This window comes from Roseibium sp. SCP15 (assembly GCF_040329435.1).
Lineage (GTDB): Bacteria > Pseudomonadota > Alphaproteobacteria > Rhizobiales > Stappiaceae > Roseibium.
Window position 1 is genome coordinate 1371473 of record NZ_JBDZYI010000001.1, and the last position, 57671, is coordinate 1429143.

The 57671-nt window shown below is 55.4% G+C and carries 49 protein-coding genes, 2 tRNA genes and 1 pseudogene (1 of these 52 cut by a window edge); 9 read left to right on the forward strand and 43 right to left on the reverse strand.

The genetic code is table 11. The features are described 5' to 3' along the window. Positions 1-329: 329 nt before the first annotated feature. Positions 330-1478 carry a fumarylacetoacetate hydrolase family protein gene (locus ABLO27_RS06225; RefSeq protein ID WP_353031317.1) on the forward strand — a complete coding sequence of 383 codons (1149 nt, stop codon included), beginning with the start codon at positions 330-332 and terminating at the stop codon, positions 1476-1478. 208 nt (positions 1479-1686) lie between these two features. Here ABLO27_RS06225 and ABLO27_RS06230 read toward each other — a convergent pair whose 3' ends face one another. Next, positions 1687-2496: an alpha/beta hydrolase gene (locus ABLO27_RS06230; RefSeq protein WP_353031319.1), complete on the reverse strand. Its 810-nt coding sequence runs from the start codon at positions 2494-2496 to the stop codon at positions 1687-1689. A gap of 156 nt (positions 2497-2652) precedes the next feature. Between ABLO27_RS06230 and ABLO27_RS06235 the strand changes: the two genes are divergently transcribed. The 3 genes from ABLO27_RS06235 (at position 2653) to lexA (ending at position 5967) form a co-directional block, all read left to right on the forward strand. Next, positions 2653-4230, forward strand: coding sequence for an acyl-CoA synthetase (locus tag ABLO27_RS06235; protein ID WP_353031320.1), 1578 nt, complete (start codon positions 2653-2655; stop codon positions 4228-4230). After that, a complete protein-coding gene (locus ABLO27_RS06240) occupies positions 4227-5114 on the forward strand; it encodes a hypothetical protein (RefSeq protein ID WP_353031322.1) in 888 nt (295 codons plus the stop codon). The genes ABLO27_RS06235 and ABLO27_RS06240 overlap by 4 nt, the downstream gene beginning before the upstream one ends. 142 nt (positions 5115-5256) lie before the next feature. Then, positions 5257-5967 carry a transcriptional repressor LexA gene (lexA, locus tag ABLO27_RS06245; protein WP_353031324.1) on the forward strand — a complete coding sequence of 237 codons (711 nt, stop codon included), beginning with the start codon at positions 5257-5259 and terminating at the stop codon, positions 5965-5967. 97 nt (positions 5968-6064) lie between these two features. On the opposite strand, the gene ABLO27_RS06250 is transcribed toward lexA, so the two are convergent. Beyond that, entirely contained in the window at positions 6065-7570 is a 1506-nt protein-coding gene (locus ABLO27_RS06250) for a ComEC/Rec2 family competence protein (RefSeq protein WP_353031728.1), read from the reverse strand. Between ABLO27_RS06250 and ABLO27_RS06255 the strand changes: the two genes are divergently transcribed. Further along, positions 7502-7654 (forward strand): hypothetical protein, encoded by a 153-nt coding sequence (locus ABLO27_RS06255; RefSeq protein WP_353031738.1) that lies wholly within the window; start codon positions 7502-7504, stop codon positions 7652-7654. The genes ABLO27_RS06250 and ABLO27_RS06255 overlap by 69 nt on opposite strands. 66 nt (positions 7655-7720) lie before the next feature. Here the strand turns inward: ABLO27_RS06255 and ABLO27_RS06260 are convergent. Next, a pseudogene (locus ABLO27_RS06260) lies at positions 7721-8587 on the reverse strand (ComEC/Rec2 family competence protein); the annotation flags it as partial. Here ABLO27_RS06260 and gltX point away from each other — a divergent pair. The 3 genes from gltX (at position 8581) to ABLO27_RS06275 (ending at position 14381) form a co-directional block, all read left to right on the forward strand. Further along, positions 8581-10005: a glutamate--tRNA ligase gene (gene gltX, locus ABLO27_RS06265; RefSeq protein ID WP_353031326.1), complete on the forward strand. Its 1425-nt coding sequence runs from the start codon at positions 8581-8583 to the stop codon at positions 10003-10005. The pseudogene ABLO27_RS06260 and the gene gltX overlap by 7 nt on opposite strands. Before the next feature lie 230 nt (positions 10006-10235). After that, the gene (gltA, locus tag ABLO27_RS06270) at positions 10236-11528 is read left to right on the forward strand and encodes a citrate synthase (RefSeq protein WP_353031328.1); all 1293 of its coding nucleotides are present in this window, start codon (positions 10236-10238) and stop codon (positions 11526-11528) included. 426 nt (positions 11529-11954) lie between these two features. Next, positions 11955-14381 (forward strand): methyl-accepting chemotaxis protein, encoded by a 2427-nt coding sequence (locus ABLO27_RS06275; protein ID WP_353031330.1) that lies wholly within the window; start codon positions 11955-11957, stop codon positions 14379-14381. A 117-nt stretch (positions 14382-14498) separates the two neighbouring features. Here the strand turns inward: ABLO27_RS06275 and lpxB are convergent, their stop codons facing one another. The 14 genes from lpxB to rpsB form a co-directional block, all read right to left on the reverse strand. Continuing rightward, entirely contained in the window at positions 14499-15713 is a 1215-nt protein-coding gene (lpxB, locus tag ABLO27_RS06280; protein ID WP_353031332.1) for a lipid-A-disaccharide synthase, read from the reverse strand. Next, a complete protein-coding gene (locus ABLO27_RS06285; protein ID WP_353031333.1) occupies positions 15710-16594 on the reverse strand; it encodes an LpxI family protein in 885 nt (294 codons plus the stop codon). Before ABLO27_RS06285 ends, lpxB begins: the two co-directional genes overlap by 4 nt. A 4-nt stretch (positions 16595-16598) precedes the next feature. Beyond that, positions 16599-17396 (reverse strand): acyl-ACP--UDP-N-acetylglucosamine O-acyltransferase, encoded by a 798-nt coding sequence (lpxA, locus tag ABLO27_RS06290; RefSeq protein ID WP_353031335.1) that lies wholly within the window; start codon positions 17394-17396, stop codon positions 16599-16601. A gap of 6 nt (positions 17397-17402) precedes the next feature. Then, the gene (gene fabZ, locus ABLO27_RS06295; protein WP_353031337.1) at positions 17403-17867 is read right to left on the reverse strand and encodes a 3-hydroxyacyl-ACP dehydratase FabZ; all 465 of its coding nucleotides are present in this window, start codon (positions 17865-17867) and stop codon (positions 17403-17405) included. A 51-nt stretch (positions 17868-17918) separates the two neighbouring features. Further along, positions 17919-18956 (reverse strand): UDP-3-O-(3-hydroxymyristoyl)glucosamine N-acyltransferase, encoded by a 1038-nt coding sequence (gene lpxD / locus ABLO27_RS06300; protein ID WP_353031339.1) that lies wholly within the window; start codon positions 18954-18956, stop codon positions 17919-17921. Positions 18957-19035: 79 nt separating this feature from the next. Continuing rightward, positions 19036-21318, reverse strand: coding sequence for an outer membrane protein assembly factor BamA (bamA, locus tag ABLO27_RS06305; protein ID WP_417714753.1), 2283 nt, complete (start codon positions 21316-21318; stop codon positions 19036-19038). 262 nt (positions 21319-21580) lie between these two features. Then, complete coding sequence (gene rseP, locus ABLO27_RS06310; RefSeq protein ID WP_353031343.1) at positions 21581-22723, reverse strand: RIP metalloprotease RseP; 1143 nt, start codon at positions 22721-22723, stop codon at positions 21581-21583. A 109-nt stretch (positions 22724-22832) separates the two neighbouring features. Continuing rightward, the gene (gene dxr / locus ABLO27_RS06315; RefSeq protein WP_353031345.1) at positions 22833-24038 is read right to left on the reverse strand and encodes a 1-deoxy-D-xylulose-5-phosphate reductoisomerase; all 1206 of its coding nucleotides are present in this window, start codon (positions 24036-24038) and stop codon (positions 22833-22835) included. A 15-nt stretch (positions 24039-24053) separates the two neighbouring features. Then, positions 24054-24896, reverse strand: a complete 843-nt coding sequence (locus ABLO27_RS06320; protein WP_353031347.1) for a phosphatidate cytidylyltransferase — start codon at positions 24894-24896, stop codon at positions 24054-24056. A gap of 15 nt (positions 24897-24911) precedes the next feature. Next, on the reverse strand, positions 24912-25679 hold the full coding sequence (locus ABLO27_RS06325; RefSeq protein ID WP_353031349.1) for an isoprenyl transferase: 768 nt from the start codon (positions 25677-25679) through the stop codon (positions 24912-24914). Between the two features lie 31 nt (positions 25680-25710). After that, positions 25711-26274, reverse strand: coding sequence for a ribosome recycling factor (gene frr, locus ABLO27_RS06330; protein ID WP_353031351.1), 564 nt, complete (start codon positions 26272-26274; stop codon positions 25711-25713). A gap of 110 nt (positions 26275-26384) precedes the next feature. Next, positions 26385-27104: a UMP kinase gene (gene pyrH, locus ABLO27_RS06335; protein WP_352943501.1), complete on the reverse strand. Its 720-nt coding sequence runs from the start codon at positions 27102-27104 to the stop codon at positions 26385-26387. 68 nt (positions 27105-27172) lie between these two features. After that, on the reverse strand, positions 27173-28090 hold the full coding sequence (gene tsf / locus ABLO27_RS06340) for a translation elongation factor Ts (RefSeq protein WP_353031353.1): 918 nt from the start codon (positions 28088-28090) through the stop codon (positions 27173-27175). Positions 28091-28235: 145 nt separating this feature from the next. After that, positions 28236-29048 (reverse strand): 30S ribosomal protein S2, encoded by an 813-nt coding sequence (gene rpsB / locus ABLO27_RS06345; RefSeq protein ID WP_353031355.1) that lies wholly within the window; start codon positions 29046-29048, stop codon positions 28236-28238. A 321-nt stretch (positions 29049-29369) separates the two neighbouring features. Here rpsB and ABLO27_RS06350 point away from each other — a divergent pair, with 321 nt between their 5' ends. Beyond that, the gene (locus ABLO27_RS06350; protein ID WP_353031357.1) at positions 29370-29768 is read left to right on the forward strand and encodes a VOC family protein; all 399 of its coding nucleotides are present in this window, start codon (positions 29370-29372) and stop codon (positions 29766-29768) included. Positions 29769-29786: 18 nt separating this feature from the next. Here the strand turns inward: ABLO27_RS06350 and dnaE are convergent, their stop codons facing one another. The 26 genes from dnaE to ABLO27_RS06480 all read right to left on the reverse strand — a co-directional run. After that, entirely contained in the window at positions 29787-33275 is a 3489-nt protein-coding gene (gene dnaE, locus ABLO27_RS06355; protein ID WP_353031359.1) for a DNA polymerase III subunit alpha, read from the reverse strand. A gap of 471 nt (positions 33276-33746) precedes the next feature. Further along, the gene (locus ABLO27_RS06360; protein WP_353031361.1) at positions 33747-34463 is read right to left on the reverse strand and encodes an ABC transporter ATP-binding protein; all 717 of its coding nucleotides are present in this window, start codon (positions 34461-34463) and stop codon (positions 33747-33749) included. A gap of 11 nt (positions 34464-34474) precedes the next feature. Then, complete coding sequence (locus tag ABLO27_RS06365) at positions 34475-35779, reverse strand: lipoprotein-releasing ABC transporter permease subunit (RefSeq protein ID WP_353031363.1); 1305 nt, start codon at positions 35777-35779, stop codon at positions 34475-34477. A gap of 79 nt (positions 35780-35858) precedes the next feature. Continuing rightward, on the reverse strand, positions 35859-37190 hold the full coding sequence (proS, locus tag ABLO27_RS06370; RefSeq protein ID WP_353031365.1) for a proline--tRNA ligase: 1332 nt from the start codon (positions 37188-37190) through the stop codon (positions 35859-35861). A 529-nt stretch (positions 37191-37719) separates the two neighbouring features. Next, positions 37720-38010 carry a DUF1467 family protein gene (locus ABLO27_RS06375; protein ID WP_353031367.1) on the reverse strand — a complete coding sequence of 97 codons (291 nt, stop codon included), beginning with the start codon at positions 38008-38010 and terminating at the stop codon, positions 37720-37722. A gap of 7 nt (positions 38011-38017) precedes the next feature. Further along, complete coding sequence (mce, locus tag ABLO27_RS06380) at positions 38018-38422, reverse strand: methylmalonyl-CoA epimerase (protein WP_353031369.1); 405 nt, start codon at positions 38420-38422, stop codon at positions 38018-38020. Between the two features lie 44 nt (positions 38423-38466). After that, on the reverse strand, positions 38467-40146 hold the full coding sequence (locus tag ABLO27_RS06385) for a ribonuclease J (RefSeq protein WP_353031371.1): 1680 nt from the start codon (positions 40144-40146) through the stop codon (positions 38467-38469). 34 nt (positions 40147-40180) lie between these two features. Then, positions 40181-40960 carry a biotin--[acetyl-CoA-carboxylase] ligase gene (locus tag ABLO27_RS06390; RefSeq protein ID WP_353031373.1) on the reverse strand — a complete coding sequence of 260 codons (780 nt, stop codon included), beginning with the start codon at positions 40958-40960 and terminating at the stop codon, positions 40181-40183. Between the two features lie 8 nt (positions 40961-40968). Beyond that, positions 40969-42408 carry an NADH-quinone oxidoreductase subunit NuoN gene (nuoN, locus tag ABLO27_RS06395; protein ID WP_417714743.1) on the reverse strand — a complete coding sequence of 480 codons (1440 nt, stop codon included), beginning with the start codon at positions 42406-42408 and terminating at the stop codon, positions 40969-40971. 23 nt (positions 42409-42431) lie between these two features. After that, on the reverse strand, positions 42432-43958 hold the full coding sequence (locus ABLO27_RS06400) for an NADH-quinone oxidoreductase subunit M (RefSeq protein ID WP_353031375.1): 1527 nt from the start codon (positions 43956-43958) through the stop codon (positions 42432-42434). Then, on the reverse strand, positions 43958-45961 hold the full coding sequence (gene nuoL / locus ABLO27_RS06405) for an NADH-quinone oxidoreductase subunit L (RefSeq protein WP_353031377.1): 2004 nt from the start codon (positions 45959-45961) through the stop codon (positions 43958-43960). The genes ABLO27_RS06400 and nuoL overlap by 1 nt, the downstream gene beginning before the upstream one ends. Before the next feature lie 6 nt (positions 45962-45967). Beyond that, positions 45968-46276 (reverse strand): NADH-quinone oxidoreductase subunit NuoK, encoded by a 309-nt coding sequence (gene nuoK / locus ABLO27_RS06410; protein ID WP_006934707.1) that lies wholly within the window; start codon positions 46274-46276, stop codon positions 45968-45970. Positions 46277-46376: 100 nt separating this feature from the next. Next, on the reverse strand, positions 46377-47009 hold the full coding sequence (locus ABLO27_RS06415) for an NADH-quinone oxidoreductase subunit J (RefSeq protein WP_353031379.1): 633 nt from the start codon (positions 47007-47009) through the stop codon (positions 46377-46379). A gap of 91 nt (positions 47010-47100) precedes the next feature. Further along, positions 47101-47589, reverse strand: a complete 489-nt coding sequence (gene nuoI, locus ABLO27_RS06420) for an NADH-quinone oxidoreductase subunit NuoI (protein ID WP_006934709.1) — start codon at positions 47587-47589, stop codon at positions 47101-47103. A gap of 20 nt (positions 47590-47609) precedes the next feature. Next, on the reverse strand, positions 47610-47846 hold the full coding sequence (locus ABLO27_RS06425) for a hypothetical protein (protein WP_353031381.1): 237 nt from the start codon (positions 47844-47846) through the stop codon (positions 47610-47612). Continuing rightward, positions 47843-48904 (reverse strand): NADH-quinone oxidoreductase subunit NuoH, encoded by a 1062-nt coding sequence (gene nuoH / locus ABLO27_RS06430; protein WP_353031383.1) that lies wholly within the window; start codon positions 48902-48904, stop codon positions 47843-47845. Before nuoH ends, ABLO27_RS06425 begins: the two co-directional genes overlap by 4 nt. 16 nt (positions 48905-48920) lie before the next feature. Then, on the reverse strand, positions 48921-50984 hold the full coding sequence (gene nuoG / locus ABLO27_RS06435) for an NADH-quinone oxidoreductase subunit NuoG (RefSeq protein WP_353031385.1): 2064 nt from the start codon (positions 50982-50984) through the stop codon (positions 48921-48923). Between the two features lie 26 nt (positions 50985-51010). After that, the gene (gene nuoF / locus ABLO27_RS06440; RefSeq protein WP_353031387.1) at positions 51011-52312 is read right to left on the reverse strand and encodes an NADH-quinone oxidoreductase subunit NuoF; all 1302 of its coding nucleotides are present in this window, start codon (positions 52310-52312) and stop codon (positions 51011-51013) included. Between the two features lie 9 nt (positions 52313-52321). Beyond that, positions 52322-53533, reverse strand: coding sequence for an NADH-quinone oxidoreductase subunit E (locus ABLO27_RS06445; protein WP_353031388.1), 1212 nt, complete (start codon positions 53531-53533; stop codon positions 52322-52324). 81 nt (positions 53534-53614) lie between these two features. Then, positions 53615-54799 carry an NADH-quinone oxidoreductase subunit D gene (locus tag ABLO27_RS06450; protein ID WP_352943460.1) on the reverse strand — a complete coding sequence of 395 codons (1185 nt, stop codon included), beginning with the start codon at positions 54797-54799 and terminating at the stop codon, positions 53615-53617. Positions 54800-54810: 11 nt separating this feature from the next. Further along, on the reverse strand, positions 54811-55416 hold the full coding sequence (locus ABLO27_RS06455) for an NADH-quinone oxidoreductase subunit C (RefSeq protein WP_353031390.1): 606 nt from the start codon (positions 55414-55416) through the stop codon (positions 54811-54813). A 90-nt stretch (positions 55417-55506) separates the two neighbouring features. After that, the gene (locus ABLO27_RS06460; RefSeq protein WP_094070950.1) at positions 55507-56085 is read right to left on the reverse strand and encodes a NuoB/complex I 20 kDa subunit family protein; all 579 of its coding nucleotides are present in this window, start codon (positions 56083-56085) and stop codon (positions 55507-55509) included. Continuing rightward, positions 56076-56441, reverse strand: a complete 366-nt coding sequence (locus tag ABLO27_RS06465) for an NADH-quinone oxidoreductase subunit A (RefSeq protein WP_353031391.1) — start codon at positions 56439-56441, stop codon at positions 56076-56078. The genes ABLO27_RS06460 and ABLO27_RS06465 overlap by 10 nt, the downstream gene beginning before the upstream one ends. Positions 56442-56955: 514 nt before the next feature. Next, positions 56956-57032 (reverse strand) — tRNA-Asp (locus tag ABLO27_RS06470). A 55-nt stretch (positions 57033-57087) separates the two neighbouring features. Next, positions 57088-57164, reverse strand: a tRNA-Asp gene (locus tag ABLO27_RS06475). Positions 57165-57450: 286 nt separating this feature from the next. After that, a protein-coding gene (locus ABLO27_RS06480) for a Na/Pi cotransporter family protein (RefSeq protein ID WP_353031392.1) crosses the window boundary here: on the reverse strand, positions 57451-57671 show its final stretch. The gene runs 1438 nt beyond the window's last position; 221 of the gene's 1659 nt are visible here — the last part of the coding sequence; the start codon falls outside the window, past its right edge — the gene reads right to left on this strand; its stop codon occupies positions 57451-57453.

Genomic DNA, 57671 nt, shown 5'->3' on the forward strand with positions numbered 1-57671 from the left:
AAACATGGCTCCAGTGCGGAATGGCATGACCCGAATTGGGCGGGTTGTTTGGAACAGCCGCCTAATCGCCTGCGATGCGGCACTTGAATTCCCTTGCAAAGAGACGTCCCATTCCGTGCTCTCCGGATGTCGGTGTCTTCGGCTCCCTATCTCTTCATTCAGTTGGAACCGACTGTAACAGGTTGGGAATTCCCCACGGAACTGCCGTGACACACTTTCCAGGTGATCACCAAATGCCGCCACCTCAGACGCGGAAAGTCTTTTGTCCAGTTGTAGGACAAATAAGATTGAGCTAAGTCAGTGAATGAAATCTTCACCAGGACCTTATCATGAGCTTCATCAATTCAAGCGATCTCAACGGTACATTTCTCGGACGCGTTTGGCGGCCGGAGGTGTCCGGACCATCCGTTGTCACAATACGCGAAGGAAAGGTGCTCGACATCACCTCAAAAGTTGCACCGACCGCGCGCGACATTTGTGAAATGGACAATCCAGCCGAGTATGTCAGCGCGGTAGACGGAGTTGTACTTGGCTCTCTCTCCGAGATCGCTGAATCGGACCCTACAGACTTGTCAGGCGTCCACTTCCTGGCTCCTTGCGACTTACAATCGGTTAAGGCCTGTGGGGTGACATTTGCCAGTTCCATGGTTGAAAGGGTCATTGAGGAACAAGCAGCCGGCGATCCGCAGAAAGCCAACGACATCAGAAATCGGGTCGGAGCAGCCATTGGAAAGAGCCTCCGCAATGTCAAGGCAGGTTCGGATGAAGCAGCAAAAGTCAAAAACGCCCTCATCGCAGAAGGCCTGTGGAGCCAGTATCTGGAAGTGGGAATAGGTCCCGACGCGGAGGTCTTCTCCAAAGCGCAAGTTCTGTCTTCGGTCGGCTCAGGCGCGGAAGTCGGTCTCCATCCGATTTCGAACTGGAACAATCCCGAACCCGAAGTTGTTCTCGCTGTCTCGTCCAAAGGCAAAATTGTGGGCGCGACCCTAGGCAACGATGTCAATTTGCGTGACGTTGAAGGCAGATCTGCGTTGCTACTTTCGAAAGCAAAGGACAACAACGCTTCTTGCGCCATTGGCCCGATGATACGTCTTTTCGATGCGACTTTTTCTCTTGAAGACGTTCGCTCTGCCGAGCTGGACCTCAAAGTTGAAGGTCGAGACGGTTTTGTGCTGAAAGGTCATTCGTCCATGAAGGAGATCAGCCGCGCCCCCGAAGATCTGGTCGCCCAAACAATCGGGCGGCATCATCAATATCCTGATGGTCTGGTGTTGTTTCTTGGGACGCTTTTTGCACCGACCCAAGACCGCGATGTTGCGGGAGAAGGCTTCACCCATAAGATTGGAGACGTTGTCACGATATCGGCAGCGGGCTTCGGGCATTTGCGAAACACGGTGAAGCTGTCAACCGAATGCCGGGAATGGACCTTCGGAGCCAGTCACCTGATGCGGAATCTCGCCCAGCGCGACCTGATCTGACATTTGTAGAAGAGCCGCAGGCTACTGTGGCTCCTTCTTCCGGAGAACATTCAGCTCGATCCGCCAACAGAACAAGACCTTGAAAAGCCGAATGCCAAGTATGGTGGCGCTGTCCATGCGCTCCCGGCAAGTGCTATTGCCTTCCCCCCCAAATCAAGACAGCACTTCTTGAGACGAGAGCGTTTCGAGACTGACAATTTCCGCTTGCTCAGCCTTTTAAGAGCGCGGAACAAAGAGCGCTGTCTTGGCTTCTCAATCCGTCGATTACGTTGAAATGGTGCAAGCCTGCATCCTCGTGAAAGGACGCGTTTCTCCAGGCTTCCGATAACAGTCTGGATTGGCGCAGAAACTCGGGGCGTTCCTCCCCCCCCACCCAGGCGATGACCTGGCATTTCCCTGCAGGCGCCTTCAACGCCGCGCTTTCAGAAACGGCATCCGCCTCACTCATTTTGAACGCATCGTTCATCTGGGTATTGCGGAGCGGGCGAAGGTCGTGAAGCCCGCTGATGGAAACAACCCTGTCGACACGCTGCAAAGCCTCTGAGTTCAGCGGACTGTCATCGCTGACCATCCGTGTGACGAGATGCCCCCCGGCCGAATGGCCGCTCAGTCTCACTGGCCCCTCGACACGGCTCGCAGCCAGGTTGATCGCTGCACCGATCTGCTGCGTTATGTCGGCAATCCGCACATTAGGAGCCAAATCGTAACTTGGCAGACAAACGGCCCAGCCATCAGCCAGAGCTCCCTGCGCGAAATGAGACCAGTAGGACTTGTCGAAGCGAAGCCAGTATCCCCCATGTACGAAGACGACCAACCCTCGAGCTGTCCCTTCAGGATAAAAAATGTCGAGCTTCTCTCGCTCTCCGTCCCCATAAGCAATATCGAGCTCTTTCCCTTCCCATGTATTTCTGAATGCTCTGGCCTCTTCCTCCCAGCGTGATGTGTAATCCCCAGCGCCTGGAATATAGGCGGCATTGGCGTATGCATCGTCCCAATCGGTAATTGTATTCTCAGTCATAAAGGTATTCCTATCAAAGAAACGTCGAGCTGCTCGGAGCATCTGCACACGACCTGCAGCGAATACGGAGTGAACGTGCTCAACACCCTGCTTGTCAAATCAGCCGGGTCCGTCCTAACGTCCCATCAACTAAAAATTTAGGGAGGACCCGGGCGGATGATGGAGCGATGTTCCAACCGTGTTGCCAATCTGGCGCATTTCTTGACGAAAAACGCGACTCGTTGGCCTTCGAGACCAGCGATTGTCTGGGAAGGCAACACCTGGAGCTGGGCTGAACTCGACAGGCGCGTCAGTGCGCTTGCTTCAGCTCTTCAGTCAGAATTCGGAGTGTCCAAAGGCGACTCGCTGCTTGTACAGGCCCAGAACTCCAACCAGATGATCGAGATCATGCTCGCCGCATTCCGGCTGGGCGCAATCTGGGTCCCTTGTAACTTCCGTCAGGCTCCCGGAGAAACTTCATATGCTGCTCAAAAGGCTAAGGCGAAAGTGTTCCTGTGCGATGCGGAGTTTGAGTTGCAGGCAAATGCAGTTCAGGAAGCACGACCGGACCTTGCCGGCATAGCCACCATTGGAGAGAGTTCCTTTGGAGTATCCATTGAACACCTGATATCCAGATTTCAGGATTCAGGATTTGCCAACACAGCAGTCAACTACAACGATCCATGCTGGCTGTTCTTCACATCGGGTTCCACCGGCCGCCCCAAGGCCGTCGTTCTCACCCACGGCCAGATCGGCTTCGTGACCGTGAACTATATGGCCGACCTCCTGCCCGGTACGACAGAGCAGGACGCCTCCCTTGTCATAGCCCCTCTTTCCCATGGCGCCGGACTACAACTGATTGCACAGCTTTCCAGCGGTTCTGCCCATGTCTTGATGCCGCAAGGCGGATTTGATCCGGCGAAGGCATTCGAATTGATCGAACAACACAAAGTCAGCAACCTGTTCACTGTACCAACCATCGTGAAACGGCTTGTTGAGGATCCATCCGTTGACCACTTCAACCATTCCAGCCTGCGGCATGTGATTTATGCGGGAGCCCCGATGTACCGGGAGGATCAAAAGCGTGCGCTGGAAAAACTCGGTCAGGTTCTGGTTCAATACTACGGTTTGGGTGAAGTGACCGGCAACATCACAGTGCTGCGGACACAGGATCATTCGCCTGATGATAACGAAACCCGTATAGGGACCTGTGGCACCGAACGAACGGGTATTGAGATAAGCATCCAGGACGACGACGGCGGTATCCTTGGACCGCACGAAACCGGAGAGGTCTGCGTCATAGGTCCTGCGGTCTGTGCCGGGTATCTTGAAGATGACGGCGCAAACGCAAAATCATTCCGCAATGGCTGGTTTCGAACCGGTGATATCGGCCATATGGACGAACAGCGCTATCTCTACCTCACGGGCAGAGCCTCCGACATGTACATTTCTGGCGGCTCGAACGTGTATCCGAAGGAAATCGAAGAGGTTCTGCTCACCCATCCGGACATTTCCGAAGTCGCAATCATCGGTATTCCGGACCGTCAGTGGGGTGAAGTTGGCCTCGCCGTATGTGTCGCGGAAGCAGGAACAACGCCGGAAGATGCTCATCTTTCAGAATTCCTCATCGGAAAGGTCGCCAAATACAAACTTCCGGCGCGATATCTCTTCATCGAACAAATGCCGACCAGTGCCTATGGCAAGATCACGAAGAAACTTGTTCGGGAACATCTCGAAGAGAAAGACCTGCTGTGAGACGACCGGCTCCAGAATCTCTCTCGGACATCAGGCACCCCGGTCCGGTCGCGGAAGATCGCAGACCTCACGCTTCGTGCCTCGCAGAACCCGTCATTCTTGAATTGGCGAATGGGCAACCATTGCTTTCGGCTCTTGGCAACTGGGCGGAGCGCGAAGGCTTTGGATCTGCAGTTCTTGATCTTGGAGGACTGAGCCTGCAGCCTTTCAACTTCGTCATGCCGGACAGAGCAATCGACGACCGTCATGCCGCCTGGTACAGCGACACCCATTCATCAGGCGGTGTGGCTCTCGAAGAAGCCGTTGCCATTCTTGGATGGCGGGACGGAAACTGGTTCGCTCACATTCATGCGTACTGGTATGAAAATGGCCAAGCGAGACTTGGGCATCTCCTGCCCGAAACGCTGACCATTGCCCGCTCCGCGCAACTGAAGGGATTTGGATTAAAAGGAGCGCGCTTCGTTGCGGAACCAGACCCGGAGACCGAATTTACTCTTTTCCGCGTCAAGCAGGATCAGCTCAGCCCATCGGACCTTGACCACAATGCAATCATAACCACGCTCGCCCCTTTTGAAGACATGCATGAAAGCATAGCCGCTCTGGCTGATTGCCTTGGTGACACGACATACGACGTCTTCGGACTTGGAAGTTTCGCCGGAGCACAGTTTATCGACGGCCAGACAATGCCGGGACTGATTTCGGAAATTCTTGTGAGACCTGGAGCAGGCCGCGGACAGAACCAGAACCTGAACCTGCCCGTTCGATGCGTTGACCTGACCGGACAGATTTACGAAGGCACGGTCAAGCCGGCAGGCGCACCGACGCTGGTAACCTGCGAACTGCTGCTGCTGGCTCAATTCACTTCGCAAAGCGTTGAGACCTAACTCGTAAGCCTAAGCTATTGCCTCATCAACTTCGGCATCCAAGGGAACAGTAAGAGAACATTTACCCTTGCAGAACACAATAGGAACAGGTAGTGTGTTCTTGATTTGTACCACTTGATTCTCGCGGTCAGGGGAAGCCGATATGCTAACGCGCAAGCAGTATGAACTGCTCATGTTCATTCATGAAAGACTGAAGGAAACGGGTGTTCCACCGTCATTTGACGAAATGAAGGACGCCTTGGACCTTCGATCAAAATCCGGCATTCATCGCCTGATTACGGCATTGGAGGAACGTGGGTTCATCCGGCGCCTGCCGAACCGCGCACGCGCAATGGAAGTTGTCCGCCTGCCCGACTCGATTGCTCCCGGACTTGGGTCCCCTCGTCCGCGCGGCAGCTTCTCTCCTGAAGTGATTGAAGGATCGCTGGGCAAGCAGGAGACACCGCCTCCAGCTCCGGTAGCGGAAACAGTCGGCACTGAAATTCCGGTCATGGGACGGATCGCAGCCGGTGTTCCGATCGAAGCGATCCAGACGCACAGTCACTCCATCACCGTTCCTCAGGAACTTCTCGGCAAAGGCGAGCATTACGCCCTCGAGGTGCGAGGCGACTCCATGATCGAAGCCGGCATTCTGGATGGTGATACTGTGCTGATCCGACGGACAGACAGCGCTGATAGCGGTGACATCGTCGTGGCGCTCGTGGATGATGAAGAAGCAACCTTGAAGCGTTTGCGCAAGAAAGGTGCTTCCATAGCCCTCGAGGCAGCAAACCCGGCGTATGAAACCAGGATATTCGGTCCTGGCCGCGTTCGAGTTCAGGGCCGCCTGGTTGCCCTGTTCCGGCAATACTGATCAAGGACTGAACCTGCCTGGTATCGTACTTGGCAGGTTTACAACAGTGTCTGTTCATTGCACCTGATGGCAGTGTGATGTTGCGAGGCTATTTACCCTATTTCACCTTCCTGAGTTGCTCGCGGGTAAATGTGCCTGGTTCATGCCAGGGGCGAGGATTAGCGGGCACTGCGAACTTTAGTTTTGCTATTTTTGCGCCGGGCTGACTGCCAGCTTCAGGCGATGCTTTTTGCACTGGATGATCTTTTTTCCCATTCGAAAGCCATATGGATATGGCGCCGCGTTCCTGACGAACTGATCCTCCTATCGAGGTTACATCTGGACAATTTGCGCGAACCTTTAGGTCGGACACGATAATGTCGGCATATTTGCAATCCAGGCGAAATGCTTCTGCTGATTTTGGAAGCGCAAGTTTCAACGGCACTTGTGTCTTCGCATTCGAATCATCACCTGCACTTGCCGGATAAGCCGAGATTACACACCCATCTGAGTCGCATGTAATCTGGGGCGACTTCATCTTGCGCGATCCAATCGCTGACTTCGGGACTCCTTCCCCTGCATACCAGATGTCCGTTGCAAATGACTGTCGCCTCCCGGCCCACCGAAGCAGCCCCTCTTCATCTCTGGCAGCAATCCTTGTGCCGGAGGCCGCAATCTGAATATCCGGAGGTCTGTGTTGTACGAGAAACATCATTCCCGCTGCCAATGGGGCAATTGCCCATAGGCGCTTTCGTCCCGCAAGAAGCAATGCAGCGAACAAAGACGCGACAAACAACAATGCAACCGGCGCACTCAGTTTTCCAATCACTCCGGCATCAGCATCAAGTTGAGCAGTGAAAGAGGCAATTTTAAGCAACAAGGATATTCCAGCAGACATGACGATCAACGGAAGCGATGCCAATCCCAGTGGCATCAGCACCAATGCCAACACGCCAAACGGCATGATCAGGAGAGAAAAAACCGGCATTCCCAAAAAGTTGCCGACAACACCAAAGGACGCGATCCTACCGAAATGATGTGCCCCAATGAGCCCTGTCGCAAGACCGGCAATGCAGGCAGTTACAATAAGTCCGGCACCCCAACGCAAGACATGCTGCAGTACGCGAGACAGCACGCTGGCATCTATCTGGCGTGCCCGACTGAATGTTCGTTCGCGGTTTCGCCATATCTCGTAAACAGCAATCAGACAGATGACAGCGGCAAAGGACATTTGAAATCCGGGAAAGAACAGACGCTCAGGCGCTAGCAACAACAAGAAAAGACCGGCGATCGCGACGCTTCGCAGCGTTAACCCACGTCTGCCAACAAGAATGCCTAGGAAGACGAGTCCAATCATGAGGAAGGAACGCTGCGTCGCGACGGAAGCGCCGGAAAGGAAAAGATAGACAAGCGCCGCAAACAGGGCAGCAGATGCAGCCCATTTTTGCGTTTCCCAACGAAGTGGCAACGCCGGAATGCTCGCGAAGATCAGCAAGGCAAGTCCATAGGCACCGCCGGCGAACAGCGCCATATGCAACCCGGAAATTGCCAGGATATGCGCAAGTCCAGCCGCCCTGAGATCGTCCTCCTGTTTTTCAGCAATGCCGCTTCGGTCACCGACCAGAAGGGCAACGACAAGACTTGTTTCCGGCGTGTCTCCCAGTGCCGCCTGGATCTTCGCACCGATAGTGCCTCGCAGGCCCTGTAAAGCTGAACGCAATTGCAGGCTCACAGGTTTCTCGTCTTCCCGGATCAACGTCGGTGCACCAAAGCTGAAACCAGTTGCACCTATTTGCGAATAGAAAGCCCGAAAAGAAAAGTCATAGTCTCCCGGCGCAACCGGACCTGCAGGCGGAAACAATCTGACCCGCACCTCAATCCTGTCACCAACCTTGATGGGAGGATCTGCAGGTACACGCAGCCGAACAAATTTCGGAAAGCCGAGCGTCTCTCTTGATCGCCCCTCGACACTCGAGACGCTTAATAGGAGTCGCACACCTGAGGCATTGCTTCTCTTCTCGATCGCGTGGCCGGTGAGGTTCACGTTCATTTCTTCAGCAAGCTTCGGCGCGTCGACAAAAGCAGTTCTCACCGAACCGATGGTCACGCCCCCCAAGAATGCCAACGCAAGCAGGATGAGTTTTCCGCCCGGCCGGGAAGCCCCGAAACGGATAACCAACCCGCTCGCCAACGTAAAAAGCGCTCCCAGCAACAGCCAATAGGGTTCGCCGGGAAGCGCAAGATAACATGCGATACCAGCGGCAAATGCAAAGCCGACCCATAGAAGTCCCTGCTCCTCCCAGAACCGGCTATTTCCTGCCTCTTGTGATGCGCCTCTTGTCTTCCTGGAAAATAGAGGCAGGAAGTGGATACCGGTTTTGGCACTAGTTCTGCGTTGGGAATGCTGATTGGAGGAGTGTGATTTCGGGCCTGTACGCCTCCCCGCCTCCGCGTCGCGGCGGCTTTTAATTTTTGGCGGTGTTTGTGTTCCGTACTCCACCCACTGCTTGTAGCACGCCTTCAAGGAAGAAACACAGAAGGCCCTATTTTGCCTGAAGAAAGCCTGTGCTAAACCGGCGCCACCTAAAGGCGCAATCAGCGCAAATGTTCTGACAGAGACTTTCAGAAAGCACCATGGCACAAAAAATCGTCACGCGTTTCGCCCCTTCCCCGACAGGCTTCCTGCACATTGGCGGCGCCCGAACAGCGCTCTTCAACTGGCTGTTTGCCAAGCACCACGACGGGAAGATGTTGCTGCGCATTGAAGACACTGACCGCGCGCGCTCTTCCCAGGAAGCCGTAGATGCTCTTTTGGACGGTTTGACCTGGCTTGGCCTGGATTGGGAAGGCGAACCGATTTCCCAGTTCTCGCGTGTCGACCGGCATAAAGAAGCTGTTGAGCAGATGCTTGCAAACGGTTCTGCGTATCGTTGCTATTGCACACCTGAAGAAGTCGACGCGATGCGCGAAAAAGCGCGGGCAGAAGGCCGCCCACCCCGTTACGATGGCACGTGGCGAGATCGCGACCCGCTTGAAGCTCCCGAAGGTGTTTCGCCAGTTATTCGCCTCAAGGCACCCAATGAAGGTGAAACAGTCGTCAACGACATGGTTCAAGGTCGCGTCGTCATCCCGAACAAGGACCTGGACGACTTTGTGCTGATGCGTTCGGATGGCACACCAACCTACATGCTGGCTGTTGTGGTCGATGACCACGACATGGGCATTACGCACATTATCCGCGGCGTCGACCACCTGACCAATGCAGCCCGCCAAACACTTATATTTCAGGCCCTTGACTGGGATGTGCCGGCGATGGCGCATATCCCTCTTATTCACGGTCCGGACGGTGCAAAACTTTCAAAGCGTCACGGCGCAACCGGGGCAGAAGCCTATCGCGAAATGGGCTACCTGCCACAAGCCATGCGCAACTATCTGGCGCGCCTTGGCTGGAGCCATGGCGACGAGGAAATCATGTCCCTTGAGGACATGATCAAATGGTTCGGTATGGATGCCGTCGGTCAATCTGCTGCGAGATTCGATTTCAAGAAGCTGGAAAACCTGAACGGCCACTACATGCGTGCGACCGACGATCCGGAGCTGTTGAAGCACTGGAAAGTCTATCTGAGCCATGTGGAAAACGGAGCGGAAGTTCTGGCGTGGCTATCGGACGCAGGCAACGAGCAAACAGCGCTTGCAGCTCTGCCAGGCCTCAAAGAACGCGCAAAAACTCTGGTCGAACTGACGGAAAGCGCATCTTATCTGTGGCGTCAAAGACCACTTGATACCGACGAGAAGGCCCAGAAGATCCTCACAGACGACGCGAGATCCATTCTGAAGGATTTGCACGCCGTTCTGTCTGAAGCTTCTGATTGGGCTCCGGAAGCGCTGGAAACAGCCGTTAAAGCCTATGCAGAGCAAAAAGAACTCAAGCTTGGCAAAGTTGCTCAGCCCTTGCGCGCCGCTCTCACGGGTCGCGGCACTTCGCCTGGAATCTACGATGTACTGGTTGCACTTGGTCGCGAAGAATCGCTTGCCAGAATCAAGGACCAGGAAGCCTGAGACCAATGATAAATGCACCCGTTTGTTCCTGATGGCGAACGGGTGCCCTAGACCGGCGGTCGTACGGGCCTTTGACCAAAGCGTTATACCGGCCAGCTTGCGGCACTGCAGTAAATGGGCTAGGCAAGAGCCGAAAATTTATCCAGTGCCATCTGTTGCCTTTGTTGAGATCCTCTCATTCGGGCAGGTCAACAGACTGGTGCGCAAGGTTAACGCAAAGGGGTATCTGTATGGCCGACAACAACGCCAAGCTCAGCGTCGGTGGCACCGACCACGACTTCGACGTACTTGACGGGTCCATCGGACCGTCAGTTGTGAACATTTCGTCCTTGTACAACGATTCCGGAATGTTCACCTATGACCCGGGCTTTACCTCAACCGCATCCTGCGAATCCAAAATCACGTACATCGATGGTGACGAAGGAACGCTACTTTACCGCGGCTACCCGATTGAGCAGCTTGCCGACCACGGCGACTTCCTCGAGTCCTGTTATCTGCTGCTTTACGGGGAACTGCCGACAAAGCCGCAAAAGGACGACTTCGTTCAGCGCGTGACGTACCACACCATGATCCATGAGCAGATGAACCGGTTCTATTCCGGCTTCCGTCGCGACGCTCACCCGATGGCAATCATGGTTGGAACAGTTGGGGCTCTGTCGGCATTCTATCACGACTCCACGGACATTACCGACCCGCATCAGCGGATGGTGGCCTCGCTGCGCATGATCGCAAAAATGCCGACAATGGCCGCAATGGCTTACAAGTACCATGTTGGCCAACCGTTCGTTTACCCGCGCAATGACTTGGGTTACGCAGCCAACTTCCTGCACATGTGCTTTGCGGTGCCGTGCGAAGAGTACAAGGTGAACCCGGTTCTTGCGCGCGCGATGGATCGCATTTTTATCCTGCACGCTGACCACGAGCAAAACGCGTCGACCTCGACCGTTCGCCTGGCAGGCTCGTCCGGAGCAAACCCATTTGCATGTATTGCTGCTGGCATCGCATGCCTATGGGGCCCGGCACACGGTGGCGCCAACGAAGCTGCGCTGAACATGCTGTCCGAAATCGGGTCCGTTGATCGTATTCCTGAGTTCGTGGCACGCGCAAAGGACAAGAACGATCCGTTCCGTCTTATGGGCTTCGGTCACCGGGTCTACAAGAACTACGATCCACGCGCCCGGATCATGCAGAAAACGACGCATGAAGTGCTTGGCGAACTTGGCATCAAAGACGATCCGCTTCTGGACGTTGCAATGGAGCTGGAAAAAATCGCGCTCAATGACGACTACTTCATTGAGAAGAAGCTCTACCCGAACATCGACTTCTATTCCGGTATCACGCTCCGGGCGCTTGGTTTCCCGACCACGATGTTCACGGTTCTGTTTGCGCTTGCACGCACGGTGGGCTGGATCGCCCAGTGGAAAGAAATGGTGGAAGATCCGTCTCAGCGCATTGGTCGTCCTCGCCAGCTCTACACCGGCGCGACACAACGCGACTACGTGCCTATCGACCAGCGCCGTTAAACTGGTTTCGCCGATTCTTTCTGAAGATTCGGCACCTTCTCAGAGATTTTGTTGACAATGCCGCCAGATTTCTGGCGGCATTTTTTGTTCCACGCCCCAAGGGAAACCTGAAATTGTATAGAAAACAAATTTCCACCTTGTAGCTTTCCAGGGAACAAAGGCGTATTCACGATTTTCAGAATGAGATTAATCAGTCACTTTACCTCCCAACAAAAGAATAAAACCATATTCCAATCCTAAACTCAGAAATAAACTATCTATTCGCTCTAATAAAATTCCTACTCTTTTCACATTTGTTCAGATAAAAAATGATTTCTGCATCATCACCTTCTTTTCTTTGAAGTTTTTACAAATAATAAGGAATCACTGCTTACCCTGATCGAAAATAAGCTGCGTAATACACGCTGGGGCTTTCGAGGGGTTGATATGAAGTTCCTGAAATTCGCATCTGATCTGAAGTTTGGTGTAAAAGTCGGAGGCAGCTTCGCTGCGGTTGTGGCGCTGACCGGCATTGTCGGCGGTGTCGGTGCCTACAGCGTAATGACACTCTCGGAAAGAATGGAGGTTGCCAAACAGTCAACCTCTACCATTGCTCAACTGCAGAACCTTGCCAGCAAACGCGAAGACTTTTTGTCTTCCCAGGATCTGCAAGCCGCAGAAGCCGCTCTCGTTGATATCGACGGCCTCACGAATGAGCTGAAGGTTCTAGAAGATCAATTGAAAGGTGAACCCCAAGCGCAAATTCCCGTTGCAGAAGCAGCTTCGGCGGTTTCCAAATTCAATTCGGCATTCGAGAACGTCGTAGACCTGACACAAGCCCAATCAGACAAGCGCATCGAACTTGAAGGCGCTGTCCAGGAACTGGAAACCGTCGCGTCAGACATTCTAGGCAAGGCCTTTCTTGCTAGAGATGGCATCGGTGCAGAAGACACCAATGCAAGAAAGACGTTGGTTCTCGCAAACAAGGTTGGGCAAGCAGCTGCGAAGTTCCAGGAAGAGGCCCTGACACTTCAGAACCTTTTCAGCGCGGCAGCCAACAACGCCAAACAGATCGCTGAAATCAGACAGCGCATCGAAGCCCTTGCGCCTTCTGCCAAAAACATGGCGGCAAACACCATTGAGGGCATTGACCCTGCAACGGTCAGGAAACTGGCAGCGACAACAGATGAAATAGCACAGACACTGGAAAAGCTGTCAACCACGAAGGACTACATCCAGATTTTTGATCTGACAGACTCGGCCAAGGCCGGTTTTGAAGGGCTGGTCGCGAGTTCGAAAAAGATCAGTGCCGATGCAACGGCTGCCATCGACAACGTCTACAAGCAGGCTGACGAAATCAAACAGCGCTTCTATGCGGCAGATGATGTCTCCGGAACGGTGATGCAGCTGGAAGCAGATGCCATGGCCGTAAAAGCTGCGGCATTCTATTTCATGGTTGCTCCTTCGGAAACGAACCAGCAAGCTGTTCTTGAAGGGCTGTCCGGACTGGCCAAACTCGCCGGTCGCTTGGAAAAGAGTGCTAAAGATTTTCCGGCCATCCTGGAAAAAGTTCCGGAAGTTGTCTCGTCGCTTGGTAGTTTCGGATCCGCTTTCGACGAGCTGGCTGCAAACCAGTTTCAGCTTGAAGGCCAGATCGCCAACATGAAGGATCTGTCTCAAACCGTCCAGACACAGATCTCTACTATATCCTCCGACCAAAGCGCAGCCGCGCAAGCTTCCAGCACAAATGCGCTGAGTGTTATCAGCCTGGCGCTTCTCGCGGCCGTTGTTGCAGGCATCGGCATGGCGATCGCACTCAACTTTGCGGTAACGCGTCCCTTGCGTCGCACCACCGAAACCATGTCCCAGTTGGCCGATGGCAACACCGATGTCGACATTGACGGCGTCGACCGCGGTGATGAAATCGGCGACATGAGCAGAACAATCCAGGTCTTCAAGGACAACGCGGTCGAGCGTATTCGCCTGCAATCTGAGACCGAGCAGGAGCAACATCTTCGTGCTGAACGACAGGCTCGGGTCGAGGAGATGATCACAGGCTTCCGCGAAAAGGCATCCGAAGTTCTAAGCTCCGTCGGTGAAACCGCCCATACGCTGGACGGCACTGCACAAGACCTGAGTGACATTGCCGGACAGAACTCAAGCCTGGCGGACAGCACCTTCTCCGTAACCGATGAAGCAACGCAGAATGTTCAAACCGTAGCCAGCGCTGCGGAAGAGCTGGCTGCATCGATTGCCGAAATCTCCAGACAGGTCAACCAGACAACGCAGGTTGTTGAACGGGCGACGGAAGGAACCCGCGTAACCAACGAAAAGGTCATGAGCCTTTCAACCGCTGCGACCAAGATTGGTGAAGTGGTCAGCTTGATCCAGGCAATCGCGGAACAGACAAACCTGCTTGCACTCAATGCCACTATCGAAGCGGCGCGTGCCGGTGAAGCCGGCAAGGGTTTCGCCGTTGTGGCAGCCGAAGTGAAAGAACTCGCAACCCAGACCTCCAAGGCAACTGAAGAAATCGGCTCGCAGATTACCGAGATTCAGGACGCCACGAAGGACGCGGTTTCCGCAATTCAGGAAATCACTGAAACCATGGAAGAGGTCAACGAATACACCTCGACCATCGCAGCGGCTGTCGAGCAGCAGGGCTCTGCAACAAACGAGATCTCGGTCAATGTCCAGCGTGCCGCTGAGGGGACCGGTTCAGTCAAGAACAACATGTCTGACTTGTCGCAAGCCGTGGCGCAAACCAGCCAGTCCGCAAACCTTGTGCTCGGCGCCTCCGGAGAATTGTCCCAAAAGACGGACATGCTGAGCAACGAAGTCAGTCAGTTCCTGGACAACGTTGCAAACGCCTGATCAGGTCAAGCGTCCAGCAGAAACAGTTTGAAAGCCTTCAATCCCGGAGCTGTGATAGCTCCGGGATTTTTGCAAATTACAGATTTTTTCCAATTGGAGTGCGGTGTTCCCTGGCCCTTAACTCGCCGAAAGCGCACGATTTGACTTTTGTACGTTCGCGCCAAGCGTGCTCAACACCACATCCGCAGCTGCACTGCTTTGACTGTGACCCTGCGGCAGTCGCATAACGGACTCGAGCCGTGAAAATTCATCCAACTGTGCCTGCCGATCAGGTCCTTCCTGCAACAAATCCTTGAGAAGTCTTGCAAGCACCTGAGGTTTCACTTCGTCGTCCAGGAACTCTGGAATAGCCTTACTGCCGAGAATGATGTTGGGTAGAACAAATGAGTCCACGCTGGAGAATTTGAAAATGCGATTGAGGTCCTTGATCCGGCGAAAGAACCAGTCAACCTTGTAAGCGACGACCATGGGCACTCCAGACAGCGCCAACTCCAATGAAACCGTGCCAGATGCGGCGAGCGCCGCATGAGCGCTCCGGAACGCTGCCTTTTTGGCTTCCAGCCCGGTCACAATTCGCGGCTTCACTTTCCAGTTCTGAGTACCTTGCCGAATTTTTGCGTCAAGGTGGCTCACCGCAGGAAGTACCACTTCGATATCCGGCACCTCGTTCTTGACCAAGGCGACAGTCTCGCCGAAATCTTCCAGCAGACGATCAATTTCGCTGCGCCGGCTCCCCGGCAACACGAGAAGCACCTTTTCATCACCACTCACCGGCCGCCGTTCATCACGATCTGGACGCAGGTCTTCCACATGTTCGCTGAGTGGATGTCCTACATAGTGCGTACGCGGTCCTCCCAGCTTCTTGTGAATGGCAGGTTCAAAAGGCAGCAGAGCGAGCAATTCGTCAACATAGACGCTCATCTTCTTCGCCCGCCCGGGCCGCCAGGCCCAAACGGAAGGAGACACGTAACCGACAATCGGAATGTGTGGAGCGCGCTTGCGCACTCGCTTGGCAACACTATGGGTGAAGTCCGGACTGTCGATGATGACAAGCACATCCGGATCGCCTGCAATCACATCATCTACGGTTTGATAGACCCGTTTCACGATCAGAGGCAGACGGGCCAAAACAGCACTCAGGCCCATAACTGAAACATCGGAGATGTCAAAGAAGCTGGTCAATCCGAGAGTTGTCATCCGCTCTCCACCGACGCCGCAATACCTTACGCCTTGTCCCAGTCTGTCATTGAGCGCCTTCATCAACTCGGAACCAAGCTGATCACCGGATTCTTCACCGGCAACAAGACAGATTGTTGGAGCATTGTCCGTCATCCGTCAGCCGCTCCCTCGTCAGATGGTTTTTCAACTCCCACGACAAAGAGCCCCGCGCTGTCGGCACGCTGAAGCGTTTCCTCTTTCTCCGCAATCAGAGCACCGTGCGCCTCAATCGCTATTCCTGCCAATCCTGCCGAGACCGCAAGTTCAATGGTCCGGGGTCCAACAGTCGGCAAATCAACACGCAAATCCTGATCCGGCTTTGCTGCCTTGACGAGCACTCCAGCACGGCCTTTTGAGCGAATGCGGCCAACTCTCTTAAGATCGGCACAGCGCTCGATCATGGCGTCCGTGCCTTCTGCTCCCTCGAGGGCAACAACACGCCCGCCAACGGCAATCGCGGCCTGACCGATGTCCAGCTCTCCAAGTTTCTGGGTCGCTTTCAGAGCGAGCTCCAGATCTCGCCAGTCGTCTGTCTTTGGCTGCATCTTTCCCAGTACGCCACTTGATGCCAGAAGTTGTGGCGCCACATCCCTGATTCCCACAACGCGGTACCCCTCGTCCTCGAAAAGGCGGATGACTTTGGTCAACAAGCTGTCGTCGCCGCCGGCCAATGCCCGGATGATGGTCGGCAGGCGCTTGAGTGTGCCAAAGTCGCCGAGTATTGACGTGAAATCCGGTCGCTTCGACACACCACCAATCAGAAGAACATCCTGACAGCCGGTCTTTTTCAAAAACTTGTAGAGCCTACCGATTTCTCCCCAACCGAGCTCCGTACTCGCCCGGTTTCTGGTTTGCTCATCAGCTTCACCCTTGATGGCAATGATCCGAAAATCTCGACCGGAGCCGGAAAGCGCATCGGCAATCTGACAAGGCAAACTACCGTTGCCGGCGATCAATGCGATACGCCTCCCTTGGGTCTGAGCCAAATCAGGCATGACCTTAGTCTTCACTGCGCGGCGTACAGAAGCGCCGATCTTCCTTTTCAAGGATGAAATCTGTAACGGTCTTCACAAGTGGCTGGTCCGCAGTACCCTTCGCCAAGGCTTCTGCACGGCTTCGAAGTGTTCCGTCGCTGCTTTCAAACAGAGCTCTGTAAGCGGCGCGGAGGGCGTGAATTTGTTCTCTCGGGAAGCCTTTGCGTTTCAGACCAACAAGGTTAAGGCCAGCAAGACGGGCTCGGTCTCCAATCACAGATCCAAACGGGATAACATCAAACTCCACACCGGTCATACCGCCGACGATCGCACCGGTACCAATCCTGGACCACTGCCGTACTGCGCTAAGGCCTCCGAGAATGACGAAGTCATCCAATTCCACGTGACCTGCAAGCGTAGCGTTGTTTGCCAAGATAGCGTGGTTTCCGACGATGCAGTCATGCCCCACGTGAGATCCCATCATGAAAAGGCAGTTGTCGCCAACCTTGGTGATGCCACCACCGCCCTCGGTCCCAGGATTCATTGTGACATGTTCACGAATCTGATTGTTGGCACCGATCTCAAGATGCGTCACTTCACCCGCAAATTTCAGATCCTGCGGTTTATGACCGATGCTTGCAAACGGAAAAATCTGCGTGCCCGGACCAATACTCGTGTGTCCGGCAACAGCCACATGCGCTTCCAAAACGACGCCGTCGGCGAGCTTTACGTTGGGACCCACGATCGAATAAGGCCCAATGCGTACACCTTCGCCTATTACAGCCCCGTCTTCGACTATGGCCGTTGGATGAATTTCAGTCATATATCCTCACGCATCTACCAGCATAGCGCTGACTTCAGCTTCCGCAACCTTGGTACCTTCGACCATGGCAACTGCATCGAACTTCCAGATGTTGGAACGTTGTTTGATTTTCTTGACGTGAAAATGAACCTGATCGCCCGGCTCAACCGGCTTGCGGAACTTGGCCTTGTCGATGGTCATGAAATAGACCAGCTGTGGCGGCGCATCGTCACCCCGTGCATGAACACATAGAGCTCCGGCAGTCTGAGCCATCGCTTCAATGAGAAGCACGCCAGGAAACACGGGACGTTCTGGAAAATGACCCGTGAACTGCGGTTCGTTGATGGTGACGTTCTTAATGCCAATACAACTGTTGTCACCATCCATTTCTATGATCTTGTCGATCAGAAGGAACGGATAGCGATGCGGCAGAAGCTTCATGATTTTCATGATATCTGCGCTGGCAAGTGTCTTGTTTTCTGCGTCTTCCATGAAATGCCCCTTGGCGGTTTACCCCGCAAAGTTCTTTGTTTGATTATTCGTTTACGATCCGTCGCCGCGCTCTGCAAGCTTTCTGAGCGCTGCAACCTCACGGAACCACTGCTTCACTGGCTTGGCCGGTGTACCGCCATAACGACCTCCGGCCGGCAAGTCGTCGTTTACGACGCTTACCGCGGCAACCTGTGCTCCCATACCAATGGTCACATGGCCTCGTACGCCGGTTTGCCCACCAATGGCCACGAAATCTTCCAATGTGCAACTACCGGACAAACCGACTTGTGACACCAGAACACAGTGACGGCCCACAACCACATTGTGCCCGATCTGTACCTGGTTATCGATTTTGGTGCCTTCGCCAATGACCGTATCGCGATTGGCACCGCGATCTATGGTCGTGTTTGCACCAACTTCCACATCATCCTGAATGATCACGCGGCCGACCTGTGGAACTTTCAAGTGGCCTTGCGGTCCCATTGCATAGCCAAAACCGTCCTGTCCGCAACATACGCCGGGATGCAAATAGACGCGATTTCCAAGAACAGAATGCTGAACCGTGGCATTCGAACTTACAACACAGTCTCGTCCAATCTTGACACCGCGCCCGATAACAGCGTTCGCCCGGATAACTGTGCCGGAACCGATTTCGGCCTCAGCACCAATAACTGCCCCAGGTTCAACACCAACATTTTCCTCCAGCACCGCTGTCGCGTCGACGATGGCGTGATCGGAAACCACATTCGAGGAAGGTTCTTTTGGAACCATCGCCTCCGGATAAAGTTTCGCCAACACTTTGGCCCAGGAGCGATATGCATCTGCGCACACCAGAACGGCGACGCCTTCCGGTACCTTGTCCTTGTGGCGCTTGCCGACCAGGCATGCTGCTGCCGTCGTTTCCTCAAGTTTTTTGAGGTAGGCGGTGTTGTCAAAGAAAACCAACGTCCCCTGCCCCGCATCCTCCAAAGGAGCGACGCCAGAGACTGTCAGGTTTTCATCACCTCGAAAAATTTCAGCATCTGCCCACGCAGCGATGTCACGAAGTGCCACAGGTGCGGGAATTCCAAAGAAATTTGGCTCGGACATGATTTTATCCTTGTTGCCAGCCAACAAAAACGGCCGCCGAATAGATCGGCGGCCGATTTCTAACCCATATGACCGCAGTTTAGAAGCGGGTACCACCACTCAACCGGAAGACCTGTGTTTTATCAGAGTCTTCCTTTGCAATCGGATATGCAAAGTCTGCACGAAGTGGTCCGAACGGAGAGTTCCACCGGATCCCTGCACCGAGCGAGGCACGGATCGCGAAGTCATTGGAGTCGATCCGGCCACCGTTGTTCTCAACCAGGTTCACCAGATCGCTGTCCGCATCCCACAAGGAACCTGCATCTGCGAAGACCGCACCGCTAAGTCCGAACTCCTTGGGTAGGATCGGGAACGGAAACCGGGTTTCTGCAGTTGCTGCGAAGAAGAAACGGCCACCGATCGCATCATCGGTTGATCCATCGCGAGGACCAATACCCTGGTTTTCGAAACCACGCACAAGGTTGCCACCGAGCATGAACTGCTCGGAAACGCGCAGACGTTCGTCACCAATTGCTGTGATGTTACCACCGCGGATGGAGAGACTTCCGACCAGACCGTAGTCAGCAAGAATTTCCTTGTAAGCGCGCGCCTCAGCTTCGGTCTTGATGTAATAGCTGTCGCCACCGACACCAGCGAACTCCTGTCCAAAGGAGGCATAGAAGCCATCAGAAGGATCGATGTTGCGGTCCAGCGTGTTGTAGCGGAGCTCGTATCCGACCAATGACGTCAGGTAGGTGCCGAGCGAGTCACACACAGCTAGCGACAGATCAGCAGTGTTACAGTTATTGATGTTGGTGGAGTTGTTGTCCGGGTCGGAGTTCTCTTCCTGGAAGATGTTGTAGAACAGACGCAGTGTCAGCTCTTCTTCGCGAAGCGGCAACGTGAAGCCAAATCCACCACCAGTCTTCTTCTGGTCGAAGGAACGGTAATCGTTTGCGTCATCGATCTTCCGGTAAACGTCGAGATCAAGCGCAACGCGACGACCCATGAAGAACGGCTCGATAAACCGGAACTCATATGACTGGGTATCGGTGCCGCCACCAACGGCGATCTTCACGAATTGGCCGCGGCCAAGGAAGTTCTTCTCGGTCAGGGAGATATCCCCGATCACACCATCGACAGTCGAATATCCAACACCAAAGGAGATTTCACCAGTCGGCTTTTCCTCAACACGGACGTTGACGATCACCCGGTCAGCTGCACTGCCCTGCTGAGTGGTAATGGACACTTTTTCGAAGAAACCAAGGTTACGCAGCCGACGCTCTGCCTTGTCGACCAGGGCACGGTTGAACGCATCGCCTTCAGCAACATCGAACTCACGACGAATAACATACTCGCGTGTCCGGTCGTTGCCGATGATATTGATCCGTTCGATATAGGCGCGCGGACCTTCTTCGATATAGTAGATCAGTGAGATCTTGTTGTTCTCGTAGTCGCGAGCACCACGCGGGCGAACTCTGGCGAACGCATAGCCCTCTTCGGAAACACGAAGAGTGATATCTTCAACGGTCTGCTCGACGCGAAGCGAATTGAAGGTCTGACCACTACGGGTCCGGATCAACCGGCGCAACTCTTCAGGGTCAACTTCATCAATCGTGGAAACAATTTCCACATCACCGATTTCGTACTTCTCGCCTTCATCAACTGTGAACGTGACGTAGAAAATGTTCTGCTCACGATCGAGATCTGCGCTGACGGACACGATACGGAAATCGGCATAGCCCTTCTTGTTGTAATACTGGCGCAACAACTCTTCGTCGGCTGCAAGGCGATCCGGATCGTAGGTATCGGTACTGCGAAGCCAGCTCAGAAGGCCACTTTCGCGTGTACGGATCACGTCGCGAAGACGGCCGTCGCTGAATGCCTGGTTGCCGATGAAGCTGATACGCTCGACACCGGTCTTGGCACCTTCGTTGATTTCAAAGACAAGATCGACTCGGTTCTGACCGCGATCGATGATCTGCGGCTCAACGGAAGCTCCGTAGCGTCCGGACCGGCGATAGGCTTCGAGAATGTTCTGAACGTCTGCCTGAACTTTCGCGCGAGAAAGCATCGAACGCGGCTGCGAACGAACTGCTGTCTCAAGCGCGTTGTCCTTGATCTTCTTGTTACCTTCGAAAGAGACCCGATTAATGATCGGATTCTCGGTAACGGTAACGACCACCGTGTTGCCGCGTGGGGTGATATCAACCGTGGCAAACAATCCGGTCGCATAAAGCGCCTTCAAGGACTCATCGACATCAAACGCACTGTAGGAACGCCCGGGAACGATCGTCATGTAGCTGATGACGGTTTCGTCTTCCACCCGGGTATTGCCATTGACCTGAATGCTTCTGGCAACGGCGGCCTCGGCCTGTGTCACTATGGACAATGGCCCAAAGGCCTGTGGCAAAGCCGACCCAATCGAAAATACGGCTGCCGCCAAAAACACGGCCCGTGTAAGTTTCTGCAATCGCTGCATTATTGCGCTATGCCTTTGTTTTAATACCCCTCCCGAGACCCTGCACTCACCCCAGCAGATTCTCGGAACCGACGAACGTTTTATAGGTTTTTGCCGATAACGCAACCGCCCTTCCGGGCTGAAAGCGATTTAGTCTGAAGACGTTGCGTCAATGTCACGGCAATCAGGAATTGGGACTCACAAGTCTGACAATATCCTTCCAGGTAACGAACACCATAAGCATAAGTACCAAGCCTAAACCAATCCTGAATCCCACATCCTGAACGCGCTCGCTGAGCGGCTTCCCTCTCAGCGCTTCGAAGAAGTAGAAAACGAGATGCCCCCCATCAAGAACCGGCACCGGAGCAAGGTTTATCAGGCCGATACTCACCGAAAGAACTGCGGTGAGCGAAATGAGCGGCAAAAATCCGTGTTCTGCGACCTTGCCTGAAACCTGAGCAACACGTATCGGACCACCCAACTGATCGGCGGATTGGCGCTGTGTGATGACGCCCCAGACGTAACTGACAGTCCCTTCCATGATCCGGTAGGTTTCCTTGACGCCCTCATCAAAGGCACCGAATAGGCTGTATTTGATACGAATATAATTTTGTGGATCACCGCTTCCGCGAACACCGATGTCACCCGCCATCTGGTGCTCCCCGGCGAAAACCTCCTTGAGCTTCGCAGAAGGCGTGACAGTCAGATCGACGAGCTCACCACCGCGATCGACTTCAAAGACCAGCGGAACATTCGCATTCATCAACACGACCTGGCGCATGTCGCCGAAAGTCTGAATTTCACGCCCGTCAATTTCCTTGACGACATCGCCGGCCTGTAGTCCGCCCTGTGCGGCTGCACCATTCGGAAACACTTCTTCAACAACCGGCAGGATCCCCTGTTTGCCCGCCGACACGAAGAGCACCGTAAAAATAGCGATCGCGAGAATGAAATTTGCAATCGGCCCCGCCGCGACGACAGCAGCCCTTTGCCAGACAGGCTTGGCGACGAACGCGGTTTTGCGCTCCTCGTCGCTCATCTTTGCAATCATCTCGCGACTGGGAACGCTGGCAGCGTTCTCGTCACCCGCAAATTTTACATATCCTCCAAGTGGGATCAGGCAAAGTTTCCAGCGCGTCCCCTTCTTGTCGGTACGGCCGAGCAGTTCCCGACCAAACCCGACGGAAAAAGCATCAACTTTGATGTTGCACCAGCGCGCAACTGCGAAGTGCCCCAACTCGTGAAAGAACACAACGACCGTCAAGATGAACAAAAACGGGATAATTGTGCCCACAACGAGGGAATACGCAGAAATTAAGAATTCCATGAAGGGTCCGATCCAGCACAGGCTTGGTAGGTTTCGTACGTAGCACTGTATTAAAAAGAAAATTACGGCGTGTTAATGGTCGAAAGGGAATTTTCCAGCCGCATCAACACTATGCACACCGCGATTTGATCCACTCTGATGTTTTACGGCGCGCTTCCAGGTCCAGATCAAGCACTTCATCAACACTTGCGAACGCACTCATTGAACCAGCTGTGGTCAACTCGGCCAAAACCGCCTCGATAGCAGCCGGAATATCCAGAAATCCGATGCGGCCGGACAGAAACGCTTCGACAGCCACTTCATCGGCCGCATTCAGCGCTGCTGACGCAATATCTCCGGAATTCATGGCTTCGAGGGCCAGTCTCAAAGCTGGAAACCGCATCAGGTCCGGAGCTTCGAATGTAAGTGTTCCAAGTTCAGCAAGGTCCAATCTCTTAACGGGAACCTCCATGCGCCGGGGAAACGACAGACAGTGCGCGATCGGAGTCCTCATATCAGGGCTGCCCAGTTGCGCCAGCAAAGATCCATCCCTGTATTGAACCAGGCCGTGGATCGTCGATTGCGGATGCACAAGGACATCCAGCTGATCGTGCTCGACAGGAAACAGATGCGAAGCCTCGATGACTTCAAATCCCTTGTTCATCATCGTCGCGCTATCGATGGTGATGCGAGAGCCCATTTCCCAGTTGGGATGATTCAACGCCTGCTGAGGCGACACATTTGCCATTTCCTCAATGGAAAACGTTCTGAATGGCCCCCCTGACGCGGTTAGGATGACTTTCTCGATCTGATGTGCCTGGTCAGCTTCGAACACCTGGAATATCGCGTTGTGCTCGCTATCCATCGGCAGGAGTTCGGCTCCGGTTTCCCGGATTCGAGCCATAAAGAGTTCACCAGCGCAAACAAGACATTCCTTGTTGGCCAGCGCGATCCTTCGTCCGGGCTTGATCGCGGCCATTGTCGGTCTGAGACCAGCGGCACCCACGATTGCACCAACGACCAGCTCCGCCTCCAGCTCGACACTTTCCATCACCGCTGCATCGCCGGATGAAACCTTGATGCCGGTCCCCTGAAGAAATTCCGAAAGTTCATGATGTTTCTCGGGATTGGCGAGAACGGCATACGAGGCCTTCAGCTTGATCGCCATCTTCGCCAATGCCGCTGCATTCTGGTTGGCAACCAGAGCAACCACATCAAACTTGTCAGGATTTCTCTCTATCAGATCCGCCAGGCTCTGCCCGATCGAGCCTGTCGCCCCGAGAACTATAATGCGAACAGGCCTGCAACTATCACCAACACTTACACCGCTCGTCACGAGCACACTCCAAACCTAGCCCAGACCCAACCCGGCAATCGGATCTGAAAATGTTCCACCAAAGATCAATCCGATAATCACCGCAAATATGGCTGCGGCAACCAGCCCGTCTATGCGGTCCATGATCCCACCATGCCCGGGGATCAGGCGACTTGAGTCTTTCACGTCAAAACGGCGTTTAATGGCTGATTCAAGCAGATCGCCCGCTTGAGATACGACAGACAAAGCTGCCGCAAGCAGTGCCCAGGGAAACAGGCTCTGTGCGCCCGCCAGGTATGCGACAGCGGCACCAAGCAATGTGGCGATGACAAGTCCCCCGATAGCGCCAGACCACGTTTTCTTGGGAGAAATCTTCTTCCACAGCTTCGGCCCACCGAAGGCCCGTCCAGTAAAATACGCAAAAATGTCCGTTGCCCAGATCACAATCAACAGGAAGAAACTGAACACCAGTCCGCCTGCTCCTTCTCGCACCGAAAGAAGCGCGTACAGAGCAAGTCCGCTGTAGAGCACCCCCTCCGCAGCCCAACGACCTGTGCGCGAGACCCCGCCTGTTGCAAATGTCGCGATCGTGCCGACAACAAGTACGGCAAGCCCGCTGAGAGGCATGCTCACATATTCAAGTAGCGACAGAAGGATCAAGGACAAGAAACCTGTCACGGCCGTCAGGGACCGCTCAGGTGTACCGGTTATCGTGAACCATTCCCAGAGAAACAGAATGGCAGCAACCAGAACAAGAGCTTTGTATGGGGCACCGCCCCAGTAGGTGATCAACAAAACCAGTGGCCCGAGAATGACCGCTGATATCAGTCTTAGCCCAAGGTCTGAGAGTTTCTTCGGAGTTTCTTCTGTTTCTGCCATCATGAGAGCCGGAGGTTAAATAGCCTTGGCGTCAAGGCCACCATACCGGCGCTCTCGATTTCCGAAACAACTAATTGCCTTGTCAAAGGCGGCTTCGTCGAAATCCGGCCAATGTTCATCACAGAAATAGAATTCCGCATAAGCAGCCTGCCAGAGCAGAAAATTGGAAAGCCGCATTTCACCGCTGGTGCGCACAATCAGGTCCGGATCCGGCAAGCCGCCCGTATCCAAGGCCTGTGAAATCGCGTCTTCAGAAATGTTTTCCGGCGACATTTCGCCGTTTGCAACCTTTCGGGCGAGATCTTGTGCCGCGCGAGCGATTTCCGCACGCGCGCCATAGTTAAACGCAACTACAAGGGTCAGGCCCGTATTATTTCTTGTCAGATCTTCCGCTTCTTGAAGAAGCGCCAGAATGCCAGGCTCCAGATCACTTCTGCCACCAATAATACGAATGCGCACATTTGCTTCGTGAAGTTCACTCAGATCCCGCTGAACGAACCGACGGAGCAAACCCATCAGAAAAGAGACTTCCGTCTTCGGACGGTTCCAGTTCTCTGAGGAGAAACTGTAGATCGTTACCACTTCGATCCCGATCCTGCCCGCGTGCCGGATCGTTCGGCGCAAGGCTTCCAGGCCCTTCCGATGACCTTCCGTACGGGCAAGACCACGTGCCGTTGCCCAACGTCCGTTGCCATCCATGATGAAGGCAACATGGCGAGGCAATTTCGAAGCGGAACCTTTCCTGGCAGACGTTTCCAGGTTCTGGCTCGGGCTGACGCTCATGGGCTCCCCCCAACGCAATGGCATTATCAGCTTAGACCTGGGAAATTTCCTGTTCTTTTTTCTCAAGCATGCCGTCAACTTCACCAATCATCTGATCGGTAAGTTTCTGAACTTCGTCAGAAGCAACCCGGCTGTCATCCTGCGAAATATCACCGTCTTTCTCGGCCTTTTTCACATGGTCCATGCCATCCCGGCGAACATGGCGGATCGCCACCTTGGCCTGTTCGGCGTATTTGTGGGCGACTTTGATCAGTTCCTGACGGCGTTCCTGGTTCAGTTCCGGAATCGGCAACCGGAGAAGCTGGCCATCCACGACAGGGTTGAGACCGAGGTTTGATTCGCGGATCGCCTTCTCGACGGTGGCCACCATTCCCTTGTCCCAGACCTGAACCGCAAGCATGCGAGGTTCCGGCACGGAAACCGTTGCAACCTGGTTGATCGGCATTGCCTGACCATAGGCGTCAACGGAAATCGGATCCATCATCGAAGCGGAGGCACGGCCAGTGCGCAGGCCGGCGAACTCGGTCTTCAGAACAGAAAGAGCCCCTTGCATACGGCGCTTCAAGTCATCAAGATCGACACCTTCAACCGACATTTTGTCCTCACTATTGTTCTATGCATCGCCAATTAGAGTCTCGGCGCGCGCCAACATGGCATAAACGCACCGAAACACAAGAGCTTGAAGGGAGATCCGGCTTAAAACTTTCAGTCACCCACGACTGTATAAGTACCCGTTTCCTGCAACACGCTCACCAAAGCTCCAGGTGAGTGGATCGAAAACACAATGACGGGAATGGAATTGTCGCGTGCCAGTGCAATCGCTGTCGTATCCATGACCTTCAGGTTGCGTTTGATAACTTCTTCATAGCCAAGCGTTTCATAGCGCTCCGCGTCCGGATTGACCTTCGGGTCTTCAGAATAGACACCGTCCACCTGTGTGCCCTTCAAAAACGCATCACACTTCATTTCCGCCGCGCGCAGTGCCGCACCGCTGTCCGTAGTGAAGAACGGATTGCCGGTACCGCCGGCGAATACGATCACATCACCGTCTTCCATGTACCGGTCGGCGACACGCTGCGAGAAAGTCTCACAGATCGAAGGCACCGCGACGGCGGAAAGAACTCGCGCATTCACCTTGAGGCGACGCAGGGCATCAGCGAGCGTCAGGCTGTTCATGATAGTAGCCAGCATGCCCATGTGGTCACCGGTCACCCGGTTACCGCCCTTGGCCGCGACAGCCACGCCGCGGAAGATGTTGCCGCCACCGACAACAACCCCCACCTGAGCGCCGAGCGCGACAGCGTCGGCAATCTCCTTGGCGATTCTTTGCACTATGGCCGGATCGATCCCAAAGGCCTGTGAGCCCATCAGAGCCTCGCCGGAAAGCTTCAGAAGAACTCGTTTCCAACGCAAAGAATTCGTCATGGGTGCACCCTTACTGAAATTGTCTTTCTAAAAAAAAAGCGCCGGACTTGCCGGCGCTTTCTTTGAGCTTACTGCCCGGTGGCTGCTGCCACCTCTGCGGCGAAGTCTTGCTCCTCTTTTTCAATCCCCTCGCCTAGTGCGAAGCGGACGAAACCGGAGAGTTTGACATCTGTGCCGAGTTCTTTTGCAAGCGCCTCTACAGCCTGTTCAACCGTCAGATCCGGGTTGATGACAAAGGCCTGTTTCACGAGGGTAACTTCCTCGTAGAATTTGCGCAAACGGCCTTCCACCATTTTTTCAATGATGTTGTCCGGCTTGCCGGATTCACGAGCCTGCTCTGAGAACACCGCTTTTTCGCGCTCAACCACAGCCGGGTCGAGAGCTTCAGTATTCAGGGCCAGCGGGCTGGTTGCAGCAACGTGCATGGCGATTTGGCGGCCAAGAGCATTCAGCTTGTCCTTGTCGCCAGAAGATTCCAGAGCAACCAGAACGCCGATCTTGCCCAGGCCATCCGCTACGGAGCCGTGAACGTAGGTTGAAACGACACCTTCACTTGCAGACAGAACTGCAGAACGGCGAAGGGTCATGTTTTCGCCGATGGTAGCAATCGCGTCTGTGATTGCATCGGCAACCGGCTTGCCACCAAGATCAGCAGCGGAAACAGCCTCAACGGAACCGTCGGTCGAAACAGCGACCTTGGCAACGTTGGAAACAAGTTCCTGGAAGCCTTCGTTACGTGCAACGAAGTCGGTTTCGGAGTTCAGCTCGATCACGGCAGCCTTGTTGCCTTCAGAAGCAACACCGACCAGACCTTCAGCAGCAACACGGCCAGCCTTCTTGGCTGCCTTTGCCAGGCCTTTGGTGCGCAGCCAGTCAACAGCCGCTTCCATATCACCGCCAGATTCATTCAGAGCGGTTTTGCAGTCCATCATGCCAGCGCCGGATTTCTCACGGAGCTCTTTTACCATCGCAGCGGTAATGCTCATCGATTGCCTCGTGGATGGGGGTTTCAGATAAGACACGGTTTAGCCCATTGCTATCCGCGCCTTTATGACGGGACTGCAAGAATTTGCAGCCCGTCTTGCGAATTCATGGTGAAACTGCCGCGAAAAGCTCGCGGCAGAGACGGTCTTAGGCTTCAGCTGCTGCCGGAGCTGCTTCAGCTTCAGCAGGAGCTTCCTCGGAAGCTTCAGCCAGAACTTCTTCAACCGGAGCTTCTTCCGACTCGCCGATATCCATGCCAGAAGCACCCTGTGCACGGGAGATACCGTCGATGGCTGCGCGTGCAATCAGATCGCAGTACAGCGAGATTGCGCGACCGGCATCGTCGTTACCCGGCACCGGATAGGTAATGCCTTCCGGGTTGGAGTTGGAGTCGAGGATCGCAGCCACCGGGATACCCAGACGACGGGCTTCCTGAATTGCGATTGCTTCACGGTTGGTATCGATCACGAAGATCAGGTCCGGGATACCGCCCATGTCCTTGATGCCGCCAAGGTTCCGCTCGAGCTTTTCACGCTCACGGTCCATGAACAGGCGCTCTTTTTTCGTCAGGGCGTTGGCTGCGTCGGAAGAAAGGGTTTCTTCCAGCTTGCGCAGACGCTGAATGGACTGGGAGATGGTCTTCCAGTTGGTCAGCATGCCGCCGAGCCAGCGAGCATTGACGAAGTACTGTGCAGAGTTGCGAGCAGAAGTCGCTACAGCTTCCTGAGCCTGGCGCTTGGTGCCGACGATCAGAACGCGGCCACCGCCGGCAACAGTGTCGGACACTGCCTTAAGAGCCTGGTGCAGAAGCGGAACAGTCTGGGACAGGTCCATGATGTGAACATCGTTGCGTACACCAAAGATGTACTGACCCATACGCGGGTTCCAACGGTGTTTCTGGTGACCAAAGTGGACGCCAGCTTCCAGAAGCTGACGCATGGTGAAATCGGGCAATGCCATACCCTTAATCTCCTGATTTTTCCGGTTTAACCTCCGCAAGAGGATGTCGGCCGGAGGATTTCTCCCATCGGCCACCGGATGGACCCCGATAAACTCGGTTTCCGCCCCTTGCGTGTGGAATGGGCGCCTTATAGTTGGGAAGAAATCTTATTTCAAGACCTGAACACCTGTTTTCTTTGGTGCACTTCACAGGTTCCAGAAGTTTTTTTCCCCCAAATCCCGGCTTCAATGTTTCATCGACGTGTCACCAGACCTTCTTGACCTGTTCCAGTGGTGTTTTTACCAAGGACCCAGACTGACGCCTGACACAGGAGACTTTCATTGACAACTCAGGGAATAAACCATCTTGGACTGACCGTTCGTGACCTGGACCAGACCACCGCCTTCTTCACCGATCTGTTGGGCTGGGAGCTCCTCGCAAAAGATGAAAGCTACCCTCGAACAACTGTATCCGACGGCACCTGCCGCCTCACGCTCTGGCAGGTCGACCGGTCACAATCGGTCACGGAATTCAACCGCAAAACCAATATCGGCCTGCACCACGTTGCCCTTGAAGTCGCCAGCAAGGAAGAGCTCTTTGCAATGGCAGAGAAAATCCGAAACTGGCCGGGTGTAAGAATGGAATTCGAACCGGAATTGCTGTCAGGTGGCCCGCGCATGCATATGATGTGTTACGAACCAGGTGGCATTCGCGTGGAATTCATCTGGCCTGCCAGCTGATTGCTCTTGTGCATTAGCTCAAGCCGTCTGCACGTCCGTCACGCCCGGTACGGCTTTAAGCGCTCCGGCAATTTCAGGAGACAGACGGAAACGGCCGGGCAATCTTATCTCCACTTCGCGTGCACCGTTTTCAAGCAGGACAATCACCGTTACGTCTCCCTCTCCCCTGACCTGAAGATGTTTGGCCAGGCTCTGGATCGGGCGCTCGTCCCGCACGAACACGCGCATGCTTTTCTGCAAGCGCGCCGCGACCTTGTCGATCGGATCGACTTGCTCTATCCGCAATGAGGGCTCATCGTCGCGCATGTCCGCACCGACGAGTACAACGACAGATCGACCGGTCTGAAGAACGTCGCGGAACTGTTCAAGCTTTTCCCGGAAGAGCAACGCTTCGTACTGCCCGGTCGCATCTGATAACCGGGCAATTCCCATGCGCGTCCCGGTCTTCGTCTTGCGTTCCTGCATGGACACGACAGTACCAGCCAGGCGGCCATGAGAAGCCCCCTTCTTGACCGCTTCCGAAAACTGGGCCCAAGGCTGAGCGCGCATCTTTTCCAGAACGCCGGCATACTCATCAATCGGATGCGCCGACAGGTAAAACCCGATGGCAGAATGCTCCCGCTGCAATTTTTCTTCAGTTGTCCAGCCGTGTACTTCGTCAAGCTGCAGTGGTTCTTCGCTATCGCTGCCGCCGAACAGCTCATCCTGTCCGAGCGTCCTGTTTTCCTCTGTGCGTTGCGCCAGTCCCATGACACGGTCCAGACCTTCAAAGACGCGCGCCCGGTCAGGTTCCAGCTCGTCAAACGCCCCGGCAGCAACGAGATTCTCGAGTGTCCGCTTGTTGAGCGCCTTCGGTGAAATTCTACGGGCGAAATCGCCAAGGCTGGTAAACGGCGTGTCACCGCGCACTTCGACAATGTGTTCAACCGCCTGCTCACCGACACCCTTGATCGCCCCCATCGCATAAAGGATCTTGTCTTCAGAAACGTCGAAATAGACCTGCGATCGATTGATGGAGGGTGGAACGATTTCAATTCCCATCCGCCTGGCTTCCTGACGGAAATCGCCCAGCTTGTCGGTGTTGCCGAGATCCAGCGTCATCGACGCCGCCATGAACTCCACTGGATGGTTCGCCTTGAGCCAGGCCGTGTGATAGGAAACAAGCGCATAGGCTGCGGCGTGAGACTTGTTGAAGCCATAGTTCGCGAACTTTGCCACGAGATCGAAGATTGTTCCCGCGTGCGACTTGCTGATGCCGCGTTCAACGGCCCCGTCGACAAAGCGCGCACGCTGGATCTCCATTTCAGCGGCAATCTTCTTACCCATTGCGCGGCGCAGAAGGTCAGCTTCTCCGAGCGAGTAGCCTGACAGCACCTGGGCAATCTGCATCACCTGTTCCTGATAGACGATGATGCCATTCGTCTCCATCAGGATGGGTTCCAGCAAGGGATGCAGACAATCCGGGTCCTGTTCCCCGTGTTTCACCGCGTTGTAGACTGGAATGTTCTCCATCGGCCCTGGACGATAGAGTGCCACAAGCGCGATGATGTCTTCGAAACGGTCGGGCTTCATGCCGGCGATTGCGCGACGCATCCCCTGACTTTCCAGCTGGAACACGCCGAAGGTCTCGCCACGGGCCAGAAGCTCGTAGGTGATTTTGTCGTCGATCGGCAATGCGGCGACATCGACATTGACACCGCGCCGTTCAATCAGTTTCACCGCCGTGTCGATGACCGTCAGTGTTTTCAGACCGAGAAAGTCGAACTTCACCAGACCGGCATCTTCAACCATCTTCATGTTGAACTGGGCGACCGGCATGTCGGATCGCGGGTCTCGGTAAAGTGGAACGAGCTGTTCCAGGGGCCGGTCACCAATGACGACACCAGCAGCATGAGTAGAGGCGTGGCGGTAAAGGCCCTCGAGTTTCTGCGCCATGCCGAGCAGCCGCTCAACGATTTCCTCTTCCTTGGCCGCTTCGCGAAGACGCGGTTCGTCCTCAATCGCCTGGGCCAGCGTCACAGGATTGGCAGGATTGGCCGGCACCAATTTGCAAAGTCGGTCCACCTGGCCGTATGGCATTTGAAGCACACGGCCCGTGTCTCGCAGAACGGCGCGCGCCTGCAGCGATCCGAAAGTGATGATCTGCGCGACCTGCTGACGCCCATATTTCTCCTGAACGTAGCGGATAACTTCCTCACGCCGGCTCTGGCAGAAGTCGATATCGAAATCCGGCATCGATACGCGTTCCGGGTTAAGGAAGCGCTCGAACAGAAGCGAGAACCGCATCGGATCCAGATCGGTGATGGTCAGCGCCCAGGCGACCAGCGAGCCGGCCCCCGATCCGCGCCCGGGCCCCACCGGAATATCCTGATTTTTGGCCCACTTGATGAAGTCGGCAACGATAAGGAAGTACCCGGGAAACTTCATGCGCTCGATAATGCCGGTTTCGTAGTCGAGCCGTTCCCAGTAATCCTTCTCTTCCAGTCCGGGGGCCAGACCATGGGCGTCAAGGCGCGCCTGCAACCCTTCCCTTGCCTGACGATTTAGCTCGTCGGCCTCTGCCTTTTCCGCCTCCTCCGGATCGGCATCTGCCCCTGCGAATCTCGGCAGTATCGGGTCGCGTCGCAAAGGACGGAAACTGCATCGTCTGGCGATTTCGATGGTTGAAGCGAGGGCTTCGGGCAGGTCGGCAAACAGCGAACACATCTCTGCCCGGCTTTTGAAGTAGTGCTCGGGGGTCAGTCGCCTGCGATCATCCTCAATCAGCACGCGGCCTTCCGAGATACAGATCAGCGCATCATGCGCTTCATAATCCTCGCGTTTAGGAAAGAATGCCTCATTGGTAGCAACAATCGGCAGGTTCATCTGATAGGCAAAATCGAGAAAATCGGCTTCTGTCTTCCGTTCGCCCTCCATCCCGTGACGCTGCAATTCGACATAGCAGCGACCCGGAAACCCGTCTGAAAGATTCTTAAGGCGCTCTCTTGCCAGATCCTTCTGCCCTGCAAGCAACGCAGCTCCGATTGGACCGAGGTATCCCCCAGTCAGAAGAATGACATCCTCGCTCTTGGACAGAAGATACTCGGCGGTAACGTGCGGCCTCAGGCCGGTCTCCGTGTCGAGAAAGGCGCGCGACGTCAGTTCCATGAGATTGCCGTAACCGGCTTCAGTCATGGCGATGAGAACCACATCGGCAAGCGCAGGTTCTCCGCGCCGTCCACTTTCCAGTCCGTCGTCAAAAAACACTGAAAGCTGACAGGCGGTGATCGGCTGGATGCCGGTGCCCCAGGCTTTTCCTGAAAATTCCTGTGCACCGAAAAGATTGTTGGTATCTGCAATTGCAAGCGCCGGCTGGTCGTCAGCCTTTGCCAGGTCAAGAAGCTTCTTGATCGGCAACGCACCTTCCAGGAGCGAAAGCGCGGAATGAACCCTGAGGTGAACGAACCCCGGACCGGTCGCGCCGGCTGCTCCGGAAGTCTCGTTTGCAGAAGTATCGGAACCAGTCATGTCAGCGCTCTTAGCATCTTCCAGAATCAACGCTCAAGTGAAGCGTTTCAGAAGAGCCCTGTCGAGCCGTCAGCGACTTTGTCACCGTTGTTCTTTTCACCGGCGGAGCCAAACTCCAGAGGAACGGCTTGGCCAACTTGCTTCGGTGAGAACTCGTACGGAAAGACCAGTACCGCAGGCTTAGCCAGCCGCGAACAAAACGTCACCCCAGACGGCAAGTGTGGCGCAGAAGCAGACCAAAGAACCGAATGCAGCAAAATCACGAGCAATGTGAAACATGTCACCCTCCAACCTTTTACCGTTGTGCAAAAGGAATATGTTCCAATTTTGTTCTCTTTGCAAGCACTTTTTGTTCCCCTTGTCATGAGGCTAATCAAAATTAGAGAAAACTTGTAGTTTTTGCTTTGTTCCCGCAGCAAATGGCGAACTGGTCCACCACCTGCCCGCGCGCAAATTGTTTGAATTAGACACCTAAAGGTCTTGGACCAGACCGTCCTGAAGCGTGATTGCCCGATCCATTCGCCCGGCCAGTTCCAGGTTATGCGTGGCAAACAACGTGGCAACACCAGATGCACGAACCAAAGCCGACAATGCGTCAAAAACATAATTCGCGGTGTTCGGGTCGAGATTTCCAGTTGGCTCATCCAACAGGAGTATCCGGGGCGCATTTGCGACCGCCCGAGCAACCGCAACCCGCTGCTGTTCCCCGCCTGAAAGCTCCGATGGACGGTGTTTACCCCGCTCTCCAAGCCGCATATAGCTCAGCAGCTCATCCGCCCGATCTGCGGCAACCTTGCGCGGTAGGCCACGGATCATCTGAGGCATCATGATGTTTTCCTGCGCGGTGAATTCCGGCAGCAGATGATGAAACTGGTAGACGAACCCAATGTCGTTGCGTCGGATGGCCGTGCGCTCGTCATCGGACAGCTCCGCACAATTGATCGGCCCAAGGAAGACGTTGCCATCGTCCGGGCGCTCCAGAAGACCGGCAATATGCAACAGCGTCGACTTGCCTGTGCCTGAGGGGGCCACCAGGGCAACCATTTCACCAGCTTCTATTCGAAGGTTTGCCCCCTTCAGAATATGCAGCTGGCGTTCGCCCTCATCGAAACTGCGAACGATACCGGAAAGTTCCAGAGCGGCAGGAGCAAGACCGGGTGTGCGGCGCGGATCAACAGCCATGTTCATCTCAAGCCTCCCTATTCGTACCGGAGTGCTTCTACCGGATCGAGCCGCGCTGCGCGCCACGCCGGATAGAGGGTCGCCAACAGGGAAAGCGCCAGAGCCATGACCAGAACTGTTATGGTCTCGCCGCTATCAATTTCAGCCGGAAGCTTCGACAGGAAATAAAGTGTGGGATCGAACAGCTGGGTGGAAGTAAGCCAGGACACGAACTGGCGGATGCTCTCGATATTCAGGCAAACGATCAGGCCGAGTATAAAGCCGGCCAGCGTTCCGACACAGCCGATGCTAGCGCCGGTGATCAGGAAGATCCGCATCACCGATCCCCGGGTCGCCCCCATCGTTCTCAAGATGGCGATGTCCCGTCCCTTGTCCTTCACAAGCATGATCAGTCCGGAAATGATGTTCAGCGCCGCGACGAGAACAATCAGCGTCAGAATGATAAACATCACGTTCCGCTCGACTTCCAGTGCGGAAAAGAAGGTGACGTTCCTCTGGCGCCAATCGGTCACGAAGGTTGGTCTTTCCGCCGCTTCTTCCAGAGCCGCGGTCACGACACCGACATTGTCCGGATCGACAACATAGACCTCAATCCCTGTCGCCTTGGTGTCCATATTGAAATAGGCCTGCGCTTCTTCCAAAGGCATGAACAGGAACGTGGAATCGTATTCGCTCATGCCGATCTCGAAGATCGCGGTAACCGGATAGGCCTTGAGACGCGGAGTGACCCCCATCGGTGTTACGCTGCCGCGGGGGGATATGATGGTGATGTTGTCGCCGGTGGTGATACCGAGTTGCTGCGCCATGCGCGACCCGATCGCAACACCTTCGCCGGCATCAAACCCATCCAGCGAGCCCGACCTGACGTTGTTGGCAATCAGCGGAATGCGTCGCAGGTCACTTTCATAGACGCCGCGCACGAGTGCACCGAGATTACCTGCAGGCCCGGACACAAGCGCCTGGCCTTCAATGAACGGTATTGCGCTGACGACATCCGGCACGCCTTCGAGCCTGGCCGAAACCGCGTCATAGTCCGTCAGCGGCATGTCGATCGGCTGGACCAGCATGTGACCGTTGATACCGAGGATTTTGCCAAGGAGTTCAGAACGAAAGCCGTTCATCACCGCCATCACGATGATAAGCGTCGCAACGCCCAGCATGATTCCGGCAAACGAGAAACCCGCGATCACGGAAATGAAGGTTTCGCGCCGCCGAGATCTCAGATACCGGCCGGCAATCATCCATTCAAAGGCGGAAAAAGGGCGTGTAGGCGCCGCGGGCTTGTGACCATCGTCAACGTCTACAGTGTTTGCCGCTGTCATTGTCCATCCACTTCAGCAAATGCCCAACCGGCCGCGGTGTCCGCGACCGAATCCCCGCCCCGAGGATCAACGGACTTGATTAGTCCGTCAATGCCGCCGTCAGCTTGTTCAACGTGGCTTCCGGAGAAAGCATTTCCTTTTCCCCAGTTGCACGATCCTTGACCTCCAGAACGCCGTCTTTCAATCCACGTGGCCCGGCCACAACCTGGAACGGCAGTCCGATCAGATCCATGGTGGCGAACTTGGCCCCTGCCCGGGTGTCCGTATCGTCATAGAGAACCTCGATGCCGGCGGCTTCAAGCTTGGCATACAAATTCTCACACGCCGTGTCGGTCATGTCGTCACCCGGCTTCAGATTGACGAGACCAACATGGAACGGAGCAACCGACTTTGGCCAGATGATTCCATTCTCATCATGATTGGCTTCGATCAAGGCGCCAAGAAGGCGGGAAACACCCACCCCGTACGACCCCATGTGGACCGGAACTTCCGTACCCTCGGCTGTCGCAACCTTTGCCCCCATCGGCTCGGAGTATTTCGTGCCGAAATAGAATGTCTGGCCCACTTCGATCCCGCGAGCGACAATCCGCTTATCTTCCGGTACGGAGGCCTCGAAAGCGGCCTTGTCGACAACGTCTTCAGTCGCGGCGTAATGAGACGTCCAGTCCTTGACGATCGGGCTGAGGTCGCTGTTGAAGTCAATGTCCTCGCCTGGCGTTTCCTTGCTCAGGTAATCGGCATGGCAATAGACTTCGCTCTCCCCGGTGTCTGCCAGAACGATGAACTCGTGGCTGAGGTCACCGCCGATCGGGCCGGTTTCTGCCCGCATCGGAATAGCCGTCAGACCCATGCGCTTGTAAGTGCGCAGGTAGGCAACAAACATCCGGTTATAGGACTCAACAGCGCTCTCCTGGTCCAGGTCGAAGGAATAAGCGTCCTTCATCAGGAATTCGCGGCCACGCATGACACCGAAGCGCGGACGTACCTCGTCGCGGAATTTCCACTGAATGTGATAGAGGTTCAGCGGTAGATCCTTGTAGGAACGCACATAGCCGCGGAAGATATCCGTGATCATCTCTTCATTGGTCGGACCGTAAAGCATGTCGCGCTCGTGGCGATCGGTGATGCGAAGCATCTCCTTGCCATAAGCATCGTAACGGCCGCTCTCGCGCCAAAGGTCAGCGGACTGAATGGTTGGCATGAGAAGCTGGATCGCCCCCGCGCGTGCCTGCTCTTCTTCGACAATGCGTTCGATCTTGCGCAGAACCTTATGACCGAGCGGCAGCCAGGAGTAGATCCCAGCCGATTGCTGGCGGATCATTCCGGCGCGCAGCATCAACCGGTGTGAAACAATCTCTGCCTCTTTAGGGGTTTCCTTCAGAATGGGCAGAAAATATCTGGAAAGACGCATCAATATTCTCTCAATTAGCGCAAAACCTGTTTGGTGCGCAGTCAAAGCGCAAGCTGAAGCTAAAAACAACCCCTTTGCGCGTCGGGCGTGGTCTTTTGCAGAATTAGCCGGAAAATGCGACTGAATCGAGGGAAATTGAACGTTTCAACACCCGACGTTTCAACCGGCAAAAGGTCATTGGTTGTTCCCACCAAATGTCAAAAAATTTGGGCATGCAAAAAAAATCAAGTCGGGTGCGACAAATAGGTGACAAGTGCAAAACAATCAGCTAGGTTTCGTCCTCATAACAAAAAGATGCCTTGGCAGAAATGCCAAGTAGCTCAAGAACATCGCGGTCTGAGTCTTGGGAGGAAGGACCCTCTGGCGCACCTTCGGTTCGCAGCCGCCCAGCCAGGTTGTAACACCAACCGGTAAGGGATTGGGGTCAGTTTAGACGCGGAACTTTTTAAAGGCAGAGCTCAGCTCTGCCTTTTTTGTTTCCCGGCAAACATTTGCAGCCGAGCAAAGTCCGGATTCTCTCGCCGGAAACCTAACCGTTCGGCTGACTGTAGCTGTGGCTTGGCGGATTAAAGAACGGGATATCGTCCAATCCGTACCCTGACTGACGCAGCAGCAGGAATCCTGAGAACACAATTGTCGTCACGATGGTCGTGATGACCAGGACCTTGAAGAAACGAGGACGTTCCGGTGCGCTCGGTTCGGAACCGGGAATCACATCTCCTGCCTCTTCCTGAGTGCGACGCATGCCGAATGGCAGAATCGCAAACAGGATGATCCACCACAGCATGAAATAAACGGCCAGGCCGAACGCCACGGACATGCTTTTCTTACGCCTCTTCCAATTCGGTCAATGTGCCGAGGAAGTCTTTGGGATGCAAAAACAGGACTGGTTTGCCATGAGCACCAATCTTGGGTTCGCCATCCCCCAGCACACGAGCTCCCTCAGCAAGAAGCTTGTCGCGTGCCGCAATGATATCGTCGACTTCGTAGCAAACGTGATGGATCCCACCAGAGGGGTTCTTCTCCAGGAACTTCAGGATCGGGGAATTGTCACCGAGGGGCTCCAGAAGCTCGATCTTGGTGTTTGGCAAGGTGATAAAAACCGTGCTGACGCCGTGAGCTGGCTGTTCTTCCTTGGCGGATACCTCGGCACCGAGTGTATCGCGGTAAACGGCGGTTGCAGCTTCAATATCCGATACCGCTATCGCAACGTGGTTGAGCCTTCCGATCATCAATATTCCTCCGCATGGGACAGTCGCTAAGACCATCCGGCTGACTATATCTGGGTCACCATCACCTTGCAGAGCGTCTTCTTGCCCCAGACGTCAAGGATTTCGGAGCGAGCCGCCCGCCGGGCCGCTTCACCGACAAGATCCTTGTCCTTGCGCCGTGCCTTGGGAATGCTTGTCACTGCTCCGATGACCGCCTTGATGACGATGTCTTCCATCGGTTCACCCTCGTCATCGGTGTCGGGAAGCCCCAGCAGCGTGACTTCGGGATCTGAAAGCAACTCCCCTGCCCGGTTGACGACAAGCGCCACCACGGCTGCACCTGCGAAAGACAATTTGCGCCTTTCCTTGACACCGGTCACTTCCGGATCATCAAGAATTTCGCCATCCTTCACCAGAATGCCGAAAGGCGCTTCATCGATGATGCCCGCCTTGCCCGCCGTCAGGTTGATGATATCCCCGTTCTTGCCGCGCACGACCTCAGAAACTCCCTGTTCCTTCGCAAACGCAGCATGAGCGGCAAGATGCAACGGTTCTCCGTGTACGGGAAGCACGACTTTCGGCTTTACCAGTTTGTATAACTGTTCAAGTTCGCCGCGACGTGGATGGCCCGATACATGTACGAGTGCGTCGCGGTCCGTTACGATGTTCACATCCTTGTCGGCAAGATTGTTCAGGACTTCGCCAACAGCCTTTTCATTGCCGGGAATGGTCCTGGACGAGAAGATCACCATGTCTCCCTTGGAGAGACCGATGTTGCGGTGTTCACCGGCAGCTATTCTGGCAAGTGCCGCCCTGTTTTCGCCCTGAGACCCGGTACAAAGAAGAACGGCTTTTTCACGCGGTAGATATCCGAATGCCTCTTCATCATGAAACTGGCGCAGTCCTTCCAGATAACCGAGCTCTCCGGCAACATCGATCACGCGGTGCATGGACCGTCCCACGACCACTACGTCGCGATCATTTGCAGCAGCTGCCTCGGCGATTGCCCGAATGCGCGCGACATTTGAAGCGAAGGTCGTCACGGCGATCCTGTGCTTGGCGGAAGCCATCACCTTCTTCAGCTCTTCAGCAACATCCGCTTCGCTCGGGCTGACACCATCCCTTACCGCATTGGTGCTGTCGCACACAAGCGCCATCACACCTTCACGGCCCAGCTCCGCAAGCCTGTCCATATCAATTGGCAGACCAACGCCAGGCGTCGGATCAATTTTCCAGTCACCGGTGTGCAGCACAAGTCCTGCCGGGGTTCTGATTGCGAGTGCGCAGGGCTCCGGGATCGAGTGGGCCATCGCAACGAACTCGATGTCGAAGGGGCCGATCTTGTGCCGTTCGCCTTGCTTGACGACTGTTACCGGCACTTCTTCCGCACCTGGTTCGCTCTCTGTTTTTGCCGCAAGCAGCCCAGCCGTGAAGGCTGTCGCATAGACGGGCACCTTCAGAAAAGGCCAAAGATGCAGGATGCCACCATAGTGATCTTCATGTGCATGGGTGATCACCATACCGACGATGTTATCGACTTCGTCCTCCAGAAACTTGATGTCTGGCACGACCACGTCGATGCCCGGAAGTTCCGGGCCTGCAAAGCTCACACCGCAATCGACGATCAGCCAGCTTCGGTCATCTTCCGGCCCATAGCCGTAGAGTCCGAGATTCATGCCGATTTCGCCAACGCCGCCGAGCGGCAGAAACACTATGTCGTTCTTGTCTGTATTGGCCGAAGCCATGGATTACTCCTTGAAATCTCTTTCAAGCGAGTGTCTACCCGTCATTGTCCGACAGAAACACATCGCCTGCGTAAATGGTGCGCTGGCGGCCGTCATCCTGTTTCAGGACCAGGTGGCCGCGCGCATCCAGATCGGCAAACATGCCGCTAATTTCCCCTTGAGCGGTCTTGACCTTAACTTCCTTGCCAAGATGGGCCGCTCGTTTCAGCCATTGTTTTCGGATGGGCTGGAAGCCGCCCGGTTGGCACCAATGAACAAGTTGCTCCGCCATCGATGCAGCCAGCGCCTCAAACAATCTTTCAGCCGTTACCTGAAAACCGAGGCTCCTGAGATCAGTCGCCTGATAAAGGGTGAGAGGTGGATGAGAGACGCAATTCACGCCAAAACCGATGACCACAGCCTGGCGGCCGTCATCCAAAACCTCTGCCTCCAATAGAATTCCGGAAAGCTTGGCACCATCCACCAAAAGGTCGTTGGGCCATTTCAGGTCTACCAATTGGAGTGTCCCGGCAGCTTTGTCAACGGCGTTGGCAAGTGCAACTGCCGCTGCAAGAGGCAGCTCACCGATCCTGTCCGCCGGTTGAGGGTCGATCAGCAGCAGGCTTGCAAAGAGGTTTCCTGTTGGTGACGACCAGTCCCGTCCCCGCCGGCCGCGTCCTTCCAGCTGTTGACCGGCGCGGATCCAGAGATGCCCGGCATGCCCCATGCGTGCCCGGTCAAAGCACAGTGTATTGGTGGAGCCTACGCTCTCATGCTCTTCATAGCGAAAGTCCGACGCACCAGGCGCCGGACGTTCCAGGTTTCTATTTGTCATTCTATCGATCAGAACAGGGACTGGGCCGCTGCGCTTGCAGCATTTATCACTTGCCCGGGAGCCAACCAGAAGAAGATGACGAAGACACTCGATAGGCCGAGAACCACCTTCAGTTCCATCGGCATGGCCTCAAAGCCTTCAACCGGCTCATCAAAGAACATGACCTTGACGATCCTCAAGTAATAGAAGGCACCAACCACTGACATCAGCACACCGATGATCGCAAGTGGGTAAAGCCCGGCTTCAACGGCAGCCACAAAGACGTACCACTTGCCGAAAAAGCCAACCAGCGGCGGAATTCCGGCGAGCGAGAACATCAGCAATCCAAGCAGTATAGCCATCGGCAGGTTGGTCTGGGACAGACCGGACAGATCATCGATCTCCTCAAACATGCCGTCCTTGCGACGCATGGACAAGATGCAGGCAAACACACCCAGCGTCATGCTGAGATAAGCAGCCATGTAGAAGATGACACCTTCGACACCGGTTTGGGTGCCGGCCGCAAGACCGACCAGTGCGTAACCCATGTGACCGATGGAAGAATAGGCCATCAGTCGCTTCAGATTACGTTGTCCGATCGCCGCAAAAGCACCGAGTGCCATGGAAGCGATGGATACGAAAACGATAACCTGCTGCCAATCACTCGTAACCGGCTGGAACGCTTCGATGACAATCCGAACCAGCATTCCCATGGCGGCAACTTTGGGAGCTGCGGCAAGGAAAGCGGTAACAGGTGTCGGCGCCCCCTCGTAAACATCGGGAGTCCACATGTGAAACGGAACCGCCGAAATCTTGAAGGCAAGGCCTGCCAGAATGAAAGTTAGACCGATAACGAGCCCGATGGAGGCACCTTCCACCGTCAGCGCATTCGCGATACCTGCGAAGGAGATCTGACCGGTGAAGCCATAAACCAGTGACATACCGTAAAGCAGCATGCCGGAGGACAGTGCACCCAGAACGAAATATTTGAGGCCTGCTTCCGTAGAACGAACACTGTCACGGTTGATCGCGGCAACGACATAAAGCGACAGACTTTGCAGTTCCAGACCGAGATACAGTGCGATCATGTCGTTCGCGGACAACATCAGCATCATGCCGAGCGTCGCCAGAACGATCAGGATCGGATATTCGAAATGGTCGAAAGACTGGCTCTTGGCGTAGGCCCAGGACATCGCAATCGCGAAGAACGAGCCGACCAGAACAAGCAGTTTCAACAAGTAGGCAAACTCGTCGAGTACGAAGGAACCGCCAAAAGTTTCGCCGTAGGCTGGTACAAAAAGCAGAACCAGGAAAGTGCCGCCGAGAAGCCCCATTGCGCCGCCAAAGACAGCGTAGCTGACGCCTTTGCCGCCAAAGGCACCTACCATCAAAAGGACCATTGCTCCGAGGGCCAGGATGATCTCCGGAAGGACCGGCATGAGATCTGGCAATTGGGTCATGTCTGACATAGCTCTGTCTCGTCCTCGAAACCTTAGTGAGATGCGGCAGCAGCTGCGGCGTGCTGGGTTACCCCGGCCGCGTCAAGCGCTGCGACATAGTGATTGATGAGATTGTCCACCGCGCCCTGCGTCACATCCAGGATCGCCATCGGGTAGAACCCGAAGAAGATCGTCAGGACAATCATCGGGATCAGGATCACCTTTTCCCGCAGGTTCAGGTCGAGGATCGACTTGAGGCTCTCCTTCTCCAGCGCTCCGAAGACCACTCGGCGATAGAGGTAGAGTGCATAGGCAGCAGAGAGGATGACACCGGAAGTCGCGAAGAACGCGACCCAGGTATTGACCTGGAAAGCACCCATCAGCGTCAGAATCTCGCCGACAAAGCCGGACGTCCCCGGCAGGCCAACATTGGCCATGGTCAGTATCAGGAACACGACCGCGTATTTCGGCATTCTGCTGACCAGTCCGCCATACGCGGCGATTTCGCGGGTATGCATCCGGTCATAGATCACTCCAACGCAAAGGAAGAGCGCACCGGAAACGATGCCGTGCGAAAGCATCTGGAAAATGCCGCCCTGGACACCCTGGTGGGTCATCGTGAAGATACCCATCGTCACGTAACCCATGTGGGCAACGGAGGAGTAGGCAATCAGCTTCTTGATGTCTTCCTGTGCCAGCGCCACCAGGGAGGTGTAGATGATGGCCACCACCGACAAGGTGTAGATCATCGGCGCAAACATGTCCGACGCAATCGGGAACATTGGCAGCGAGAACCGCAGGAAGCCGTATCCACCGAGTTTCAGGAGAACACCAGCCAGGATCACGGAACCGGCAGTCGGCGCTTCAACGTGCGCATCCGGCAACCAGGTATGCACCGGCCACATCGGCATCTTGACCGCAAACGAAGCGAAGAAAGCCAGCCATAACCAAGTCTGCATGCCGGACGGGAAAGAATGGGCAAGCAGTTTCTCGATATCGGTCGTACCGGCATTCCAGTACATCGCCATGATCGCAATCAGCATCAGAACCGAGCCGAGCAGCGTGTAGAGGAAGAACTTGTAGGACGCGTAGACGCGGCGCGCACCTCCCCAGACACCGATGATCAAGAACATCGGAATCAGGCCGGCTTCGAAGAAGACGTAGAACACGACCAGATCGAGTGCGCAGAAGACGCCGATCATCAGCGTTTCGAGCACAAGAAACGCGATCATGTATTCCTTGACCCGTTTCTGAACGCTTTCCCAAGAGGCAAGCACGCAGAAAGGCATCAGGAATGTGGTCAGGATGACAAACAGCACAGAGATGCCGTCCACACCCATCCGGTAGCTGATGTTGCCACCCAGCCAGTCGCGGTTTTCAACGAACTGGAACCCGGGATTGGCGTAATCGAATGCCCACCAAATACCCAGCGACAGCAGGAAAGTGAAACCCGTTGTCACCAGCGCGACCATTCGGATGTTTCTTTTGCTGCCCTCGTCATCTCCCGGCACGAGGAGGATGAAGAGCACGCCGATCAGCGGCATGAAAGTTGTGAGTGACAGAATTGGCCAGGCAATCATTAGTGTGCACCCCCGCCGGTGCCAGCACCGGTGAACATCGACCAGGTGATGAGCGCAGCCACACCGATCAGCATCGCAAATGCGTAGTGATAGAGATATCCGGTCTGCAGTTTCACAACCCAGGCCGTGACGTTCTGGACGCGGGTGGCAACACCGTTCGGCCCGAAGCCGTCAATCACGGTGCCATCGCCCTTTTTCCAAAGAACTCGGCCAAGCCACATTGCAGGACGGACGAAGAGGAAGTCGTAGATCTCGTCGAAATACCACTTGTTGAGCAGGAACTGGTAGAGACCATGATGGCGCTCCGCCAGCCGCTTCGGCATTTCAGGTGAGCGAATGTAGAACACATACGCAACCAGAAGGCCGGCCACCATCATGACGAATGGCGAGACTTTTACCCAAGCCGGAACATCGTGCATGGCATGCAGGATGTGGTTCGTTTCTGAGGTAAACAACGACCCCTTCCAAAAGGCATCGTAACCCTCGCCATAGAACGAGCCATAGAAGACCATGCCGGCAAATGCAGCGCCAATGGACAAGATGGCTAGAGGTATGGTCATCACCAGCGGCGACTCGTGCACATGCTTCATCACATCGACAGGCGCACGCGGCTTACCATGGAACGTCATGAACGTCAGACGCCAGGAATAGAAAGCCGTCAAGGCGGCTGCAATTACGGTTAGCCAAAAGCCATAGAGTGCCATCGGATTGGCGTGTTCGCCAACAGAGCCTGCAAAGGCAGCCTCGATAATCGCGTCCTTGGAAATGAAGCCTGCGAAACCGATATGCGTGAACGGAATTCCGACACCGGTCAGGGCAAGCGTGCCGATCATCATTGTCCAGTAGGTAATCGGGATGTGCTTACGCAGTCCGCCCATCTTGCGCATGTCCTGCTCATCGGAGACGGCATGGATGACCGAACCGGCACAAAGGAACAACAGTGCTTTGAAGAAGGCGTGCGTGAACAGATGGAAAATACCGATGGAATAGGCACCAACTCCGAGCGCGACGAACATGTAGCCGAGCTGAGAACAGGTCGAATAGGCGATCACGCGCTTGATATCGTTCTGGACCAGACCGACCGTGGCAGCAAAAAACGCGGTTGTTGCACCGAAGAACACGATCACGGCCAGCGCGGTGTGGGAAAGCTCCATCAACGGCGACAGGCGCGCCACCATGAAAACACCTGCGGTCACCATGGTCGCAGCGTGGATAAGCGCGGAAACCGGGGTCGGGCCTTCCATCGCATCCGGCAGCCAGGTGTGCAGAAGGAACTGCGCGGACTTGCCCATAGCTCCCATGAACAGAAGCAAACAGATGACCGTCATCGTCGCATGTGGATCGAGGTGATAGCCCAGGAACGTCAGCGCTTCGCCATGGCCTTCAACAAATGACGGTGCATCATTGAAGATCGTTGTGAACTCGATGCTCTGGAAGACATAGAAGACGCCGAAAATACCGAGCGCAAAGCCGAAGTCACCAACGCGGTTGACCACAAAAGCCTTCATCGCGGCAGCGTTTGCAGAAGGCTTCTTGTACCAGAAACCGATCAGAAGATAGGAGGCAAGGCCAACACCTTCCCAGCCGAAGAACATCTGGAGAAGATTGTCGGCGGTCACCAGCGACAGCATCGCGAATGTGAACAGCGAGAGATAGGCAAAGAAGCGCGGACGGTGCGGATCGTGGTGCATGTAGCCGATGGAATAGACATGCACCAGCGCCGACACCGTGTTGACCACGACCAACATCACGACGGTCAACGTGTCAATCTTGAGCGACCAGGAGACATTCAGATCGCCGACATCAATCCAACGGAAGAGATCATATGTCCCGGCCTGTGAACCGCCGAGCCAGAAACCGAAGAATGCAGCCCATGACATCAACGCGGCAATGATCAACAGACCACTGGTAATATACTCACAGGCCTTGTCGCCGATCGCCCGACCGAAAAGGCCGGCAATCAGGAAGCCGACAAGCGGCAGGAACAGGATTGTGGAATACATCAGTCCCTACCCCTTCATCACGTTGACGTCTTCCACGGCGATGGAGCCGCGGTTCCGGTGGAACACCACTAGGATCGCAAGACCGATTGCCGCTTCAGCCGCAGCTACGGTGAGTACCAGCATGGTGAAGATCTGCCCCATCATGTCGCCGAGGAACGACGAAAAGGCCACAAAGTTGATGTTCACCGAAAGCAGAAGCAATTCGATAGACATCAAGATAACAATCACGTTCTTCCTGTTCAGAAAGATCCCGAAGATCCCGATTGTGAACAGGATCGCCGCGACCGATAGATAGTGCGACAGACCGATTTCCATGGGCGCCTCGCCGTGCTCCCCTCGTTAACCCCAACCGGAAACAGCACGGAGGAGCGTGCCGGTTCCCGGACTTTACTTATGAAACGCAAACGTATTTGCGTCAGATCCCTTTGCCCGTTTCCACCTTCCGAACTTCGACAGCAGCTTCACGCGTACGGCCGACCTGTTCCGGAATGCTTTGACGTTTGACATTCGGCTTGTGGCGCAACGTCAGGACAATCGCCCCAATCATGGCCACCAGCAGCACCAGGCCCGCGACCTGGAAAAAATAGATGTACTTGGTGTAGAGCACCGAGCCGAGTGCCTGAATATTCGAAACACCTTCTGCTCCGGGCACTCCAGCAATCTGCGGCATCGGTTCTGCACCATGCTGGAGAACTTCCGGTGCAATGATCCAGGCACCAAGTCCCATCAGCAGCTCGACCATCAGGATAAGCCCAACGAGAGCACCAACCGGAAGATACTGCAGGAAACCCTGACGAAGCTCGACGAAATCCACATCCAGCATCATGACGACGAACAGGAAGAGAACCGCCACCGCGCCGACGTAAACGACAACCAGCAACAGTGCCAGATACTCGGCGCCAAGAAGAATGAACAAGCCGGCGGAGTTCACAAAGGCCAGGATCAGGAACAGGACCGACGTCACCGGATTTCGGGACGCGATCACCATGAAGCCTGACGCCAGGGTTACCCCGGCAAACAGGTAGAAAAAGAGGGCTTTCAGGATCATTTTAAAGACCTGCCTGTCGTGTGGCCATGTCGGGCCGGAAATGCGAAGCCCGGTCGGATTACCAGGCTGAAATCGAAGTTGCGGTTAGCTCCTAGCGGTAAGGAGCATCCATTTCAATGTTGCGGGCGATTTCACGTTCCCACCGGTCCCCATTCGCGAGCAGCTTTTCCTTGTCGTAGTAAAGCTCTTCACGGGTTTCCGTTGCGAACTCGAAGTTCGGCCCTTCAACGATGGCATCCACCGGACAGGCTTCCTGACAGAAACCACAATAGATGCACTTGACCATGTCGATGTCGTAGCGGGTGGTCCGGCGGGTTCCGTCATTGCGGCGCGGACCAGCTTCGATGGTAATCGCCTGTGCCGGGCAGATTGCCTCGCACAGCTTGCAGGCGATGCAGCGTTCTTCACCGTTCGGATAGCGGCGCAATGCGTGCTCACCGCGGAAGCGCGGGCTTACCGGCCCCTTCTCGAACGGGTAATTGACCGTTGGCTTCGGCTTGAAGAAGTAGCGCATCGCCAAAACGAAGGCCGATACGAACTCCTGCAGAAACAGCGATTTGACGGCTTGACTAAGTCCCATCGCTTTTAGCCTCTCTTTCCTCAACCAGCCAGTTGACTGGCGGCCCAATAACCAATGATCGGAAAGCCGATCACCGGAACTCCAAAAATCAGTGCGCTCAGGAGCGCTTTGTATTTGGCCGCGGCGCCACCGTCGCCGCCAGCCTGTCTGTTTTTCATCTCTGCCGCCTGAAGCATTCCCTTCAGGATCTTGTAGTCCAGCCAGCCGACATAAAGTCCGACCGCGGCCCCGACTACTCCGGCAAGCGAGATAATCACGCTGCGCCTGGCGCCCAGCCCATGACCATCAGCACCGCTGCAACCACCACGACCATGCCCAGCGACAGCGGCAGGAACACTTTCCAGCCAAGACGCATCAGCTGGTCATAGCGATAGCGTGGCACCATCGCCTTCACCATGGCGAACATGAAGAAGCCGAGGAAACATTTGAGAACGAACCAGACCACACCCGGTACCCAGGTGAACGGTGCGAAATCAAATGGCGGCAGCCAGCCTCCCATGAAGAAGATGGTCATGAGAGCGCACATCAGGCAGATAGCCACATACTCGCCAAGCATGAACATCATGTACGGCGTGGAGCCGTATTCGACCATGAAACCGGCAACCAGCTCCGATTCCGCTTCCGCCAAATCGAATGGAGGACGGTTGGTTTCAGCAAGCGCGGATACGAAGAACACGACGAACATCGGGAACAGCGGCAGCCAGTACCAGTTCAGGAACGCGAGCCAAGGAACACCAAGCCAAGTCGCAAGGCCCGTCTGCTGCGCCAGAACAATCTCGGAAAGGTTCAGCGAGCCGGCACAGAGCAACACCGTCACGATGACAAAGCCGATGGAGACCTCGTAAGAGACCATCTGCGCCGCGGAGCGGAGCGCTGACAAGAACGGGTATTTCGAGTTGGACGCCCAGCCACCGATAATGACACCGTAGACTTCAAGCGAGGACACCGCGAAGACAAACAGGACGCCGATATTGATGTTGGCAATCACCCAACCGTCCGCCACTGGAATGACCGACCAGGCAGCGAGCGCCAGCAACACGGACACCAGTGGAGCCAGAAGGAAAAGCACCTTGTTGGATCCCGCCGGAATGACTGGTTCCTTCAAGACAAACTTCAAAAGGTCTGCAAAACTCTGCAGCAATCCCCAGGGTCCCACAACGTTCGGGCCCCGGCGGATCTGAACGGCTGCCCAGATCTTGCGGTCGGCGTAGAGAATGTAAGCGACAATCACCAGAAGCACGACCATCAGCAGAAGGCTCTGCAGTGCCATCAGGAGGAATTGCCCCAAGTAGGTCGTCGTAAAGAACTCAACCATTCCGGTCCCCTACCCCTTATTCAGCAGCTTCTGCCGCTCGCGTTTTCGCGAGCGCCGAACACTCGGCCATCACTTTGGATGCACGAGCAATCGGGTTGGTCAGATAAAAATCGCGGATCGCATTGGCAAAACCAGCGCTGTTCATTTGAGCCGAAACGTCGGCCAGCTTCTCGATGTCGGCGCTTTCCCCGGCTTCGATCGCATCAACGCTCAGCATGTGCGGGACAGCTTCGTAGAGCTTGGCCCGAAGTTCACGCAGTGAATCGAATTCAAGGGTCTTGTCCAGGTTCGCGGACAGTGCGCGCAGGATTGCCCAGTCTTCGCGGGCATCGCCAGGAGGAAACGCAGCGCGGTCACCCATCTGCACGCGCCCCTCGGTATTCACGAAGGTCGCCGACTTTTCCGTATAGGCAGCACCCGGCAGGATCACGTCGGCACGGTGGGCGCCGCGATCGCCATGTGTGCCCTGGTAGACAACGAAGGCACCTTCCGGAACGTCGACTTCGTCGACACCGAGCAGGAACAGGACGTCGAGTGCACCCGGCTCAAGCATTGCCCCGGTACCCATACCGCCCTCACCCGGTACAAAGCCGATGTCCAGGGCCCCTACCTGCGAAGCCTCGGTATGCAGAATGTTGAAGCCGTTCCAGCCTTCCTTGATGACGCCGAGTGATTTCGCGGCGGCTGCAAGCGTGGCCAGCACTTCAGCACCGTCCGGACGATTCAGAGCACCTTGTCCAATGATGAACATCGGGCGCTCAGCCTTTGCCGGGGCGTGCTCAACGAATTGCTTCAAGCTATCCGGTCCTGCACCAAGATAGGTGACCGGATAGGTCAAATCCGCGTTTTCGCCAATCAGACCGATATGAACGTTGCCGCGTGTCCAACGCTTACGAATGCGGGCATTCAGCACCGGAGCTTCATGGCGCGGATTGGTGCCGATCAGCATGATCGCATCGGCATCTTCAATTCCCTGAATGGTGGAATTGAAGAGATAGCTTGCTCGACCATTTTTGGGATGCAGCGGTGAGCCTGGGAAACGGCTGTCGATGTTTGCGACACCGAGCTTCTCCATAAGGCTCTTCAGCGCGAACATTTCTTCGACACCAGCCATTTGACCGGCCAGCGCACCAACCTTGTCGGCGGTTGTGCCCTTCACCTTCTCGGCGATGATCTGGAACGCTTCGGTCCACGAAACCGGTTGAAGTTTACCGTCCTTCTTCGCATACGGGCGATCAAGGCGCTGCGTCTTCAAGCCATCCCAGATGTAACGGGACTTGTCGGAGATCCACTCTTCATTGACCTCTTCGTTGAGCCGCGGCATGACCCGCATAACTTCCTTGCCGCGCGTGTCGACACGGATCGAGGAACCGACGGCATCCATGACGTCGATGCTCTCGGTCTTGGTCAGCTCCCAAGGACGGGCATGGAACTCGTAAGGTTTGTGGGTCAGCGCACCAACCGGGCAAAGATCTGCAACATTGCCCTGCATTTCCGATGACAGAGCCGCTTCCAGATAGGTGGTGATCTCCGCGTCTTCACCTCGGCCGATCAGCCCCATGTCGGTGACGCCACAAACTTCGGTGGTAAAACGAACACAACGCGTACAGTGAATGCAGCGGGTCATGATCGTCTTGATCAGCGGACCGATTTCCTTGTTTTCGACGGCACGCTTGTTTTCATGAAAGCGGGACCCGTCAACTCCATAGGCCATCGCCTGGTCCTGCAGGTCGCACTCACCACCCTGGTCGCAGATCGGGCAATCCAGCGGGTGGTTGATGAGCAGGAACTCCATCACCCCTTCGCGGGCTTTCTTGACCATCTCGGACTTGGTTTCGACAACCGGCGGTTCGCCGTTCGGTCCCGGACGAAGATCCTTTACACCCATGGCACAGGAGGCAGTCGGCTTGGGCGGTCCGCCCTTCACTTCGACCAGACACATGCGGCAGTTACCGGCGATCGACAACCGGTCGTGGTAACAAAAGCGCGGAACCTCGGCACCCGCCTCTTCACAGGCCTGAAGCAATGTGTAGTCCGCCGGGACTTCCACTTCCTTGCCGTCGATGATGAGCTTCGTCATCCGTTGCTCTCCAAATCCCGTTCCGCTTACTCAGCCGCGACCAATGTCGAAGCGGACTTCGACTTGGCTACATAGTCATCAATACGTTGCTCGATGACCGGCCGGAAATTCTTGATCAAACCCTGGATCGGCCAGGCAGCCGCATCCCCGAGAGCACAAATAGTGTGCCCTTCAACCTGTTTGGTGACCTTGAACAGCATGTCGATTTCCTCGTAGGAGGATTCACCCTTGACCATGCGTTCCATCACACGCCACATCCAGCCAGTACCTTCGCGGCAGGGTGTGCACTGTCCGCAGCTCTCGTGCTTGTAGAAGTAGCTGAGGCGGGCAATTGCCTTGATGATGTCCGTGGATTTGTCCATGACGATCACTGCGGCGGTGCCGAGGCCGGACCCCATTCCGCGCAATGTGTCGAAGTCCATTGGCGCGTCCTTGATCTGCTCGGCCGTGCAGCATGGAACGGAAGATCCCCCCGGAATAACTGCAAGCAGATTGTCCCAGCCGCCGCGAATGCCGCCGCAATGCTTGTCGATCATCTCGGAAAAAGGAACACCTAACTCTTCTTCAAAAGTCGCCGGCTGATTGACATGACCGGAAACGCAGAAAAGCTTCGTTCCGGTGTTGTTCGGACGTCCGAGTGCCGAGAACCAGGCTGCACCGCGACGCAGAATGGTCGGTGCAACGGCAATGGATTCAACGTTGTTCACAGTGGTCGGACAGCCGTAGAGCCCGACATTCGCCGGGAACGGCGGCTTCAGACGCGGTTGGCCCTTCTTGCCTTCCAGGCTCTCCAGCAACGCGGTTTCTTCACCGCAGATATATGCACCGGCACCGTGGTGAACGTAGATGTCGAAATCGTAACCGTTCTTGTTGTTCTTGCCGATCAGACCGGCATCATATGCCTGGTCAATCGCGGCCTGAAGGCGTTCACGCTCACGAATAAATTCGCCGCGAACGTAAATGTAGGCAGCGACCGCCCCCATGGCGAAACCTGCTACCAGGCACCCTTCAACCAGCGTATGCGGGTCGTGACGCAGAATCTCGCGGTCCTTGCAAGTTCCTGGCTCGGATTCGTCGGCGTTCACAACGAGGTACGCCGGACGACCGTCCGATTCCTTTGGCATGAACGACCATTTCAGGCCAGTCGGGAAGCCTGCGCCTCCTCGGCCACGCAGACCGGATTCCTTCATTTCCTGAATGATCCAGTCGCGCCCTTTATCGAGCAACCCTTTGGTATTGTCCCACTGACCGCGCTTCTTCGCGCCGTCCAGACCCCAGTCATGCAGACCGTAGATATTGGTGAAGATCCGATCCTGATCCTTCAGCATCTCTTCCCCCTAGTCTTCGCTCTTGGAGGAGGCCACATCACCGGCTTCCACGCGCTTGGAAAATTCAGTTTCGTCCCCGGAAGCGAGGATCCGTGCCTGTTCGATCCAGCCATCTCGTTCGATACGGCCCTTGAACTTCAGACGGCTATCAACCCAGGCGATTTCTTCAGGACCCCAGCTGGCGACTTGATCGAAGTGGAAAAACCCGAGCTCATTCAGCGTCGCTTCCAGCTTCGGACCGACACCCTTGAGCTTTTTCAGATCATCAGGCTTGCCGTCGCGGGCTTCCTTGAGAATTTCGGGTTCTTTTTCAGCAGCGGAGGATGCGGCTGCTTCGGTCTTTGCCGATCCCTTCGCCGGCTTTTCAGCCTTGGGCTCTTCCTTCTTGGGAGTTGGAGCCGCTTTCTTCTCGGCGGGAGCGGCATCAGGAGCTTCAGCGGCTTTCGCCGATTTGGCTGCATGGTCTGCCCTTACCTTGGCGACTGCGTCCTCGGCGGGTGTGGGCACACCGTCAAAATCATTGCCGCCGGCATTGATGGACGCCCCGGCAAAAGCGTGGGAGGCTTTTTCAGAACCGTCAACGACATGTGCTCTCGGCATCTCGCCGACAGTGCCATCTTCAATTTCAGAAAGGCTGGTCTGGCCGCCTTCTGCCATCGCGAACCGGCGTCCGTTTTGCGGGCCCGGCGTGACTGCATTGCCGTCGGAAATATCATCGATCAGCTTGTTGAAGCTGTCCGGGGTCAGGTCCTCATAGGTGTCCTTGAAGATCTGCACCATCGGCGCGTTGACGCACGCTCCAAGGCACTCCACTTCCTCCCAGGAGAACATGCCGTCTTCTGAAATCTCATGCATGTGCTTGGCGATGCGCGACTTGCAGATCTTGATCAGATCTTCCGAACCGCGCAGCTGGCACGGCGTGGTACCACAAACCTGAATATGTGCTTTCTTGCCCACCGGTTGCAGCTGGAACATGGTGTAGAAGGTCGCCACTTCCAGCACGCGGATCTTCGGCATATCAAGCAAATTGGCGATATAACGGATCGCAGGTTCGCTCACCCAGCCGTCATTCTGCTCCTGCGCACGCCACAAAAGCGGAATGACCGCGGAGGCCTGACGGCCAGCCGGATAACGGTCGATCAGCTTCTTCGCCCACGCAAGATTATCCTCGGTGAACTCAAAGCTTTCTGGTTGTTCCGCGGCAAGTCGGCGAACTGCCATGGTGTTATCCCCGTTTTGTCACACAGACCGGAGCCGGACGAGCGGCTGCCAGGGTCGAAAATTTGTGGCAGATCGCCCGCATCAGCGGTCGACCTCACCGAACACGATATCCATGGAACCCAGCACCGCCGAGACATCGGCGAGCAGGTGGCCACGGCAAAGGAAGTCCATGGCCTGAAGGTGAGCATATCCCGGCGCCTTGATCTTGCAGCGATAAGGCTTGTTGGTTCCGTCCGCGACCAGGTAAACGCCGAACTCGCCTTTAGGCGCTTCGACAGCCGCGTAAACTTCACCAGCCGGGACGTGATAGCCCTCGGTGTAAAGTTTGAAGTGGTGGATCAGCGCTTCCATGGATCGCTTCATTTCTCCACGCTTCGGCGGCACGATCTTGCCGTCGACGGAAGAAATCGGCCCCGTTTCCACGGTCAGCTTTTCCAGACACTGCTTCATGATCCGGACTGACTGGCGCATTTCTTCCATGCGGATCAGGTACCGGTCATAACAGTCGCCGTTCTTACCGATCGGAATATCGAAATCCAGTTCGGAGTAACACTCATACGGCTGCGACTTGCGCAGATCCCAGGCTGCACCGGATCCGCGAACCATGACGCCGGAGAAACCCCACGCCCAGGCGTCATCCAGATCTACGACACCAATATCAACGTTACGTTGCTTGAAAATGCGGTTGTCGGTCAGCAGACCTTCAATGTCATCCAGCGTCTGCAGGAACGGATCACAGAAGTCCCAGATGTCATCGAGCAAATCACGTGGCAGATCCTGATGAACCCCGCCCGGGCGAACGAAGGCTGCGTGCATGCGGGCACCACAAGCGCGCTCATAGAACACCATCAGTTCTTCACGGGGCTCGAAGCCCCAAAGCGGCGGTGTTAGAGCACCAACGTCCATGGCCTGGGTCGTCACGTTCAGAAGGTGCGACAGCAAGCGGCCGATCTCGGAGTAAAGCACCCGGATCAACTGCCCGCGCTTCGGCACTTCGATGCCCAGAAGCCGTTCTACGGCAAGAGCGTAGGCATGCTCCTGGTTCATCGGCGCCACGTAGTCGAGGCGATCGAAGTACGGAACGGCCTGCAGATAGGTTTTTTGTTCGATCAGCTTTTCGGTACCACGGTGCAGAAGCCCGATATGCGGGTCCACACGTGTAACCACTTCGCCATCCAGCTCCAGCACGAGACGCAGAACGCCGTGCGCCGCAGGGTGCTGCGGACCGAAGTTGATGTTGAAGTTTCGAACTTGAGCTTCAGCCATCGGGACCAGCCTTAATTCGTCGTTGCTTTTTCATCGCCCGGAAGCACGTAGTCCGTACCTTCCCATGGCGAGAGGAAATCAAAGGACCGCATTTCCTGATTCAGGCGGACCGGTTCATAGACAACACGCTTTTTCTCGTCGTCGTAGCGAACCTCGACGAAACCGGTAACCGGAAAATCCTTGCGCAGCGGATGACCGTCAAATCCGTAGTCGGTCAGGATGCGGCGCAGATCCGGGTGGCCGGAAAACAGAATGCCGTACATGTCATAAGCTTCGCGCTCGAACCATTCCGCACCGGGGAACAGTGGCGTGAGAGAGGCAACCGGAGTGGTCTCATCCGTCATTGTTTTCACGCGAATGCGCTGGTTCTGCACCGGAGACAGGAAGTGATAGACAACGTCGAAACGCTTTTCGCGAGACGGGTAATCAACACCGCAGATATCCGTCAGATTGACGAACTTGCATGAGCTGTTGTCCCGCAAAAAACGGATCACGTCGAGAATATTGGTCGCATTCACGGTCAGCGTCAGCTCACCGTATTCGACCTTCCAGGACTCAAGGGACTCACCCAGGCCAAGCTCAATATGCTCAGCGAGTTCCTTCAAAGTCTCGTCCATCGTGTTCGACCTCACTCCCCAGGAGCCTCAAATCGCGGCGCAGTGCGCCAATTTTTTAAAAATCCGCCGCCTTTTCAGGCGGCAAATTCATTATCTTTCGATCGTACCGGTGCGGCGGATCTTCTTTTGCAGCATCAGAACGCCGTAAAGCAGAGCCTCTGCTGTCGGAGGACAGCCAGGCACGTAGATATCGACCGGAACAACCCGATCGCAACCGCGCACAACCGAGTAGGAATAGTGGTAATAGCCACCGCCATTGGCGCACGATCCCATGGAGATCACATAGCGTGGCTCTGGCATCTGGTCGTAGACCTTGCGCAGGGCCGGAGCCATCTTGTTCGTCAGCGTGCCCGCAACGATCATGACGTCCGACTGACGCGGAGAGGCGCGCGGTGCGAAACCGAAACGCTCGGCATCATAGCGCGGCATGGACATCTGCATCATTTCAACTGCGCAGCAAGCCAGGCCGAATGTCATCCACATCAGCGAGCCTGTACGGGCCCACTGGATAAGATTGTCAGTCGAAGTAACAAGAAAGCCCTTGTCGGCCAGTTCATTGTTCACTTCGAGGAAAAAGGCGTCATCGGCCCCCACCGGATTGCCGGTATTCGGGTCGATAATTCCCTTTGGTTTCGGAGCAACGAGCGGCTCGGTCGTGGTCAATCCCATTCCAGCGCTCCTTTTTTCCATTCGTAGATAAAGCCAACGGTCAGAACGCCGAGGAAGACCATCATGGACCAGAACCCGTACCAACCGAGTTCGCCGAAAACCGTTGCCCATGGGAACAGGAAGGCGACCTCAAGGTCGAAGATAATGAACAGGATCGAAACCAGATAGAAGCGTACGTCGAACTTCATGCGCGCATCGTCGAATGCGTTGAAGCCACACTCGTAGGCCGACAGCTTTTCCGGGTCCGGATTCTTGTAGGCCAGCAAAAACGGTGAAATCAGCAGCGCAAGGCCGATCACCAGCGCAATGCCGATGAACACGACGATCGGGACGTATTCCCGCAAAAGTTCTTCCATTTTTTTCGCGTCCTTGCATATGGAGGCGGATCGGGAGGTGATCCGGAGCCAGGGCTTTGCACCCTATTGCCTTATTTTATCGGCGGGTCGTGCAGAGCCGGTCGGCCAAATGAAACCAACATGCGAGGGCACGCTTATAATACGAGTTGGTGCAACGCAAGACCCCCTACCGGTCAAACTCTTGCCACACTTGACCCAAACTTAGAATGACCCCGTGCAAATCCTGTGTTTCAGCCAGTTTGCTTCAATGCAAATTCTTTGCACATGCTAACGGGAATTATGCCGCACCCTCAAGGGATTTCGTCCTTTTGCGCAGAATCGGCGCGGAAATGCTCGCATAAGCAAAAGTTGAATGATCTGAAGGGGCTGTACGTATTGTTCCCAGGATGAGACAAGGGGTCGCTGTCACCGCGCAGATATGCACAGGGCACACGTATGCACCACGCTTTTCAGCGTTGATGCAGTACATTAAATTTTGGAGAGAAGCGCCTGAGGCGATTGGGAAAACCGTGAGTGGCGCGAGTGACGGGGCTCGAACCCGCGACCTCCGGCGTGACAGGCCGGCACTCTAACCAACTGAGCTACACCCGCACATTCACGGTATATATTTGCCACCTTCAGCAAATCATTTGAGATTTGCAGAGAGTGGCGCGAGTGACGGGGCTCGAACCCGCGACCTCCGGCGTGACAGGCCGGCACTCTAACCAACTGAGCTACACCCGCTCCGCGCGGCGACGTGATGTCGTCGCGAAGTGGCGCTGATGTACGGCGGCTGGATGGCGAAGTCAAGCTCCCTATTGCATTCAAATTGCCGTTTTTTGACAAAGCCGCAGACAACCCGGTTTTTCCACTTGAAAGGTGCCGTTTTTCAGTGTGGATAACTTATTCTTCCGGCAGAAGAATTTTCACAAAAAACGAACGCTCCGGATTTTTCTGTTCAGCACAAATCAATTCCTGCAAACCAGGACAAGCGCCATGTGAATTTCGCTTTTTTCGACGGGCTCGAAAATCATTCCGCCGGCACCAGACGGCTTTCCCTCAGCTGCCCTTCCCGTGCGAGGATCGGAACCGCCACAGTCGCGAAAAGCGAATTGATCTCCTTCAGGCTTCTGACGACTTCCATATGGGCATTGCTCGACTCAATGCTCTCAGGCGTTCGCGACTTCAACCGGTCGAGATGCCTGTCGTGGCATTCCTTTTCCAGTAGACGCATCCTGTCTTTTTCTGCAA

What these genes read in the sequence shown, in the direction of transcription:
- ABLO27_RS06225 (WP_353031317.1), top strand. Translation starts at nt 330, where the DNA reads ATGAGCTTCATCAATTCAAGCGATCTCAACGGTACATTTCTCGGACGC.
- ABLO27_RS06230 (WP_353031319.1), bottom strand. Translation starts at nt 2,496, where the DNA reads ATGACTGAGAATACAATTACCGATTGGGACGATGCATACGCCAATGCC.
- ABLO27_RS06235 (WP_353031320.1), top strand. Translation starts at nt 2,653, where the DNA reads ATGATGGAGCGATGTTCCAACCGTGTTGCCAATCTGGCGCATTTCTTG.
- lexA (WP_353031324.1), top strand. Translation starts at nt 5,257, where the DNA reads ATGCTAACGCGCAAGCAGTATGAACTGCTCATGTTCATTCATGAAAGA.
- ABLO27_RS06255 (WP_353031738.1), top strand. Translation starts at nt 7,502, where the DNA reads ATGCGCAAGTCCAGCCGCCCTGAGATCGTCCTCCTGTTTTTCAGCAAT.
- gltX (WP_353031326.1), top strand. Translation starts at nt 8,581, where the DNA reads ATGGCACAAAAAATCGTCACGCGTTTCGCCCCTTCCCCGACAGGCTTC.
- gltA (WP_353031328.1), top strand. Translation starts at nt 10,236, where the DNA reads ATGGCCGACAACAACGCCAAGCTCAGCGTCGGTGGCACCGACCACGAC.
- ABLO27_RS06275 (WP_353031330.1), top strand. Translation starts at nt 11,955, where the DNA reads ATGAAGTTCCTGAAATTCGCATCTGATCTGAAGTTTGGTGTAAAAGTC.
- lpxB (WP_353031332.1), bottom strand. Translation starts at nt 15,713, where the DNA reads ATGACGGACAATGCTCCAACAATCTGTCTTGTTGCCGGTGAAGAATCC.
- ABLO27_RS06285 (WP_353031333.1), bottom strand. Translation starts at nt 16,594, where the DNA reads ATGCCTGATTTGGCTCAGACCCAAGGGAGGCGTATCGCATTGATCGCC.
- lpxA (WP_353031335.1), bottom strand. Translation starts at nt 17,396, where the DNA reads ATGACTGAAATTCATCCAACGGCCATAGTCGAAGACGGGGCTGTAATA.
- fabZ (WP_353031337.1), bottom strand. Translation starts at nt 17,867, where the DNA reads ATGGAAGACGCAGAAAACAAGACACTTGCCAGCGCAGATATCATGAAA.
- lpxD (WP_353031339.1), bottom strand. Translation starts at nt 18,956, where the DNA reads ATGTCCGAGCCAAATTTCTTTGGAATTCCCGCACCTGTGGCACTTCGT.
- rseP (WP_353031343.1), bottom strand. Translation starts at nt 22,723, where the DNA reads ATGGAATTCTTAATTTCTGCGTATTCCCTCGTTGTGGGCACAATTATC.
- ABLO27_RS06320 (WP_353031347.1), bottom strand. Translation starts at nt 24,896, where the DNA reads ATGGCAGAAACAGAAGAAACTCCGAAGAAACTCTCAGACCTTGGGCTA.
- ABLO27_RS06325 (WP_353031349.1), bottom strand. Translation starts at nt 25,679, where the DNA reads ATGAGCGTCAGCCCGAGCCAGAACCTGGAAACGTCTGCCAGGAAAGGT.
- frr (WP_353031351.1), bottom strand. Translation starts at nt 26,274, where the DNA reads ATGTCGGTTGAAGGTGTCGATCTTGATGACTTGAAGCGCCGTATGCAA.
- pyrH (WP_352943501.1), bottom strand. Translation starts at nt 27,104, where the DNA reads ATGACGAATTCTTTGCGTTGGAAACGAGTTCTTCTGAAGCTTTCCGGC.
- tsf (WP_353031353.1), bottom strand. Translation starts at nt 28,090, where the DNA reads ATGAGCATTACCGCTGCGATGGTAAAAGAGCTCCGTGAGAAATCCGGC.
- rpsB (WP_353031355.1), bottom strand. Translation starts at nt 29,048, where the DNA reads ATGGCATTGCCCGATTTCACCATGCGTCAGCTTCTGGAAGCTGGCGTC.
- dnaE (WP_353031359.1), bottom strand. Translation starts at nt 33,275, where the DNA reads ATGACTGGTTCCGATACTTCTGCAAACGAGACTTCCGGAGCAGCCGGC.
- ABLO27_RS06360 (WP_353031361.1), bottom strand. Translation starts at nt 34,463, where the DNA reads ATGAACATGGCTGTTGATCCGCGCCGCACACCCGGTCTTGCTCCTGCC.
- ABLO27_RS06365 (WP_353031363.1), bottom strand. Translation starts at nt 35,779, where the DNA reads ATGACAGCGGCAAACACTGTAGACGTTGACGATGGTCACAAGCCCGCG.
- proS (WP_353031365.1), bottom strand. Translation starts at nt 37,190, where the DNA reads ATGCGTCTTTCCAGATATTTTCTGCCCATTCTGAAGGAAACCCCTAAA.
- ABLO27_RS06375 (WP_353031367.1), bottom strand. Translation starts at nt 38,010, where the DNA reads ATGTCCGTGGCGTTCGGCCTGGCCGTTTATTTCATGCTGTGGTGGATC.
- mce (WP_353031369.1), bottom strand. Translation starts at nt 38,422, where the DNA reads ATGATCGGAAGGCTCAACCACGTTGCGATAGCGGTATCGGATATTGAA.
- ABLO27_RS06385 (WP_353031371.1), bottom strand. Translation starts at nt 40,146, where the DNA reads ATGGCTTCGGCCAATACAGACAAGAACGACATAGTGTTTCTGCCGCTC.
- ABLO27_RS06390 (WP_353031373.1), bottom strand. Translation starts at nt 40,960, where the DNA reads ATGACAAATAGAAACCTGGAACGTCCGGCGCCTGGTGCGTCGGACTTT.
- nuoN (WP_417714743.1), bottom strand. Translation starts at nt 42,408, where the DNA reads ATGTCAGACATGACCCAATTGCCAGATCTCATGCCGGTCCTTCCGGAG.
- ABLO27_RS06400 (WP_353031375.1), bottom strand. Translation starts at nt 43,958, where the DNA reads ATGATTGCCTGGCCAATTCTGTCACTCACAACTTTCATGCCGCTGATC.
- nuoL (WP_353031377.1), bottom strand. Translation starts at nt 45,961, where the DNA reads ATGTATTCCACAATCCTGTTCCTGCCGCTTGTCGGCTTCCTGATTGCC.
- nuoK (WP_006934707.1), bottom strand. Translation starts at nt 46,276, where the DNA reads ATGGAAATCGGTCTGTCGCACTATCTATCGGTCGCGGCGATCCTGTTC.
- ABLO27_RS06415 (WP_353031379.1), bottom strand. Translation starts at nt 47,009, where the DNA reads ATGATCCTGAAAGCCCTCTTTTTCTACCTGTTTGCCGGGGTAACCCTG.
- nuoI (WP_006934709.1), bottom strand. Translation starts at nt 47,589, where the DNA reads ATGGGACTTAGTCAAGCCGTCAAATCGCTGTTTCTGCAGGAGTTCGTA.
- nuoH (WP_353031383.1), bottom strand. Translation starts at nt 48,904, where the DNA reads ATGGTTGAGTTCTTTACGACGACCTACTTGGGGCAATTCCTCCTGATG.
- nuoG (WP_353031385.1), bottom strand. Translation starts at nt 50,984, where the DNA reads ATGACGAAGCTCATCATCGACGGCAAGGAAGTGGAAGTCCCGGCGGAC.
- nuoF (WP_353031387.1), bottom strand. Translation starts at nt 52,312, where the DNA reads ATGCTGAAGGATCAGGATCGGATCTTCACCAATATCTACGGTCTGCAT.
- ABLO27_RS06445 (WP_353031388.1), bottom strand. Translation starts at nt 53,533, where the DNA reads ATGGCAGTTCGCCGACTTGCCGCGGAACAACCAGAAAGCTTTGAGTTC.
- ABLO27_RS06450 (WP_352943460.1), bottom strand. Translation starts at nt 54,799, where the DNA reads ATGGCTGAAGCTCAAGTTCGAAACTTCAACATCAACTTCGGTCCGCAG.
- ABLO27_RS06455 (WP_353031390.1), bottom strand. Translation starts at nt 55,416, where the DNA reads ATGGACGAGACTTTGAAGGAACTCGCTGAGCATATTGAGCTTGGCCTG.
- ABLO27_RS06460 (WP_094070950.1), bottom strand. Translation starts at nt 56,085, where the DNA reads ATGGGATTGACCACGACCGAGCCGCTCGTTGCTCCGAAACCAAAGGGA.
- ABLO27_RS06465 (WP_353031391.1), bottom strand. Translation starts at nt 56,441, where the DNA reads ATGGAAGAACTTTTGCGGGAATACGTCCCGATCGTCGTGTTCATCGGC.